37 protein-coding genes, 1 tRNA gene and 2 pseudogenes are annotated in these 46,095 nt (G+C 41.4%); 4 read left to right on the top strand and 36 right to left on the bottom strand.

The features are described 5' to 3' along the window. Nucleotides 1-29 precede the first annotated feature (29 nt). Together DW019_RS10775 and DW019_RS10780 are read right to left on the bottom strand one after the other, a co-directional pair. Entirely contained in the window at nt 30-641 is a 612-nt protein-coding gene (locus DW019_RS10775; RefSeq protein WP_243024146.1) for a sugar O-acetyltransferase, read from the bottom strand. Nucleotides 642-683: 42 nt separating this feature from the next. Further along, complete coding sequence (locus tag DW019_RS10780; protein WP_118443360.1) at nt 684-1,175, bottom strand: NUDIX hydrolase; 492 nt, start codon at nt 1,173-1,175, stop codon at nt 684-686. Between the two features lie 265 nt (nt 1,176-1,440). Between DW019_RS10780 and DW019_RS10785 the strand changes: the two genes are divergently transcribed. Then, nucleotides 1,441-3,588, top strand: a complete 2,148-nt coding sequence (locus DW019_RS10785; RefSeq protein WP_118443361.1) for a glycoside hydrolase family 3 C-terminal domain-containing protein — start codon at nt 1,441-1,443, stop codon at nt 3,586-3,588. Here DW019_RS10785 and DW019_RS15755 read toward each other — a convergent pair. The 9 genes and pseudogenes from DW019_RS15755 to DW019_RS15675 form a co-directional block, all read right to left on the bottom strand. Further along, nucleotides 3,546-3,740, bottom strand: coding sequence for a hypothetical protein (locus DW019_RS15755; protein ID WP_347474422.1), 195 nt, complete (start codon nt 3,738-3,740; stop codon nt 3,546-3,548). The genes DW019_RS10785 and DW019_RS15755 overlap by 43 nt on opposite strands. Before the next feature lie 51 nt (nt 3,741-3,791). Next, nucleotides 3,792-3,890, bottom strand: a pseudogene (locus tag DW019_RS15760) (hypothetical protein); the annotation flags it as partial. 23 nt (nt 3,891-3,913) lie between these two features. Continuing rightward, the gene (locus DW019_RS10795; protein WP_118443363.1) at nt 3,914-4,195 is read right to left on the bottom strand and encodes a hypothetical protein; all 282 of its coding nucleotides are present in this window, start codon (nt 4,193-4,195) and stop codon (nt 3,914-3,916) included. Then, nucleotides 4,176-4,601: a hypothetical protein gene (locus tag DW019_RS10800; RefSeq protein WP_117479040.1), complete on the bottom strand. Its 426-nt coding sequence runs from the start codon at nt 4,599-4,601 to the stop codon at nt 4,176-4,178. The genes DW019_RS10795 and DW019_RS10800 overlap by 20 nt, the downstream gene beginning before the upstream one ends. Before the next feature lie 89 nt (nt 4,602-4,690). Beyond that, a complete protein-coding gene (locus DW019_RS10805; protein ID WP_117479041.1) occupies nt 4,691-5,164 on the bottom strand; it encodes an S-ribosylhomocysteine lyase in 474 nt (157 codons plus the stop codon). Between the two features lie 24 nt (nt 5,165-5,188). Next, the gene (locus tag DW019_RS10810) at nt 5,189-6,397 is read right to left on the bottom strand and encodes a CDP-glycerol glycerophosphotransferase family protein (protein ID WP_243024147.1); all 1,209 of its coding nucleotides are present in this window, start codon (nt 6,395-6,397) and stop codon (nt 5,189-5,191) included. A 22-nt stretch (nt 6,398-6,419) separates the two neighbouring features. Beyond that, complete coding sequence (locus DW019_RS10815; protein ID WP_118443364.1) at nt 6,420-8,831, bottom strand: CDP-glycerol:glycerophosphate glycerophosphotransferase; 2,412 nt, start codon at nt 8,829-8,831, stop codon at nt 6,420-6,422. A 30-nt stretch (nt 8,832-8,861) separates the two neighbouring features. Continuing rightward, nucleotides 8,862-11,270, bottom strand: a complete 2,409-nt coding sequence (gene leuS / locus DW019_RS10820) for a leucine--tRNA ligase (RefSeq protein ID WP_118443365.1) — start codon at nt 11,268-11,270, stop codon at nt 8,862-8,864. Between the two features lie 22 nt (nt 11,271-11,292). Then, complete coding sequence (locus tag DW019_RS15675) at nt 11,293-12,270, bottom strand: L,D-transpeptidase (protein ID WP_117479044.1); 978 nt, start codon at nt 12,268-12,270, stop codon at nt 11,293-11,295. Between the two features lie 404 nt (nt 12,271-12,674). Here DW019_RS15675 and DW019_RS10830 point away from each other — a divergent pair, with 404 nt between their 5' ends. Next, the gene (locus DW019_RS10830; protein WP_118443366.1) at nt 12,675-13,289 is read left to right on the top strand and encodes a DedA family protein; all 615 of its coding nucleotides are present in this window, start codon (nt 12,675-12,677) and stop codon (nt 13,287-13,289) included. Here the strand turns inward: DW019_RS10830 and DW019_RS10835 are convergent. Continuing rightward, entirely contained in the window at nt 13,246-13,785 is a 540-nt protein-coding gene (locus tag DW019_RS10835) for a manganese efflux pump (RefSeq protein ID WP_022377480.1), read from the bottom strand. The two genes, DW019_RS10830 and DW019_RS10835, sit on opposite strands and share 44 nt — an antisense overlap. 69 nt (nt 13,786-13,854) lie before the next feature. Here DW019_RS10835 and DW019_RS10840 point away from each other — a divergent pair. Next, nucleotides 13,855-16,410 (top strand): annotated as a pseudogene (locus DW019_RS10840) (calcium-translocating P-type ATPase, PMCA-type); the annotation flags it as partial. Here DW019_RS10840 and DW019_RS10845 read toward each other — a convergent pair. From DW019_RS10845 to DW019_RS10965, 24 genes are all read right to left on the bottom strand, one after another. Beyond that, the gene (locus tag DW019_RS10845) at nt 16,388-17,356 is read right to left on the bottom strand and encodes a DHH family phosphoesterase (protein WP_022377478.1); all 969 of its coding nucleotides are present in this window, start codon (nt 17,354-17,356) and stop codon (nt 16,388-16,390) included. The pseudogene DW019_RS10840 and the gene DW019_RS10845 sit on opposite strands and share 23 nt — an antisense overlap. 202 nt (nt 17,357-17,558) lie before the next feature. After that, nucleotides 17,559-21,056, bottom strand: coding sequence for an endo-1,4-beta-xylanase (locus tag DW019_RS10850; protein WP_118443368.1), 3,498 nt, complete (start codon nt 21,054-21,056; stop codon nt 17,559-17,561). Nucleotides 21,057-21,246: 190 nt separating this feature from the next. After that, nucleotides 21,247-22,329, bottom strand: a complete 1,083-nt coding sequence (locus DW019_RS10855; RefSeq protein WP_118443383.1) for a sugar ABC transporter permease YjfF — start codon at nt 22,327-22,329, stop codon at nt 21,247-21,249. An 11-nt stretch (nt 22,330-22,340) separates the two neighbouring features. Further along, complete coding sequence (locus tag DW019_RS10860; protein ID WP_347461592.1) at nt 22,341-23,399, bottom strand: ABC transporter permease; 1,059 nt, start codon at nt 23,397-23,399, stop codon at nt 22,341-22,343. Then, entirely contained in the window at nt 23,396-24,919 is a 1,524-nt protein-coding gene (locus DW019_RS10865) for a sugar ABC transporter ATP-binding protein (RefSeq protein WP_117479051.1), read from the bottom strand. Before DW019_RS10865 ends, DW019_RS10860 begins: the two co-directional genes overlap by 4 nt. 119 nt (nt 24,920-25,038) lie before the next feature. Then, the gene (locus DW019_RS10870; protein ID WP_347474421.1) at nt 25,039-26,106 is read right to left on the bottom strand and encodes an ABC transporter substrate-binding protein; all 1,068 of its coding nucleotides are present in this window, start codon (nt 26,104-26,106) and stop codon (nt 25,039-25,041) included. Nucleotides 26,107-26,262: 156 nt separating this feature from the next. Next, nucleotides 26,263-27,726 (bottom strand): sensor histidine kinase, encoded by a 1,464-nt coding sequence (locus DW019_RS15530; protein ID WP_242989404.1) that lies wholly within the window; start codon nt 27,724-27,726, stop codon nt 26,263-26,265. After that, complete coding sequence (locus DW019_RS10880; RefSeq protein WP_118443369.1) at nt 27,723-29,357, bottom strand: response regulator; 1,635 nt, start codon at nt 29,355-29,357, stop codon at nt 27,723-27,725. The genes DW019_RS15530 and DW019_RS10880 overlap by 4 nt, the downstream gene beginning before the upstream one ends. 33 nt (nt 29,358-29,390) lie before the next feature. After that, complete coding sequence (locus tag DW019_RS10885; protein ID WP_117479053.1) at nt 29,391-30,983, bottom strand: FGGY-family carbohydrate kinase; 1,593 nt, start codon at nt 30,981-30,983, stop codon at nt 29,391-29,393. A gap of 23 nt (nt 30,984-31,006) precedes the next feature. Beyond that, nucleotides 31,007-32,011 carry a UDP-glucose 4-epimerase GalE gene (galE, locus tag DW019_RS10890; RefSeq protein ID WP_118443370.1) on the bottom strand — a complete coding sequence of 335 codons (1,005 nt, stop codon included), beginning with the start codon at nt 32,009-32,011 and terminating at the stop codon, nt 31,007-31,009. Nucleotides 32,012-32,121: 110 nt separating this feature from the next. Then, nucleotides 32,122-33,282: a galactokinase gene (locus DW019_RS10895; protein ID WP_118443385.1), complete on the bottom strand. Its 1,161-nt coding sequence runs from the start codon at nt 33,280-33,282 to the stop codon at nt 32,122-32,124. Nucleotides 33,283-33,451: 169 nt separating this feature from the next. Continuing rightward, nucleotides 33,452-33,727: a preprotein translocase subunit YajC gene (gene yajC / locus DW019_RS10900; protein WP_117479055.1), complete on the bottom strand. Its 276-nt coding sequence runs from the start codon at nt 33,725-33,727 to the stop codon at nt 33,452-33,454. A gap of 17 nt (nt 33,728-33,744) precedes the next feature. Beyond that, nucleotides 33,745-34,887, bottom strand: coding sequence for a tRNA guanosine(34) transglycosylase Tgt (tgt, locus tag DW019_RS10905; RefSeq protein ID WP_022377466.1), 1,143 nt, complete (start codon nt 34,885-34,887; stop codon nt 33,745-33,747). Further along, the gene (locus DW019_RS10910; RefSeq protein WP_118443371.1) at nt 34,888-36,585 is read right to left on the bottom strand and encodes an SGNH/GDSL hydrolase family protein; all 1,698 of its coding nucleotides are present in this window, start codon (nt 36,583-36,585) and stop codon (nt 34,888-34,890) included. It abuts the gene before it with no gap. 425 nt (nt 36,586-37,010) lie between these two features. Beyond that, on the bottom strand, nt 37,011-39,077 hold the full coding sequence (locus DW019_RS10915) for a fibronectin type III domain-containing protein (protein WP_118443372.1): 2,067 nt from the start codon (nt 39,075-39,077) through the stop codon (nt 37,011-37,013). 129 nt (nt 39,078-39,206) lie between these two features. After that, nucleotides 39,207-39,277, bottom strand: a tRNA-Trp gene (locus tag DW019_RS10920). 67 nt (nt 39,278-39,344) lie between these two features. Further along, complete coding sequence (locus tag DW019_RS10925; protein WP_118443373.1) at nt 39,345-39,890, bottom strand: hypothetical protein; 546 nt, start codon at nt 39,888-39,890, stop codon at nt 39,345-39,347. Next, on the bottom strand, nt 39,887-40,801 hold the full coding sequence (locus DW019_RS10930; RefSeq protein ID WP_182431102.1) for an Rpn family recombination-promoting nuclease/putative transposase: 915 nt from the start codon (nt 40,799-40,801) through the stop codon (nt 39,887-39,889). Before DW019_RS10930 ends, DW019_RS10925 begins: the two co-directional genes overlap by 4 nt. A gap of 202 nt (nt 40,802-41,003) precedes the next feature. Continuing rightward, nucleotides 41,004-42,101 (bottom strand): Coenzyme F420 hydrogenase/dehydrogenase, beta subunit C-terminal domain, encoded by a 1,098-nt coding sequence (locus DW019_RS10935; RefSeq protein ID WP_118443375.1) that lies wholly within the window; start codon nt 42,099-42,101, stop codon nt 41,004-41,006. Then, nucleotides 42,098-42,361 (bottom strand): hypothetical protein, encoded by a 264-nt coding sequence (locus tag DW019_RS10940; protein WP_117480142.1) that lies wholly within the window; start codon nt 42,359-42,361, stop codon nt 42,098-42,100. Before DW019_RS10940 ends, DW019_RS10935 begins: the two co-directional genes overlap by 4 nt. 307 nt (nt 42,362-42,668) lie before the next feature. Beyond that, the gene (locus DW019_RS10950; RefSeq protein ID WP_118443377.1) at nt 42,669-43,502 is read right to left on the bottom strand and encodes an LCP family protein; all 834 of its coding nucleotides are present in this window, start codon (nt 43,500-43,502) and stop codon (nt 42,669-42,671) included. 1 nt (nt 43,503) lies between these two features. Continuing rightward, nucleotides 43,504-44,208 carry a CpsB/CapC family capsule biosynthesis tyrosine phosphatase gene (locus tag DW019_RS10955; RefSeq protein ID WP_118443378.1) on the bottom strand — a complete coding sequence of 235 codons (705 nt, stop codon included), beginning with the start codon at nt 44,206-44,208 and terminating at the stop codon, nt 43,504-43,506. Nucleotides 44,209-44,315: 107 nt separating this feature from the next. Continuing rightward, entirely contained in the window at nt 44,316-44,747 is a 432-nt protein-coding gene (locus DW019_RS10960) for a GNAT family N-acetyltransferase (protein ID WP_243024148.1), read from the bottom strand. A 233-nt stretch (nt 44,748-44,980) separates the two neighbouring features. Next, nucleotides 44,981-45,556: a tyrosine-type recombinase/integrase gene (locus DW019_RS10965; protein ID WP_118443379.1), complete on the bottom strand. Its 576-nt coding sequence runs from the start codon at nt 45,554-45,556 to the stop codon at nt 44,981-44,983. A gap of 111 nt (nt 45,557-45,667) precedes the next feature. On the opposite strand from DW019_RS10965, the gene DW019_RS10970 reads away from it, so the two are divergent. Then, nucleotides 45,668-45,925, top strand: a complete 258-nt coding sequence (locus DW019_RS10970) for a carbon storage regulator (protein ID WP_117480149.1) — start codon at nt 45,668-45,670, stop codon at nt 45,923-45,925. Nucleotides 45,926-46,095 lie beyond the last annotated feature (170 nt).

Raw genomic sequence — 46,095 nt, forward strand, 5'->3', positions numbered from 1 at the left:
AATTTATTTTTCGGCGTTTTGGCATTTTTCTATTGTTTTTCCTCAAGTAAATCATCTTCAGTAATCTCACGTATCACTTTACATGGGGAACCTGCTGCAATCACTCCTGCAGGAATATCTTTTGTCACTACACTGCCTGCTCCAATAACACTTCCATCACCAATTGAAACACCGCCTACAACCGTCACGTTGGCACCGAGCCACACATTTTCTCCAAGCGTTATCGGCGCACTTGTCAACATGCGGTTTCTCTGAGACGGATGAATCGCATGTCCGGAACACGCCAGACACACACCGGGAGCAATAAATGCACCCGCTCCTATGTTGATTGGTGAAGTATCCAACATCACCACGTTGTAATTGATAACTGCAAGTCCATGAAAATGAATATTAAATCCATAATCGCACTTAAAACCATCCCCCGGAAATGCAAGCTTATTGTAAGTTCCAAACAACTGCCGCATAATACTTTCTTTTTCTTCCTGAGTATTATCCCCCAAAGAATTCAAACGCTTCAGCAAATCACTTGCTCTTTCCTTCAATTCCTTTGGATTATCAAATGGATTACAATAATATGGCTCCATCGATGTCATTCTCTCCATTGCCTGATTCACATATTCATCTTTTTCTTTACTATTCATCGTCTAAATCCTCCGAATTTTTATATCTATATTCTGCCATAGTTACACCTCATCATGCATCATGCATTCTAACGCCCTTGATGAAGCTAATGTATCTTCTCCCATTTTTAAAATATCCTCTCGATTTACCCACTTATAATCAACAGTTTCTCCTTCTTGCAAGACAATAGAATTTTTATCACATTTGGTAACACATAAGTATTCCACAAAAAGTGAATGGTAACCATCATGAACAACCCTTTTTAACTCTTTTAAGTCTGAACAAACAATTCCTGTCTCTTCTCTTAACTCTCTAATTGCACATTCTAACGGCGATTCTCCCTGTAATGCCGAGCCACCCGCTGTCAATTCCCATTTCCCACCAAATTGTTTCTTATAATCCCTCTGCATGAGTAAATATGTACCATCCGTATTTTTCACAATAATTTCCCCTACCAAATGATACACCCCATCTGGAATAACTTCTCCTCTTATAAGCGAACCATCGGCAATCTTATTAAAATATTTATCGTATGCATCCCATTTTTCAATCATAAATACCCTCTCCTTCTGTATAACTAAACTACACCTGATTCCCCCTCATTTTACCACAACACCAAACCTCATGAAAGTAACAAATGCAACGCTTTCGGCAAATTGTAGTTTACATGCCGATACCCCTGCGTGTTTGATAAGCGAAAGCGGCACAAGAGGTGCAAATTTATTTGAGACATTTTACGGAACTTCCAAAAAACCACCACCTATGCTATACTAATCTCAAGATGTTTTGGACGATTTTACAAGTAAAAGGAGGTATTTCATGAACCACGAAAACATCATTTCCAAACTCACTCTGGAAGAAAAAATTGCGATGATTCATGCCGCCGGACTTTTTCGTTCCGGCGCAGTAAAACGACTTAATATTCCTTCGCTTATTATGTCAGATGGGCCAAGCGGAGTGCGTCAGGAATTTGAAAATGACAGTTGGACGCCAATTGATGACACAACGGATTTCGTAAGCTGGCTGCCAAGTAATACATGTCTTTGCACCACGTGGAATCCTAATCTTGCTCGCAAATTTGGCGAAGTGTTAGGGGATGAGGCACGCGGACGAGGAAAAGATGTCATTTTGGCACCCGGCATCAACCTCAAACGAACTCCTCTGTGCGGAAGAAACTTTGAATATATGAGCGAGGACCCACACCTTACCGGACGTATGGCAGTTCCTTTGGTGCAGGGAATCCAGTCACAGGATGTAGCTGCTTGTGTGAAACATTTTGCCCTGAATAATCAGGAGTGTGACCGATTAAGTGTCGACACCAAAGTCGATGATAAAACACTTTTTGAATTATATCTGCCGGCATTTTATGATGCATTAATGGAAGGTGGCTCGTATAGTGTGATGGGTGCCTACAATAAGTATGATGGTGAATTCTGCTGTGAAAATGCAACGCTTTTAAAAACAATTCTACGTGATTTGTGGCACTATGATGGGGTTACAATTTCTGACTGGGGCGGCGTGCATAACACAGAAAAAACCGCTTTAAACGGGGTTGATATGGAAATGTCCGTCACACCGGATTTTGACGATTATAAGTTAGCAAATCCACTTCTTGAAAAAGTAAAATCTGGAGGAATCGACGAATCTGTAATTGACGAACGGATTGAGCGGATTTTAACAATGATGGAGCGAATTAAGCTCGGTGACAAAACTAGAAATAAAGGCTGCACAAACACAAAAGAACATCAGCAGACCATTCAGGAGATTGCGGAAGAGGGAATTGTCCTGTTAAAAAATGACACGGCACATCTCCCGCTTTCCAAGGAAACAAAGAAAATTCTTGTCCTCGGCGATAACGCCAAAAGAACACATGCTGCCGGCGGTGGAAGTGCGGAAATCAAAGCACTTTATGATATTTCGCCAATGCTTGGCATGCGTATGGTACTCGGCGGTGATGCACAGATTGACTGGCTGCCCGGTTATTACGTAGATAATGAAAAACATGTAGCCGGTGAAGTCGACTGGCAGGCAGAAAGTCTGGATGTAGATTATACAACAGACCGCGGAAAAGAACAGTTTGACAAAGAAATCCGCCCGATACGTGAGAAGTATCTGAAAGAGGCACTGGATGCCTGCCCGTCCTACGATGAAGTCATCTTTATCGGTGGATTAAACCATGCTTACGATGTGGAAGGATTTGACCGCCCGGACATGACACTTCCATATGGACAAAACGAAGTGATTGAGGCTTTGACAGAAAAATGTAAAAATCTCACCGTGGTACTGATCAACGGCGGTCCGGTTGAAATGCCATGGATTAATAAAGTAAACTCACTGATTCAGACAAGCTACTGTGGCATGCATGGCGGACTTGCTTTAGCACGAGTTCTCTTTGGCGAGGTAAATCCGTCCGGACACTTGGCAGAAACCTATCCGGTTCACCTTTGTGATACACCGACCGAAAAATTCAAATCCTATCCGGGCACAGTGGATAATTCCGGTCAGCGTCATGTGGAATACACGGAAAAATTAATGGTTGGCTACCGCTATTATGAAACCGAAGAAATTCCGGTTCTCTTCCCATTTGGATACGGTCTTAGTTACACAACCTTTGATTTGCATGATTTTTCCGTTGAAAAAACCGACGATGAAACTGTTTGCTGCCGCTGCCAGATTACAAACACTGGAAACAGAGCAGGTGCACAGACCATACAGCTCTATGTCGGCATTCCGGAAGAAGGGCAGCCAAAAAAACAATTGAGGGCATTTAAAAAGGTGGCACTCGCCCCACAGGAAACAAAACATGTTTCCCTCTGCCTTAGCAAAAAGGACTTTGCCACCTATAACTGTAAAAATCAAGCTTTTGTGATAAATGAGGGTACCTATTCCTTATGGATTGGCACTTCGGTAAAAGATATTTTCTTTCAATCCGAAGTCACCCTTTCCCAGAGCGGAATCGTAAAATAATCAACCGTTTCCGTTATCCAAAGTGCGCCTTGTCTGGTTTCACCGGTCTCGTCCATGACAGGGGCCACCAGATAGCGGTCACCAAGCATATATTGACGGTCTAAGAAACCACACACCGGGTCCCCTGGAAACTCTAACACCATTGCTCGCACAAGAGGAATTCCGGTGTCGTGGTTTTCTTTTGCCTTTTCCAGCAAATACGGCAAAAGTTTTTGTTTTACCAAAACGAAATGACGCAATACTTTTGTTGCCTCATCATCGTAAAGCCACGGCACACGATAAGAACCGCTTCCGTGAAGTCTTGAATGACTCGATCTTTCCTTTCTTACTTTTTCTTCTGCCTTGCCACAACATTTTTCATCATTTCCACCTTCGCTTTCTCCTGTGGACTCATGTTTCTAGTCAGAATTTCAAGCAAAACTTTCGATTCTTCCGGTGAAAAAGATAAATTATGGTTTTTCAGTTTCGTGGTTGCCGCCATCAAAAGCGGTGCGGCATCTTTCATACTTTTGCCCTGCATATTCTCAGCCAGTTCCTTCATCACCTGCAATTTTACCGGATGCATTGTTTTAAAAATGTCATACTCGTCAAACATCGATGTGCTCATTTTCTTCTTCCTCTCCCTCATTTTCCGCTTGTTCGGGCTGTTCCACAGAAGCTGCCTGCATCATTTCCATCATAGAAGAAATCATTTCAAAATCCTTTTGACTCTCCTCCGGCATAAGCATCTTTAACATTTCAAATGGATTTTCCGTGCCCTCTGCCCCGGATGCCTCATTTGCCTTCTGCACCTCACGCATCATGCGAAACAAATCCATCATATGCCGCATCTGAAAAAAAGACATCACAGAATCCATCATCTTCCGCTCTCTGCCACAGGTCAAAGGATGAATTGCCTGAAGCAATCCCTCTACATCAATGAGCTCTCCCTCCGATACATCAAAAAATGGGATTGCCACCTTTAATACCTGTACACTTCTTGTATTATGCATTCGGCTATCCCATTTCATCATCTCAGACCCCGCCTTCAAACAAACGAACTACATTTCCTGTATATCCTATGCGCAAGATGCGAAGCCTATTCCTTTTTTCTATGGTCTGATTAATATTTCAGACGATCCGGCGTAATTCCAGTCAAAACATGTTCTAAATATTTTTCAGCCAGATATTTTGCCATCGGCAGATTCTGGTCTAAATAATTGCCACACGCCTCCGGTGCTGCACCCGGAATCTCGCCCTCAAAATGACAGACAAACTCAAACATTTCACGAAGCAGTGAGATAATATCTTCCGATTCATAGTCACCGGCAAGCAAAAGATAAAAACCGGTACGGCATCCCATCGGACCAAAATAAATAATCTTATCGCCCCATTCTTCATGATTCCGCAAAAAGGTTGCCCCCAGATGCTCTAACGTATGAATCTCAGCCGTATTCATCACCGGCTCAAAATTCGGTCTTGTCATACGAATATCAAATGTTGTTACCACATCATGTCCGGTACTGTCTTTTCTGCTTACATAAACTCCCGGCAGAAGTCTTTTGTGGTCCACGGTAAAACTCTTAATTGTTTCCATTGCAAAATGCCTCCTTTGCTGCAATTACTCATAATAAACGTCTGTTCGTTTGCTTGGAATCAACTGCTTCATCAAATGTAAAACACGGCTTGCCGCCCTGCCATCATCGATGGAATTATATTTTTTCTTGAACTTTTCATACCTCTGTGCATAAACCGAATAATCATACGAGTGGATATCCTCAATCAACTCATCCGTCGTTGTTGAAATCGGTCCCGGCATCTCTTTGCTGTAACTGAAATAAAATCCACGAAGTTCATTTTTGTATTTATAAAAATCGTAAGCAAAGAAAAACATCGGACGGTTCAAAATACTATAATCAAACATTACGGAAGAATAATCCGTAATTAGTATATCGGACACCAAAAACAACTCTGCAATATCGCGGCTCTGGTCAAAATGATAAATAAATCCCTCATACGGCGACCAGTCAATCGCATCCATAATCAGATAATGGTATTTGACAATCATAATGTACTCATCGCCCAGTTCTTTTTGCAGTTTTTCAAAAGAAATCTGTGGACGGAACTCGTATTTATCATCTTCCGAAAATTCGTCATCTCGCCAGGTTGGCGCATACAAAATAATCTTTTTATCCTCCGGAAGTCCCAGTTTTCTCTTAAAACTTCGGATTCCCTCTGTCGTATTCTCCCAGAACAATATATCATTTCTCGGATATCCGTATTCTAACATTTCTCGGTGGAAATCAAATGCCCGTCGAAATGTCTCCGAGGAAAACGGATTTTGGGATATCAAAAAATCCCATGTATGAACGTTTTTCGTAAAATGTTCTTTGTAGGAATCAATGTCGCTCTCACCCACCATAAATACATCTTCCATATCCAGTGCCAGTTTTTTGAGCGGTGTTCCGTGCCATGTCTGAATATAATAGGTTCCCTTGCGGCGCAGCAAAAACTCCGGCTGTCTCGTATCAAACACCCAAACTTTCGCCGTCGCCATGTAGTACAGATAGCGCAGACGCCCATAGCGGACCTGTCTGCTCATCCCCGGAATATTATACTTTTCATTCTCGTAAAACCAAATACAATCCCAATTCAAATCATATCCGTTTGCCATGAGATATTCGTAAATGTGTTTCGGATTTCCGGAATAACTTTTTCCAAGGCTGCTGTCAAAAACAATGCGATTTTGTTTTACCGGGCACAGATTGCACATTAAGTAATAAAACAAAACGACAATCTGTTTTACCAAATGATAAATTCCTTTACGCACGTTGTTCCTCCTTGTAGCTTACTTACTGCTCCGTATCCAATGTACCGTTTTCACGCTCGCCAAACACTTTTTCAATCACGCGCTCAGAAGCATGTCCATCATCCACGCTGCAAAATCTCTCGTAAAATTCTTCGTAGCGCTCTTTGTAAGTTTCCTCAATTGCATCCATATGATGTAAAGCATCGACAACGGCATCGTTGGTGCGGAGAATCGGACCCGGAAGTTCTTTCTCCATATCCATATACATGCCTCGGATTTCATCTGCATACTCATCAAAATCATATGCGTAGAACAAAATCGGACGCTTTAAGTTTGCAAAGTCAAAGAATACAGAAGAATAATCGGTAATACAAATATCCGATGCCAGATACAGACGAGACACATCTTCGTACTGGCTTCCGTTATAAACAAATCCTTCGTACTCGGTCAAGTCCAAAATATCGGCAATGTAGTAATGTGTACGCAAAAGTACAACACTGTCCTCACCAAATTCTTTTTGCAGTCTGCCTAAATCAAGAGCCAGCGTAAACTTATATTTACCACGGTCATAGAATTGGTTATCACGCCAGGTTGGCGCATACAAAATTACTCGTTTTCCTTCCGGAATACCAAGTTCTTTCTTCACTTCGGCAGCAATTTCTTCTTTGTTATCCGCATATAGAATATCATTTCTCGGATAACCATATTCCAAAATCTTATCTCTGTCATAAACAAATGCACGCTCAAACACATCCGTTGAAAAACGGTTGGCAGAAATCAAATAATTCCACTCGCGGCCGTGCTTATAAAACAGTGTCTTATGATTCTGGCTTGCAGATGTAATATCCTCCATATCAAATGCCAGTTTCTTAAGCGGTGTACCATGCCATGTTTCCAGGAAAACAACACCCGGACGCTTTTTATTCCAAGCAGGCTGACGCACGTTAAAAATACGATATCCACAACGGGATGCGTAATACACATAACGAAGACTATTCATCTTTACTCTCGTATGTTTTCCGGTTTTTGCAAGTGCTTCGGATTTGTTATTTAATACCCAAATATAACGGTACTTGTCCCCTCTGGTCTTTTGCAGATATTCATACAGGTATTTCGGGCTGTCGGAGTAACTCTTTCCGAAGAAACTCTCGATAAATACCCAGTCATGCCGCAATGGCATTTTCTTGAAAATGTGGCGTTCCAGCACACGATACCACTGAATACGGCTTCCAATCAAACCTTTTTTCTTTTTGCGCCACTTATTGAACTTCATAACCGGTTTTGCCATACGCAATTTCCCCTTGCGGGTAATTGACAACTGCAAACGCTGGAATATACCATACTCTTTAATTACATTCTTCCATTCCGGCATATTTGCCATTGCTTTCGCAAACTTCGGCGCATTTTCTCTCAAGATTCGTGCCGGATATTTACGCCAGAAGAAATTCATCAAATAATGGTCCAGTGCAAAACGAAGGTCTTTATCTTCCGGTTTAATAATATGCAAACATTTATCATAGGCATCCAAAAATTCACCGCTGCGGTGTCCACGCTTTTTCTGGCAGAGTGCCGGCAGATGAATCTGGTCGTTGCGGTGACGCCAGATATACAGACTGTCACCATCAACCCACATTTTACCTGCTGCCAGTTTCAACAATTTCACACAAAACGTCATATCACTGTAAAAACGTGTCGTTGTATCAAACGAAAGCTCATGCTCCATCACAAAATCCCTGCGGATTAAAAAGTGCTGCACCGAATACATTTCCACAAAACGGTCGCGGAGCGTCTGCCCTTCCAACGGTTTTACGCCCTCAATAAAAGTTTCCTGTTTTGCTTTTTCAAAATCAAAATTCACCGGTTTAAACCAAGAACTGTATTTATTACCGGTTGTCATAACTGCCTGTTTCTCTTCTGCCAAATCAAGCAGCCGTTTCAGTGCCCCATCCATCAGGTAATCGTCACAGTCAATGAAATAAACGTACTCTCCTGTCGCTTTCTCTAAACCGATGTTACGGCAGAAAGAAACACCAAACGGATATACCTGTCCGATTTTTTCTTCATACTCATCGAGCAAATCTTCCTCACTCGGATGCAGTTCTTTATCTGTGTAGAGGCTGATGGAATCTCCTTTTTTCTCCATTTCCCGGGCCTGCTCGCGGCGGCGTTCTGCGCTATCTAAGCGTTTCTCCACTCTCTCGTGGATTTTCTGCTCGCGCCACGCTGCTGCCGTCTCCTCATTAGCCCGAATGACGTCTTCCGGCAATTCATCCATTGCCAAAAATACTTTGACGTGCGGATTCTCTTTTACGGAATCCGGCACTTCATGACCGTCTTTATCATTGACAACAATAATTTCTAAGTCTTCTATCTTTTGTTCTTCGATACTCTGAACACATTCTTCCAAATATGCCTGTCCTTTGAAATAAGGAATTATGACACTTACCTTAGGCATTTTTTGCACCTCCAAATTATTTGCAATTACTTATTTTACAACGAAATTCAAAATACGTCCCGGTACATAAATTTCTTTTACAATCTGTTTACCGGCAAGTTTATCAGCAATCGCTTCCCGTCCGGCAGCCAACGCATCTTCTTTCGCTGCATCAATGGCAATTTTAACGGTCGCACGTACTTTACCGTTGACCTGTACACCAATTTCCTGTACAGCCTCTACCGTTTTTGCCTCATCAAATTCCGGCCAGCTTGTCTGGAACAAATAACCACCGTAATTTTTCTCAGCCCACAATTCCTCTGTAATATGTGGTGCAACCGGATTCAAAAGTACAAGAAGTGTCTTAAACTCGTCTCTTGTAACGGAACCTTTTTTGTAGAAGTCATTAATCAATGCCATCATGGCAGCAATTGCTGTATTGTACTTCAAGGTTTCAAAATCGTTACTTACTTTCTTAATGGTCTGATGCATTTTTGTCTCCAAGTCAGCGGAATAGCCTTCTTCATCTGTCACCATATCTTTTAACTTCCATACACGCTCTAAGAAACGGCGGCAGCCTTTTACTCCATCTTCTGACCATGCAGCAGCGGCATCAAACGCACCAATAAACATTTCGTAGGTGCGGAGTGTATCAGCACCGTATACATTTACAATATCATCCGGGTTTACAACATTACCACGGGATTTGCTCATCTTCTCGCCATTTTCACCAAGAATCATACCATGGGATGTTCTCCTCTGATATGGCTCTTTGGTCGGTACTACGCCCTGGTCATATAAGAACTTATGCCAGAAACGGGAATACAAAAGGTGAAGGGTCGTATGCTCCATACCACCATTGTACCAGTCAACCGGCAGCCAGTATTTGAGAGCCTCTTTGCTGGCAAGTGCTTCATCATTTGTTGGGTCAATATAACGCAGGAAGTACCACGAAGAACCAGCCCACTGAGGCATTGTATCTGTCTCACGCTCTGCTTTTCCGCCACAGCATGGACAAGTTGTCTCAACCCAGGAACGGATTTTGGAGATTGGAGATTCCCCGTTATCCGTTGGTTCATAGTTGTCTACCTCCGGCAGACGAAGCGGAAGTTCTTCTTCAGGAATCGGTACATAACCACATTTTTCACATTTTACAATCGGAATCGGCTCACCCCAGTAACGCTGTCTGGAAAATACCCAGTCACGCAGTTTGAAGTTTTTCTTTGCCGTTCCCACTTTCTTATCCTCTAACCAGGCAATAATTTCTTTCTTTGCCTCTTCTACAGATTTACCGGTTAAAAATCCGGAATTCACAAGAGTTCCCGTAGCAACATCCGTGAAGGCCTCTTTTTCCACGTCACCGCCTTCAATTACTTCATGAATCGGCAAATTGAATTTCTTGGCAAATTCCCAGTCACGGGTATCATGTGCCGGTACCGCCATAATCGCTCCTGTTCCGTAGCTCATCAATACATAATCGGATACCCAGATTGGAATTTCCTCACCATTTACCGGATTAATTGCCAAAAGTCCGTCAATTGCTACACCTGTTTTATCTTTTGCTAACTCGGTTCTCTCAAAATCGGATTTTCTTGCTGCCATCTCACGGTAGGCTACAATCTCATCCCAGTTTTTAATCTCATCTTTGTACTTATCCAGATATGGATGTTCCGGAGATACTACCATGTAAGTTACACCAAACAAAGTATCCGGACGTGTCGTGTAAATGCGGAGTTTTTCTTCTTTATCTTTAATCTGGAAGTCTACTTCTGCACCATGAGAACGTCCAATCCAGTTTTTCTGTGAAACTTTGACTCTCTCAATATAGTCAAGTCCATCCAAATCATCAATCAATTTATCTGCATATGCCGTGATTTTAAGCATCCACTGGCTCTTTACCTTACGGATAACCGGACTTCCACAGCGCTCACACACACCGTTTACAACTTCCTCATTGGCAAGACCGCATTTACAGGAAGTACACCAGTTAATCGGCATCTCTGTCTTGTAAGCAAGTCCTGCTTTGAATAATTTCAGGAAAATCCACTGGGTCCATTTGTAGTAATTTGGATCTGTTGTGTTAATTTCGCGATCCCAGTCAAAGGAATAGCCAAGTGCCTGAAGCTGTGCTTTAAATCTTGCAACATTCTTCTTCGTTACTTCCTTTGGATGTACTTTATTTTTAATTGCATAGTTTTCTGTCGGAAGACCAAACGCATCCCATCCCATCGGATAAAGTACGTTGTAGCCCTGCATTCTTCTTTTACGTGCTACGATATCAAGTGCCGTATACGGACGCGGATGTCCTACATGAAGTCCCTGTCCGGATGGATATGGAAATTCAACAAGGGCATAATATTTGGGCTTGCTGAAATCATTAGTTGCCTGAAAAGCTTTTTCGTCTTCCCAGACTTTCTGCCATTTTTTTTCAATTTCTTTTGGATTGTAACTCTGACTCATTTTTTTACCTCTTTTCTTATTGTCACTCATTTAATGCCGATTCCGGCGTTGATGTCGGTGTTGGTTCTGCCGTTTGTGACGGCGTTGGTGTAAGGGTCGGTGTTGGCGTCGGTGTAACTGCCGGTGTCGGTGTTGGCACAACAACCGGTTTCTTTTCCACCTGCTTCACTGTAATCTTACATACCTTTTTTATTTTACTGCCATCGGTTGTCTCCACAAAAATTTTACAAGTTCCCTTTTTCTTTGCTTTTACGACACCTTTTTGATTGACAGTTGCAATCTTTTTATTGGAAGAAGTGTATTTCATCTTCTTGATCATCGCTTTTTTCGGTAAAATCTTTTTTACCCGAATCGTAAACTTAGCATCCTTCTTTTTACCACCAATTTCCAATGTCTTTTTCGTAGTACTCAGCTTGATACTCTTTACCTTAATCAAATATGGATTATGAATATCCGGATCAGTCGGATCCCATCCCATATGCCCGGATAACTTCTGTGCCTTCGGCTTGCCAAGCGGTCCTGCCTTTGGCGAATTGTAAATTACTACTTTTGTGCCGGATGGGCAATTATCATAAATCCATTTGCTGTCTGCCACCGTCAATCGGATACATCCATGAGATGCCATCGTTCCCAACCGATTAAACTGAGCATAGGACTGTGTATTTTTCTTTGGCTGATAATACCATACCGAATGAAACAAAAAGCCTCCATAAATTCTTGTACAGTACTGACCGTAAGACGGTCCCAGCAGTGCATGCCACCGATATTTTTCTCTCAAAGAAAAAGTGCCGACCGGTGTCGCTTTTCCCGATGAACAGACAAATGCTTTATATGGTTTGTACTTTCCTTTTTTCGTATGACGGTATACCGTCACCGTATTCTTTAATTTGTTTACTTTTATCTTATATATGTTTTTCTTTGCTGCCGCATTTGTTGTCTGAAAATTCGCTGTCAATACTAAGAGAAACAACAAAACGAATAAGCTGATTTTCTTCTTCAAAACTACCTCCTATTTGTGTCAAAATGTACGCAAGCATACTATTTTATAATACCAACACTAAAATCCTTTGTCAAGGACTGTGATAGGAGAGTTTGTGGCAGTTTTTTAGGTTCCGTAATTCCGTAGAAAAGCTTTGCGTCTCGTGGGCACTCTCGTATAACAAACGCGTAAGGGTATGGGCATGCAAAATACGCAAGCCTCATACCCATGTGTTTGTACCCACGAGTCACAAAGTTTTTCTACGGAATTACTGGAATCCAAAGGAACTGGCAGCAAACATTTGCCACAAGCTCGTCATTCAAATATCTCCCCCTCAATGCTTTGGTTCATTTATCCGCGAGGTCTAGAGAATAATTCCGACTATCACCTCATACACTGTAACAATCATACTGAGGTCATGATGAATGGATTGGATTGAGTCGTTTTTACAGAACTATGGCATTTGGGCTATGTTTGTGCTGATTATGTTGGAATATGCCTGTTTTCCTGTTTCGAGTGAGATTATTCTGCCACTGGCGGGGGGTATGGCTGCCGGGCAGGGGTTGTTTTTTCCATATCTTGTCCTTTTGGCAACGGGAGCAGGACTGATTGGGGCACTGATTCCGTATGGCATTGGCAGGTTTGGCGGTTCTCCACTGTTGGAACGCATTATGAAACGCTTTTCTTCTATGGAGAAACCAATCCTAACCTCCTACCGTGTCTTTGGCAATCACGAAAAAAGTGCCGTTCTAGTCAGCCGCGTGATTCCTCTGTGCCGCACCTATATCGGCTTTGTCGCGGGTGCCATGGGACAGAATATCAGCCGTTATCTTTTGTATTCTGCCATCGGCATTGTTACATGGAACACGGTATTAACCGGTCTTGGTTATTATTTTTATCAATACAAAGATTTGTTCTTTCATTATTTTGATAAATACAAGCATGTTATTTTTTATACAGGTATTGTCCTATTAGTAATTTTCGCCCTCAATGCTATTAGAAAAAAACGGGCAGCACGCGAAACAAACCAAGAAGAATAAGAAGTATGCCACTGATTCCGTTTAGACGGCGCACGTGGTATATCCTCTGCCCGCCAATCCACAAAAAGGCTCCACATAAAAAAGCGGTACATACAGGAAATAACCAGATTATGGTTCCCTGACCGACCAGACTAAGTGCTGCACTCACCGAATCAAGCGCAAGGGCACTTCCCAACGCACTGCCTTCTTTTATATCAATGCTTCGGGAATTATCTTTGTCATACTGTACTTCCCCTTTGTTTTGCAACACACGGATGCACGTTTTTGCGCCAAGCAAAATCAAAATCCCACCGCCAATAAGGCGAAAACAAGGTTCCGGCAGCCCCGCAAGGCATGTCGAACCCGCAAAAAGTGCAACCGCTGTCAGCACGCCATTTAATAACGCAATAAATAATCGGATTCGTTTGGGTATGCAAATGCCCGACATTGCATATGCCATACCAATCCCCAGCGTGTCAAGGCTCACCGACAACGCCAATAAGCAAACAACAAACACAAGCTCCTCCTGCCACTTCCTTATTCTATTTTATGCAAATAAGGGAAAAGAGGAGAGTCCTTTCGACAAAAACAGTCAAATATTTTGGAGGTAAGTATGAACTGGTATCAAATGGAATCACAGGAAGTAATGGATAAACTCAACCGTTTCAAAGACCGGGGCTTATCCCAAAAAGAAGTTATCAAACGCCAGAGACATTATGGAAAAAATGAATTGCAAAGCGAAAAAGGTCCCGGATTTTTCCGTCAGTTTGCCGCGCAGTTTAAAGATTTTATGATTCTTACTTTACTGGCAGCTGCCGGCATTTCTTTTTTTGCTTCTTATGCACAGGGAGAAATGAATCTGACCGACCCTTTAATCATTCTGGCAATCGTTATCCTAAATGCTCTGCTTGGCATTTATCAGGAGAAAAAGGCAGAACATTCGCTGGCTCACCTTCGTTCTCTGCAAACACCACAATGTCAGGTACTAAGGGATGGAAAACGCCAGACCATATCTTCTCCGGAACTTGTGCCGGGGGATTTAGTCTATCTTGACACCGGCTGTCTTGTTCCCGCCGACGGCAGGCTTCTTCTTACGCACAATCTGTCTGCAAATGAATCTGCCCTTACCGGCGAAACAGGAAGCATCGAAAAAACTTCTGACTCACTGCATATGGAAAATCTCTCGCTTGGTGACCAGCTCAATATGGTATTTTCAGGTACAATGATTACGACCGGAAATGGACTGTTCTGCGTTACGGAAACCGGTATGAATACGCAAATTGGAAAAATTGCCGGTATGCTTTCCCATGAACAGGCACCGCAGACACCTCTTACCAAACGCCTCAATCACACAGGAAAAGTGCTTGGCATCCTGGCGCTGATTATCTGTGCGATTCTTTTTTTCCTGGGATTGCAGAAAAATCAGCCAGTTTTTGATATGTTTATGACTTCCGTCAGTCTTGGCGTCGCAGCCATTCCGGAAAGTCTGCCAGCCCTCGTTACCATTATGCTGAGTCTTGGCGTTGAGCGCATGGCAAAACAATGTGCCGTTATCCGCCATCTTCCTGCCGTGGAAACACTCGGCAGTGCCTCCGTTATCTGCTCGGATAAGACCGGCACGCTTACCCAGAATCGCATGACGGTTCGAAATGTATACAGTACCGAAAACGAAGAAACCTTGCTTCGTTATTTTCTGCTCTGCAACAACCAATCCGGTCCACTCGAACACGCACTGATTCATTACGGTGCATCAAGCGGACTTATTTATACGGAAGTACGAAAAGAATTTCCGGTTATTGAAGAAATCCCTTTTGACTCAATCCGCAAGCGGATGACAACGCTGCACCGGACACCCAATGGATATTTAGCAATAACTAAGGGAGCTCCTGAATTTATCCTTGCCAACTGTCACTCGTATCTCGATAAAGATGGCAGCACACGGCCACTGACACATACGATGCGGCATAGATTAAATGAACAAATTGAAAATTACACCGCCAATGCACTTCGCGTCATTGCTCTCGGTTTTTGTCTGCACAAAAGCCGCCCGGACAACAATTCCTTAGAATCCCATTTGGTTTTCCTTGGGATGGCAGGTCTGATTGACCCACCCCGCCCGGAAGCTTACGCCGCTGTTAAAAGCTGCCAGCACGCCGGAATCCGTCCGATTATGATTACCGGCGACCATAAAAACACCGCTGCGGCGATTGGCAAGGAACTTGGCATCTGCCAGACAAAAGACGAAGTCATTACGGGAGCCGACTTAGATGCCATCAGCGACCGTTCACTTCCGGCGGCGCTCAAAAAATATCATGTCTTTGCCCGTGTATCTCCAGCCCACAAAGTACGTCTCGTAAAAGGGTATCAGGCGATGGGAAATGTCGTTGCCATGACCGGTGACGGTGTCAATGATGCCCCTGCCCTAAAAGCAGCGGATATCGGCTGTGCCATGGGACGCACCGGAACCGATGTTGCCAAAAATGCATCTGACATTATCTTAATGGACGATAATTTTTCCACTATTGTAAGTGCCGTCCGGGAAGGGCGCGGTATTTACGATAACATAAAAAAAGCCATACATTTCCTCTTGTCTTGTAACATCGGGGAAATCATGACGATTTTTGTTGCTATCTTTTTCGGGCTGTCTGCACCACTTTTACCGGTACAACTGTTGTTTATTAATCTCGTGACGGATTCTTTTCCGGCACTATGCCTCGGTGTCGAGCCACCGGATCCGGACAGCATGAACCGTCCGCCATTATCGAAAAATGAAAGTATCTTTCACTTTGATACCGTCTTTCAGATGGTTTTAGAAGGTATGTTCATCGGCTCCTTAGCACTTTTTGCCTATACAAGCGGCAATTCCACCATGTGCTTTGCCGTACTTTCTTTATCGCAGTTAGTTCACTCGTTTAATATGAGAAGCGAGCACTCGCTGTTAGAGACGGGGATTCTTGGGAACAAAAAACTTTTATTTAGTGTATTGTTCTGCATTGTCCTGCAATGTCTGGTCATCTGTATGCCCGTTCTCCAGCCTATTTTCCATACGCAGTCACTTAATCTGCGCGAATGGGTTGTCGTAGGTATTTTATCTCTGATGCCGATTCCCCTCATGGAAATCAGCAAGCGGCTTCACGGATAAACTCACGGATTCGCTGAATGAGAATTTCTTTTACATCTTCCCCCGGATACTGTGTGGCGAGCATGTGTTTCATCAACATGCCGCCCGCTTTATTCGCGTGTCCGCCGCCAGCACCAATTCCACAGCTGACTTTTTCCGCCAAATCACTCGCCGGCAGATTTTTTTTCGCACTTCGTACCGACATTTTATATCCAATCGGCGTTTCATTATATACCACACAGCAGTCAACAGTTGCCACACAATTTACCATATCACTAATAACGCCAAGCAGATTTGGATCACATGGTTTTGTATGCAGCAGCGCAAAACGCTTTTCCTCATCATAGTAATAGTGAGACAACGCTTCTCCTGCTATTTCCAAATCCTGACGCTGTAAATTCGCATGAATCATTTCATCGAGACACTCTCTGTTAATCTGCAGAGAATCACGCATCTGTCTGTCTGCCGGATAATAAATTTCAGACAAACTGCTGGTATCACTATACAAACCATAATACAACGCCGTTGCCACCTGCCAGTTCGCATTCACCGGATACCCCGCCTCCAAAAGCAGTTCCCAGACCACGGTACAACAACTTCCGAATTCCGGGAAAATAAAACACCATTCATCCGTTTCTACACAAATCGGATGATGATCAACCATCGCCACTTTTTTCACCGGCATCGATGTAATATTACCTCCCTCATACTGGCAGTCCACGGTAATCAAAATGTCATGTTCCGGCATTTCATTCACATATCGAATCGGAATACCAAGGTGCTCCACCATCAATTTCAGCGATGGCTTTGTAATTTGATGTTCCCCTGCATAAATCAAATTTACCTTTTTACCCAGATTCATAAAATACGCATACAAACCAAACGCAGCCCCCATCGCGTCCGCATCCGGACTGTCATGGCACTGTATACAAATCGAATTGAATTCTGCAAATTGTTTGAGAAACATAAAACGCCTCGCCTCCCTCTCCTTTGTGGATTAAACTGTTTTTAGAATAGCAAAAAAAGGGGGAAGATTCAAGATTTTTATTATCTATATTTTTAGGAAACATCATCTGTCAATAGAGCCCCAAAAAAAGTTCATTCGTAAGAGACTATAAAGCAAAGCATTATCTTGTCTCAAACGAATGAACTCCTTTTTTAATTATAGATTAAGCGTCAACCATATACTCATGTGCCTCACCGTTTGTATCCGTTACTACAATCGTATGAGATACACCTTTCTTCACATACAGATTCAGTTTCCACTTATAGTTCGTAGTACCAGACTGTGCATTGATGTAAAAACTGCTGATTCCCTGGTCTACCCCATCAATCGTCACTGACTGAATACCGGAAAGTTTTGTTGTGTCAATCTCTGTACCAACATAAGTATCTTGGGTTTCCCATGTTGAGCCAAACATCGTCTTTCCACTGTTCGTACTATAGCAGGCACCACCGGTTACTGTCACTTTACAAATACTCTGGCTCTTTCCATCTCCAATTGCATAGGTACTGCCACCTGCGGAAATGATACCGCCATAGATTCCAATCTTCATCGTTTCAGCTGAGGCATCTGCAGTACCACCGCCACCAACTCCGGCTCCGTTACCGGAAGATGTGGCATAAATATTACCACCGTAGATGTAAATTTCTCCGCCACCTTTAGCGTACCTTGATTCACCGATTCCTGCAGCATTTCTTCCTGTATTGCAGGCTATAATCGTACCGCTCCTGATAATAATACGTCCTAATGTGCTAGATGTCTTACCATCTGATGCAGCACCAATTCCTGCCGATTCGTTACCGCCTAATGCCGTCAATTGGCCATCACCGGATATCGTCAGTTCACAACCGGACGGAACCTCGATTCCTGCATGATAGCCGGAACCGGTCAATGCGGATGTTCCAGCTAAGATAAGATTTACCTTAGCATCACCACTTAATTTAATTGGACTTGACTCACTCGATGTACAAACAAGATTATCTAACGTAATCGTATGAGTACCGCCCGTTACTAAAATATAATATGCTGTTGCCGATTGTGCTGTACTGGAAATCGTGTAATTTCCGGTAAATGCAGTTTCTTCTGCACTACCAATTGTATATCCGGTTGCACTGATTACAATACTTCCTTGCGCCAAATCCAATTCTTTTGTCTCTGCCGGTTCCGGTTCAGCCGTCGGCTCCGGAGTCGGTGTGGTAACCGGCGTAGGTGTTGGCGTAGCATCCGGATCAACGGTTGGAGTTGCCGTTGGAGTTGCCGTCGGAGTTGCCGTCGGAGTCGCCGTCGGAGTCGCAGTTGGTGCCACAGTCGGCGTTGCGGTCGGCTCTACAACTCCATTTGCCAGATTAATCAATGCCGTAAACGCTTTTTTCGGCAGATAATTTTCATCAAACAGTGATGGATAATAGGTACTTCCATTACTGTAAAAACTATTCAGCCAAGTATCCAAATCTGTCAGATTCCAGAATGTAACATTACTTACATTTACCGGAGCAGACGTATCATCCATTCGCTGTAATATAATATTCATGAACTTCTGGTATGCTGCTGCCAGTGTCTCATTACCCGCCTCTGAATTATCCTTACTTGCAAAATCAAGCTCAGTAATCTGCACCTCATAGCCATTTTGCTGGAATAATTTCAGTGCATTTTTAATATTATCACCATCTGCCACACCAAGATTAGTCTGATGTGCCTGCATGCCAAGACCATCAATATTTCCGGCATCTTTTGCATCTGCAAGATATTTCACAACTGCCTTCATCTGTCCCGGCGATGCCAGTCCGACAAAATCATTGTAGAACAATTTTGCCGATGAATTTGCTGCTTTTTCAGCTTCTCTCGCATATTCAAAAGACTTTGTAATATAAGTATTGTCGTCGTCTGTAAAAATAGCACCATACAAACTTGAACTTACTGTCCGTAATTTACAGCCATTGCTGTCAATTACCTCATTTACTACATCGTAAGCATATACAACGCCCGGATAATTAGTCTCTGCATAGGTAATAACCTGCTTAACATAACTTTCAATTCGAGCAAGCATCGTCTCTTTGTCAACAAGATTTGTAATGTTTTTCTTAGCTGTTCCCGTACCATCATACTCCGGTGTGTAATTCTTACAGAAATACCAATCCGGTGTCTGCGAATACCAGACAAGCGTATGGAAACGCACACTTAAATCATTTTCCTGAGCAAGCGATAAACATTTATCAATCACATCTGTATTAATAACCGGCATGCCATCTTCCGATGCTTTTGTTGCCTCTTCGTTCAAAAGATTCTCCGGTTTCAGCTCATCTGCAAATGTAACCGTACTGTAATGATGTTTAATAAATGATAAAATCTCCGGATTCTGCAAATTATAGCTGTAAACTGCACATCCCATCGGGAAGCGGTTTGCATATGCCTCTTTCAGACTTGGTGCAGCAAGAACTGCATCCATATCCAAATGCTTCTCCGTAATAGAAATATTGTCTACATAAAAATCATTTGAATAATTTGCCATTTCAAAATAAAGTGACAATTTACTTACATCACCCGGTGCCACAACCGTTGCGTCCACTTTTGTCCATGTACCATTCGGCACAACTACATTCTGCACGGTTGTATAAGCCATCGCTCCCGCATAGTCCATCGACTCCCACATGCAGTTTATCGTCTTGTTGCCACCCGTTGTCTGCTTTACATACGCCTCAATCTTATACGTTGTAAAATCAGTCACATTGTGAGTGATATCAATCATCGGTCCTGCCCAGTTTTTCACACGGTTGGAAACTTTCAAACAATAGTTGTCATTATAACCGCCCTCTACAACAGTCAGATCTTCTTCGCCCTGACGTCCGGTCACATATTGATTGGTACCGTCTTCAAAATCCAAAAGCAATGCTTTTGTCGGATCCTCTACCGGAATCGGGGTGCCCGGAACCTTCGTCGGTTCTGCTGTTGGTGTTGCAGTTGGCTCATCCGGGTCTGCCGTCGGTGTAACCGTAGGTCCTGCCGGCTCATTTGTTGCAGTCGCAGTGGGCTCCGCCGGCTCTGTCGTCGGTGTTACAGTTGGTGTCCCTGGCTTCTGCGTCGGGGTTGCAGTCGATGTGCCCGGTTTCTGCGTTGGGGTTGCAGTCGGTGTGCCCGGTTTCTGCGTCGGGGTTGCAGTCGGTGTGCCCGGTTTCTGCGTTGGGGTTGCAGTCGGTGTCACTGCCGGTTTCTGCGTTGGGGTTGCAGTCGGTGTGCCCGGTTTCTGCGTTGGGGTTGCAGTCGGTGTCACTGCCGGTTTCTGCGTCGGTGCTTTGGTTGGTACTTTTGTCGGTGCATTAGTCACAACTACTGTCTTTTTCTTTCTCACCGTAACCTTGCAGGTTTTCACATACTTCTTGCCCTGATAACGGAAACTTGCTGTAATCTTCGCTGTCCCCGCCTTTTTCGCTTTCACTTTTCCTTTCTTGGAAACTGTCGCAATTTTCTTGTTTTTGCTCTTCCATGTTACTTTTGTCTTCTTGCTTATATTTTTAACCTTAAGCGTTAAGGTTTTCCCCACAGTTATTACCGCTTTTTTCTTTGATAAAGCAGGCTTTTTCTTTGCTGCCTGAGTTGGCATAGAAAAAGAAAATACCATGCTTGCTGCTAACATCCATGCTAACAGCTTTTTACCATTCTTTTGCATACACAAACCTCCAATTCTATCCTTGAATTAATACTACTGATATTCTCTCATTTTAACATTTGGGAATCTATATTGCAATAACTAAAATCTTATCCTCTCATAAGCATTTCTTTAATGCAAACAGGGACCGGTCTGGCAAGAACCGGTCCCCAAAAGAGAAACAATTAGTTGTGACAATCTCCTATTTAATTTACGGCTCTGCAGCCACCTCATCCGGTGGTGCTCCACCTGGCTTTTTAACATCCTTTTTCTCTACTTTTTTCCCTTTGATTTTTGCTTTTGCAAAGAGTGCCTGTAATACAATAAAGAAGCAAAGCAGTGCGGAAAGTACAATTCGTACCCACCAGCTTGACAATGTACCCTGTGTTGTAATCAGACTGGTAATGGTTCCTTTAATCAGTACACCAAATGTTGTACCAACAACCGTTCCGACACCTCCCGAAAGAAGTGTTCCGCCGATTACTGCTGCCGAAATAGCATCCATTTCCAAACCTTTTGCCTGTTCTACAAATCCGGCACAACTGTTCAAGCAGAATAAGAATCCACCCAAGCCGGCCAAAAGACCATCTAAAATATAAGCTTCAAACTTCGTTCTTTTTACATTTAAGCCCATCATCAATGCACTCTGCTGGCTGCCGCCGATAGCAAATAATTTGCGTCCGAATTTTGTATAACGAAGCATAATAGCAATCAAAACAACCACAATTAGTGCAATCACAACCGATGGATATATATATGCCGGCCGGAATACCCCATGTTTATTATATGTTCCAATCGGCAGTTCAATCTGATATGTTGCCCATTTCTGAAACAAACCGTTTTTAATGGAAATCATATCTGTACTTATCATAGCCGTAAGTCCTCTTCCTAGAAACAAACCCGCCAGAGTAACGATAAACGGCTGAATTTCCAGGTAGGAAACTAAATAGCCTTGAAGCAAGCCAAACAGTAATCCAATACCAAGCGAAATCGCAAGAGCTGCATAAGGACTCATCCCCTTATTTTCCATAGCATAAGCACTCGCCATACAAACCAATGCGGTTACCGAACCAACCGAGATATCAATTCCTCCGGTAATCATAACGATTGTCATACCACAACCAATTACAATCAATCCGGCATTGTTAATAAACAAGTTGGTAAACATCTGCGGTTTTGCAAAACCTTTGTCTGCAAATACAATCATTCCTGCTACATACATTGCAATAAACAACACAATTGTAATAATGAAAAGAAATGTATTGCTGTTAAATCTTCTTGTCTTTGCCTTCAAAAATTCACCCATTACTGTTCACCTCCCTGTACTACTGCCTTTTTCGACTGTCTCTTCGCTTTGTAATTCTGCATTGCCTTTTTGTAAACCGGGCTCTGAAGAACTACGATAATGATAACAACGATTGCTTTATAAACCGGGAGCTGGTCAGACGGTACACTCATAGCATACAGCGTTGTTGTCAACGCCTGAATCGTATAAGCGCCAATTACTGACCCCATCAAACTAAATTTACCACCACTTAAGATGTTTCCACCTAACGCTACTGCTAAGATGGCATCCATCTCAAGATTCAGACCAATGTTGTTAGCATCTGCGGAATAAATTCGGCTCGAAGCAACAATTCCTGCAAGCCCTGCCAGGGCTCCGCAAATTACATAGGTGAGGAATTTAATTCTTGTAGAATTTAATCCAATCAAGCGGGATGCATGACTGTTAATTCCTACACTTTCAATATACATACCAAGTGCTGTCTTATTTAATACCAAATAGGCAACAACAACGGCTGCGACTGCAAAGATGACCGGTGTCGGAATTGGTCCGAGAAATCCACCCATTGCCTTGTAAGATTCCACACGGACATATGTAATCTGTCCTTGTGTAACCAACTGGGCAATACCGCGCCCTGCAGTAAACAAAATCAATGTAGCAACCATTGGCTGGATATTTAGTTTCGCAACCAAAAAACCATTAAACGCGCCGCACAAAGCAGCAACTAAAATTCCGGCAATCGCAGCAATGATAATCGGAGCAGCCAGTGTATTTGTACTTACTTCACCGCCGGACAAAATCTGACAGCAAACAGCAGCGGCAACCGCCATAACAGCACCAACACTGATATCCTGACCACCGGAAGCAGCTGTTACTAATGTCATACCAATGGCAAGTATAACAAGTTCAGAACCTCGGTTAATCACATCAATCAGCCATCCACTTAATTGTCCGTCCTTTAACGTTATATTAAAGAAATCCGGTGTTCGAATCACATTTACAAGCAATACGATAAACAAACACACAATCGGCATAAATAATCGCATTCCTGTTATTTTTTTAATTTTCTCAGCCATTATTCATCACCTCCCGCAATTGCTTTCATAATGGATTCTTGTGACAAATCCTCTTCTTCAATTTCGCCAACCTTTTTTCCGTCACGAAGAACTGCCATACGGCTGCAGGTTCGAAGCATCTCCTCAATCTCGGAGGATATAAAGGTGACTGCTTTTCCCTCATCCGCCAGTTGAAGTACTAATTTCTGAATTTCTGTCTTTGTTCCGATATCAATCCCTCGTGTCGGTTCATCCAAAATCAGGTAATCCGGATTCGTAAGCAGCCATCTGGCAATAATCACCTTCTGCTGGTTTCCGCCGGATAAGCTCTTAATCGGAGTTTCACGGCTTGCTGTTTTAATCTGCAACAAGTCAATGTATTTATCCGCAAATTCTTCCATCTGTTTGCGGGATAATAACTTAAACATTCCACGTTTTGCCTGAAGTGCCAATATAATATTTTCGCGAACAGACAAATCGGCAATGATTCCTTCCTTTTTTCTATCTTCCGGCAAATATGCCATGCCGGCTTTCATCGCATCCAATGGGGATGAGATTTTAGTATCTTTTCCTTTGACTTTCAGCACGCCGGAATCGGCTTTGTCAGCACCGTAAATGGCACGAACCATCTCTGAACGTCCGGATCCAAGAAGTCCTGTAAGTCCGATTACTTCTCCTTTGTTGATTGTCAAATCAAACGGTCGAATTGTACCTGCATGACCTAACCCTTTGGCCTCAATCAACGGTTCTAAATGTTTTTCATGCTTATATTCACCCTTGATATCTGCTAAGTCATCAAAATCTTTTCCCATCATTTTAGATACTAATTTTACACGTGGAAGTGATTCCACTTCATACTCACCAACCAATTCACCATTTCTCAGTACAGTGATTCGGTCACACACTTCATATACCTGTTCCAAAAAGTGTGTTACAAAAATAATTCCTACACCTTCTGCTCTCAATTTCCGCATCAGGACAAATAATTTCTGAACCTCGTCATCATCCAAAGAGGATGTCGGCTCATCCAAAATTAAAACTCGGCATTTCATATCCACAGCTCTGGCAATTGCTATCATTTGCTGAATTGCCAAGGAACACTCGTCCAAACTCTGAGTTGGTGCCACATGGATATCGAGATTCTTTAAAACCTCTGTCGACTTGCGATTCATCGTACGCCAGTCTATCATACCAAATCTTCTTGGCTCTCTGCCGATAAACAAGTTTTCTGCAACCGTAAGATTCGGACATAAATTTACTTCCTGGTATACGGTACTGATACCATTTTGTTGTGCTTCCTGCGGTGAATGATTCACTATTAATTCCGGTTTGTCTCCCGCTTTTTTTACCATGTAAATCTCACCCGTCTGAAAATCATGAACACCGGTTAACACTTTAATCAAGGTGGATTTACCTGCACCATTTTCCCCCATCAGGGCATGGATTTCTCCTTCCCGTAATGTAAAATCTACATTGGATAATGCCTTCACTCCGGGAAAAGTTTTGCTGATATTACTCATCTTTAATACAATATTCTCGCTCATCTTTCCCTCCATCTACCTGCATAACAGGATATTTTCTAATTGAGAGAGGAAGAAATCATTCCTCCTCTCTCACTCAATTTGTTACTGATTTTGTTTCATTTTTTTACATTGTGTTTGAATTAATACTTACGAGCGCCCATTACCTCATCTGTCACAACCGTTACCGGATACTCTTTTCCGTCAACAGTTACCGATTTTACAGTATCATCATGAGCAAACATTTCTTCATCTACGTAAGCTTTCTTCTCTGGTGTTTCTTTCTTCTCAAGCTGTTTGATGATTGCTTCTACACGTGGTCCATGAAGTGGGTTACACTCTGTATTCAAAGTGATTTCACCAGACTGAACTTTCTTCAAACCTTCTTTTGTACTATCGAAGGAGAATACCATCATGTCTTTGTCTGCACCAACTTCATAACCTGCTGCTTTGATTGCATCAATTGCACCAAATGCTTCGTTATCGTTCTCACAGTATACAACATTGATGTCTTTTTTGTACTTCTTCAAGAAGGACTGCATAACTTCCTGACCTTTTGCCTGTGTAAATTCACCGGTTGTTTTGTCAAGAAGGTTCCAGCCATTTGCAGCTACAGCATCATCCAGACCTTTGGTACGGCCAATCTGTGCCGATGCACCGATTGTACCCTGAATATTAACCAGTTTCATATCTTTCATGTTCTTTGCTTTCATGTAAGCATCCAAGTAAGCTGCTGCCTTTTTACCTTCCAGTTCGAAGTTAGAACCTACCCATGCAGTATACAAACTGTCATCTTTTACATCTACCATACGGTCAACAATGATAACTGGGATTCCTGCCTGTTTTGCCTCACCAAGAACGGCATCCCATCCGGTCTCAGTAACCGGTGCAAGTACGATGTAATCAACATCCTGCTGGATAAAGTTACGGATGGCTGAAATCTGGTTCTCCTGTTTCTGCTGTGCATCGTCAAAAATCAATTCATAACCATTGTCTTTGGTAAATGTTGATTTCATTGATTCTGAGTTTGCTGTACGCCAGTCAGATTCTGCACCTACCTGTGAAAATCCAACCGTAATTACATCGGAAGATCCTTCTTCTTTCGCTGTGTCATTTGTGGAAGCATCACCACCTCCACATGCAGTAAGGGAAAACGCCATTACTGCAGTAAGCATTCCTGCTACTACCTTTTTCATGAAATTTTTTCTCATAACTCAATTCCTCCTTTTCTGTATGAGTTCTCGTTTTTGTATCTCCATCATAATAAAAAATAACCAAAAGTCCAATGGATATTCTTTTGGTTATTTTGGATTTTTCTATTCTTTTTTTCATAAATGATTGAAAAAATTACGGCAAGGGTGATTTTTTTACGATTCCCATGGCAGCCACACCTCAACACATGTTCCTTCCTGCAATACGCTGTCGATGGAAAGTCCATATTCTTCTCCAAACTTCAACCGGATTCTTTCATTCACATTATACAAACCATAAAAATCATTGCTGTCTTCAATTTTCGTCGTCAAGCCGCCACGAACCTGATTCAACCGTTCTTTTGTCATACCAATTCCATTATCTTCCACCCGGATAACACATTTGTCTTTTTCCCTTCGTCCGGTAACTACTATCCTTCCCTTTCCTCTCTTATTCTTAATTCCATGATAAAGTGCATTTTCCACAAGTGGCTGTAACGTTATTTTGGGTATTTTGCAGTTAGCAATCTCCTCCGGTATATCCACATCATACGTTAAAATATCCTGATATCTTACCTGCTGAATCTGCAAATAACTTGTAATATGACGACATTCCCCTTCTAAAGACACAATGTCTTTTCCACTATTTAAGGAAGCACGGAAAAAATCAGACAACGTCTGTACCATACTAACAACCTGTTCTTTTTGACCTGCTTCGGCCAGCCAAACAATTGTATCCAGCGTATTGTATAAGAAATGAGGATTAATCTGCATCTGTAAGATTTCCAATTCAGCTTCTCGAAGTCTCATCTGTTCCAGCATCACATTATCAATCAGCGTCTTTATTTTTTCAATCATTACATTTAATGAATCCGCTAACAATTTTACATCCACACCATGTTCCATATGTGCCCGCACCTCAAGATTTCCATCGGCAACCTCTTTCGTAATACTACTCAGATAGCGAACCGGTTTAGAAATACTTCTCGGAATAATTGTAATCATCATCGTGGTAACCACAACAAGAAAAGCAGCAAGGAACAAACTTATAATAATCATATTTCGGGTGATGTGCTGCATATCCGAATAAATAAGTGCACTTTGTCTGTTTTCATTATAAAGCAGCTGCAGCATCTTATTTTGAATATTTGCGGTAACTAATTGTACGCCATTTTCCCACAAATCCCGATTTTCATCATATTTCCCTTCTTTTTGCATATTTTCCTGAATCGTTTTGGTATATTTTTCAAGCACTTGAAAATAACGTTCAATCTGGACAATACATTCCTTGTTTTCGCTATTTTCCGTCGTTGCCTTTACACGTCTGATAATATCCTTTGCATAACGGATATCTTGTTCCGGATTTTGATCCGTATAAGTACGGTTTCCGGTCGTAATCAAATATATTTTATAATCATAATTCTTTTTAAAATCCAAATTGAATTCACTGATAATGGCCGTATTCCTTACAACTTTATCATAACGGTTGGTTGCATCCAACGCACATACAAACCAAATCAGGACAAACAAAATCAGCGGCACTAAAAGAAGTACAAATGCCACTGAAATTTTTTTCTGAATCGAAAAATCACGATACTCATCTATTTTCTTCCTAAAAATACGAAAAAATAATTTTTTCATCCTTTTGCCCCTCCCTCTCGGTACTGTGTTGGGGTACATCCCTGATTTTTTTTAAATAAATGTGAAAAATAGTGTGGATCTTTATAACCAACTTTTTCACTTATTTCACTGCTCCGCATCGTTGTGCATTTCAAAAGTTCTTTGGCTTTATTCATACGTACATCCGTCAAATAACGGATAAAAGTATGTCCTGTCTTCTGGCTGAAAATCGCACTCAGATGATTTGGACTGACATTCACCTCTGCCGCAACGGTATTCAGTGACAAATCCTCATCACTGTAATTTTTGTCGATATATTTTTTCGCAAGCTCGACAATATCGCTGTTATGCTCTTTCGTGTGGCGGTCTCGTATCTCCATCACCTCACGGAACAAAGAAATCACATAAGAAATAGTTGTATCTAACTGCTGTAAAACCTGTTCCATCTGCACCGGGCTTTCAAACGGCTCCTTTCTGGAAAACTCCTCCGAATCTCCAAGCTGCTCCAAAAAATGGCTCGCCGCAACATACATATCCATCACAATATACTGGCGGAAAATCAATGAATTCTGACAGGCATCCCCTGCATTTTCAAGATATTCCTCTACAAAAATCGGAATTTCCTCCGAATCACCTCCACGCAAAAAAGCTTTAATCCGAGTCTTATCAAGTCCGCCAAAATTAATCTTTCCAACATGATACTCGCCATCGGCTCTTTCCATCAAAACCGGCTTTCTATCAATCTGCTCAAATCGCAGAATCTGATTCCCTTCCACCAGAAAACGATAAGCAAAGGCATGTGCTGCCGTCTCATACGCTTGTGAAATTTCCCGAATACGGCTCACCGGACTGCCCACACTTCCAAAATAGCCAATTTCCGGTTTTTCTGATAACATATTTTCTAAAAAATCTGCCAAATCCTTCGCATCTTCTTCCATCTTCTCTTTTGATTCTTCCATAAAGAGAATAATTTCGCCCTCCGGTTCTCTGTCAAAACACACCATATGTTCCGATTTGGAAGATATATAATTTTGCAATTTGTCATTCATTTCATTGACTGCTGCCGAATAAGAATCAAAAGTACTTCGTCCGATTTTCACAAGCATTATCTGATAATAGGACGCAGCCAACTCAATTCCAATACTGCGTGCTTTTTCCAGAAGCTCTGCCATAGAAAGTCTTCCCTCAATCAGATTGGAAAAAAAGAGGCTCTTAGCATGCTCTCTGCGTTCTTTCTCTCCGGCCTCGTCCTCTCTGTCACGCCTGCCCGCTTGTCTTTCTTCTGTAATTTTGTCTGCTGCACGTCTGACAACCTGTAGTAATTCATCACTGTTAATCGGTTTTAACAAATATTCTTCCACACCAATTTGAATGGCATCCTTTGCATATTCAAATTCTTCATGACCACTTAAAATCAAAATCTTTGTCTGTGGCAGTTCTTTTTTTACCAAACGGCTTAACTCCAATCCGTCCATAAAAGGCATGCATATATCTGTAATTACAATATCCGGATGCTTCTTTTTTATAAGAGGAAAGGCCAGTTCTCCATCACTGGCCTCTCCAACAAACGAGAGACCATAGGCCTCCCAATTCATATTCTTGATTCCCTCTCTGACAATAAATTCATCTTCGACAAGAAATACACTGATCATAAAAAAACGCCTTCTCCCTACTCGTTCTCCATTTTATAATTTCATTGAATCAACGGCTGTCCGCTCAATCGGAAGTCCTTCTTTGTAAATCCGGATAAATTCATCAAATCCTTTGACTCCTTCCGGATTCGGATTTAATTCACTGCCTTCCTGACCGGCAAACACCTCTTTATTCAAATAGTCACCAAGATTTTTTCCATCGTTATGAATCAAATAAGCAGCTAACACAGCAATGCCCCAGGCACCACCTTCACCGGCCGTTTCCATAACAGAAATTGGTGTATCTACAGCGTCTGCCAAAATCTGCTGACCGACACCTTTGGTTTTAAATAAACCGCCGTGGCCTAAAAGCTTATCTACTGCTACTTTTTCTTCTTTCAAAAGAAGGTCCATACCAATTTTCAAAGAAGCAAGTGCCGAATACAGATTCACACGCATAAAGTTAGCTAAATTAAATTTACTGTTTGGGGTGCGGACAAACAATGGACGTCCTTCTTCCATTTCCGTAATATTTTCACCGGAAATATAATTGTACGCCAACAGATTTCCACCGTTTGCATCGCCTTCCATCGCTTTTTTGTACAATGTGCCATACAACCGGTTCATATCGACATCCAGACCAAAACTCTCTGCAAATTCGCGGAAAATATTTACCCACGCATTCAAATCAGATGTACAGTTATTGCAGTGCACCATCGCAACCAAATCACCGGACGGTGTTGTAACCAAATCCAGTTCTTTGTAAACTTTACTCAATTCTTTTTCAAGAACTACCATAGAAAATACCGATGTACCGGCAGACACATTTCCTGTGCGCCGTGCAACAGAATTCGTTGCCACCATACCGGTTCCTGCATCTCCCTCCGGCGGACAAAGCGGAACTCCTGCCTCCAAATCACCGTCTGTATCAAGAAGTTTTGCGCCTTCTTGTGTAAGTGTTCCTGCATCCTCTCCGGCGGACAATACTTCCGGGAAAATGTCCATTAATTTCCATGGATATCCTTTGTCTGCAATCGCTTCATCAAACTGAGAAACCATTTTTGCATCGTATTTTCCTGTTTCAATATCAATCGGGAACATACCGGATGCATCCCCTACACCAAGCACTTTTTTGCCGGTCAGCATCCAGTGAATATAACCGGCTAATGTTGTCTGGAAGCAAATATCTTTTACGTGTTCTTCTCCATTTAAAATTGCCTGATACAAATGGGCAACACTCCATCTCTGCGGAATATTATACCGGAATAAATCTGTCAATTTTTCCGACGCTTCTTCGGTAATCGCATTGCGCCAGGTGCGGAATGGAACAAGAATTTTGTCATCCTTATCAAATGCCATATATCCGTGCATCATGGCACTAAATCCAATCGCAGCCAATTTGGTTACTTTCACACCGTATTTTTCCTGCACATCTTTTTTCATATCCTGATAGCAGTCCTGCAATCCCTTCCAAATAGCATCGATGCTGTAAGTCCAGACACCATCCACTAACTGATTTTCCCATTCATGGCTTCCGGATGCAATCGGATGATGTTTTCCATCAATCAAAACCGCCTTGATTCTGGTTGAACCAAATTCAATACCAAGTACCGCTTTTCCCTCTTCAATCTGCTTTTTTGTATCCATTCTAATATCCTCCATTTCTTTGTTTATTTCTCGCACATCTGTGCATAACGCCAGGAATCTTCACACATCCGTTTCAAATCGTACTGTGCTTCCCAGCCAAGTTCTTCTTTTGCCTTTTTCGGGTCTGCGTAGCAAGTGGCAATATCGCCGGCACGACGTGGCTTAATCGTATATGGAATTTTCACTCCATTTGCTGCCTCAAATGCCTTTACAATATCCAAAACACTGTAACCATTTCCCGTTCCTAAATTATAAATATTAACACCTTCTGCAGATACAGCCTTCTGAATCGCATTCACATGTCCTTTTGCCAAATCAACTACATGAATGTAATCGCGGACACCTGTTCCATCCGGTGTATCATAATCGTCACCAAACACACCAAGTTCCGGAAGTTTGCCAACTGCCACCTGCATAATGTACGGCATCAGATTATTCGGAATTCCATTCGGACTTTCCCCAAGCAAACCGCTCTCATGCGCTCCAATCGGATTAAAGTAACGTAAAAGAACAACGCTCCACTCATTGTCCGATGTATAAAAATCAGATAAAATCTGCTCTAACATCGACTTCGTCCATCCATACGGATTTGTACAGGTTCCTTTCGGGCACTTCTCCGTAATCGGAATCTGCGCCGGATCACCATAGACTGTTGCGGAAGAGCTGAAAATAATGCGCTTGCAGCCATATTCCTTCATTAATTCACAAAGATTTAATGTACCGGTGATATTATTCTGATAATACATCAGCGGTTTTGCCACTGACTCTCCAACCGCTTTTAAACCTGCAAAATGAATCACAGCATCCAGTTTATGCTCCTCAAAAATCGGACGCATACTCTCCTTGTCTAACATATCTGCTTTATAGAACGTAATTTTCTTTCCTGTGATTTTTTCAATTTTATCTACCACATCAATTTTTGAGTTATACAAATTATCAAAAACAACTACTTCATATCCCTTGTTTAAAAGCTCCACACACGTATGGGAACCAATGTAGCCGGTTCCGCCTGTTACTAAAATTTTCAAAATTGTTTCCTCCATTTCACTTAAATTTAGGTTCAAGCCTCACCCCTTTCGTGCAAACGCGATGCTTTGTTTCCTTTATCATAGGGGCTCGAATCGTTCGTTTTCTCTTGTTATTGTACCACAGGTCCATCACCAATTTCAACTACATAGAAGTCTGCGCTAAGCCCCGTTTTTTCTGTATAGATTCTTCCGGTTTCCTGAATAAATTCATCCACGAAATTCTCTTTTACAAGACTAATTGTTGAGCCGCCAAAACCGCCCCCGGTCATGCGCGAACCAAGAACCCCGTCCTGCTGCCAGGCTGCCTCTGTCAGCGCATCCATTTCATCTCCTGTGACTTCGTAATCTTCAGACAACGACTGATGGGAGGCTTTCATTAACTCGCCGAATGTTTTCAGTTCACCGTTTTTTAACGCCGCAGCCGCCTGCTTTGTTCTGGCATTTTCCGTGACCGCATGTTTCACACGCCGTTTTCTATCGTCATCTTTAACCGTCACCTGATACAGATTCCATGTTTTTTCATCCAAATCGCAAAGGGCATGAATTCCAATTGCCTGTGAAATTTCTTCCAGAGCAGTTTCACATTCTTCCCGTCTTTCATTATACTTTGACTCACCAAGTTTATGCTTTTTATTGCTGTTCGCAATAATTAATTTTACTCCGGACAGTGTAATAGGAATATACTCATAACCCAAAGTTTTCGTGTTTAATAAAATTGCATGGTCCTTTTTCCCCATCGCTACAGCAAACTGATCCATAATGCCACAATTTACGCCACAAAATTCATGCTCTGCCTGCTTCCCCATTAATGCAAGATCCACATTGGTCACATCAAAGCCATACAAGTCCTGCACAATAAATCCAATCAGCACTTCCAAAGATGCCGAGGAAGAAAGTCCTGCCCCACTTGGCAAGTCGCCAAACAACAGTAAATCCATGCCAAATGGCAGTACCATTTCTTTCTTTTCAAATGCCCACAAAACGCCTTTAATATAGTTCGTCCAATCGGATTCATTCACTACTTGATAATCCCCAATCGCAATCTCCTGAATCTCGTCTTCCATGTTCATGGAATAAACTTTTATTTTCTTGTCCGCACGTCTTCTCGCAACTCCATAAGTTCCAAGTGTCAGTGCACACGGCAGCACCAGTCCCCCACTGTAATCAATGTGCTCACCAATCAGATTCACTCGTCCCGGTGCAAAATATACTTTTGTACCATTGGTATCACCATAAATGTCCTGAAATTTCTCCAGTAATTTTTCCTTCATCATTTCTCTCCCTCTTTTTCATTAACTCCATTATAACAAACTCTCCCTATAAACGGTCAATGGATTATTATAAGGTAATGGTGGATTTTTTTATAGTTACGAAATCCGCAAACAAAAAAACCACACATCCGAATTTCTTTCAAATGCATGGCTCTTTCTCTTGTTCCAACTAGGCTTCTTCTGCTTTATCAACTTCTACAATCGCAGACTTCTGCATCGGAATACGACAGTTTTTGTTGCTTCCAAACTCAACGATAACCACTTCGTCTGTCATATCAATGACAACACCGTAAAAACCGCTGGTTGTAAGAATACTGTCACCAACTGCAACTGCATTTACCAATGCCTGATGCTCTTTTTCTTTCTTTTTCTGCGGACGAATCGCAATCAAATAGAATGCGCCAATAATTACCACATAAAGCAAAATAATTCCAATTCCCTGCATGAGTTAACCTCCTAAAATCATTCATCCAAACCGGCTTCCATACGTGCCAGCTTGTTCTTTTTATATTCAGAGAAAGTACCTGTTTCGATAGCTTCCCGAATTTCTTCCATCATTGTATTATAAAAATACAAATTATGCAAGACTAATAATCGCAGACCAAGCATTTCCTTTGCCTTCAAAAGATGCCTGATATACGCCCTGCTGTAGTGTCGGCAGGCAGGACATCCGCATCCGACCTCAATTGGACGGTCATCCAGTTCATACTTTTTATTCTGCAGATTCATCTTGCCATGGTTTGTGTAAGCATGTCCGTGTCGCCCATTTCTCGCCGGATATACACAGTCAAAGAAATCAACACCCCTCTCTACAGCTTCTAAAATATTCTGTGGTGTACCAACCCCCATCAGATAAATGGGTTTATCCTGTGGCAGTTCCGGCACCGTAACATCCAAAATGTGATACATCTGCTCATGCGTTTCACCGACTGCCAAACCACCAATCGCATAACCATCCAAATCCAGTTCGCGGATTGCTCTTGCGTGATTAATACGGATATCTTCAAAAGTTCCGCCCTGGTCAATACCAAAAAGCATCTGCTCCTTATTAATCGTATCCGGAAGTGCATTTAACCGCTCCATCTCTGCCTTACAACGGCGCAGCCACCGCGTCGTTCGGTCAACCGAATTCTGCATATATTCACGCGTAGCCGGATGCGGTGGACACTCATCAAATGCCATCGCAATCGTTGACGCGAGATTCGACTGAATCTGCATACTTTCCTCCGGTCCCATGAAAATTTTACGTCCATCAATATGTGAATTAAAATGCACGCCCTCTTCTTTGATTTTTCTAAGTCCGGCTAAGGAAAACACCTGAAATCCGCCCGAGTCTGTCAAAATCGGCTTGTCCCAATTCATAAACTTATGAAGACCACCTAATTTTTTTATCACGTCATCACCCGGTCTCACATGCAGATGATACGTATTTGACAATTCAACCTGCGTGTGGATATCATGTAAATCCATCGTAGAAACTGCACCCTTAATCGCAGCCACCGTTCCTACATTCATAAACACCGGCGTCTCAATTACGCCATGCGGTGTCGTGAAACGACCTCTGCGCGCACGCCCATCAGTCGCCAGCAATTCATATTTCTTCATTTACCGTGTCACTCCAAAACCAAGTATTGTAAATTTCTTCGCCTCGTCGCCTTCTTTCATGCGGAATACGATTTCGTGTTTTTTGCTCTCTTTTTCATCAATTAAAATCTGCGGATTACAGTGTGCCCATCCATTATCGAGTGGGTTAATCTGTTTTACCACATTGCCATCAACTAAAATATCAGCCGTACCAAATTCGGACGAACCGGAATCTTTGATGACCGCCACTAAATTTTTACAAGTAATCGTCATCCTAAATTCTGCCCCTGTTACAGAACCGTCATTCATCCAGTTGTCAGCAAACTCCGGTGAACCATTTAAATCCATATCACGCTCTACATACTGGATATCTGTATCTTTTGCATCATACCCATTCTGTACAATCACTGCAAAATCTTCTGCATTTGTGCGGTCAAAGCGAAGCAAATCCTTAAACTGTGTGCCATAAACCGGCTCTTTGTCAAGAGAAATATCCTGCTCTGCCATCTCCTCTTTGTCTACCTTTTCAAACAAATTTGCAATGCAGTCTGCCATAATGCGGTGTCCATCATTCGTTGGATGGTAAATATCATAGAAGAACTGTCTCTTTGTAATTACACGATTTTTTTCAAACTGCGGAACAACAGCATCTTTTACACTAACCATCGGCAGTTCATAGCGCTCACCAATTGGCTGCAATCGATTTTGCAGATTCCAGTCATTCATAAATACTGCAAAATTCAATAACACTGCCGGTGCATTTTCAGCTTGAAGAATTTTCATCACAAGACTCTCAAAACTAACACCCTGCGTCTCATCGCCCTCGTCATTTACCGCAAATTCAACCACTACCAAATCCGGCGTAATCTCACCATTTTTCGTAACATCTAAATCATAACGCACCATACCAAGTTCGGATGGAGTTCCACCGACACCGGCCTTTACATAGTGCATATTTTTTCCATCGCAAGGTGAAAACAACTTGCAAAACGCGTCATAAGAACGGTAAGCATAACACATCGTGTTGATTGGCTTTCCGCCGGCTCCCTGTGTAATCGAGCCTCCAATATAAGCAATCGTCACATCCTCGCCGCGTTTACATTTTTCGATTACCTTTTTCAGGCGATAATTGTTTCCTGTCGACACAAGCGAGTTTTCAATCATATCCTGATACTCCGGCGAATCAAAATTAACCGGCGGATCAACTTGAATTTCCGGCACTTCATAGCCATCATTTACATAAAATTTGACTGTCAAATCCATATTTTTATTTTCTTCCGGGAAAATAAAATTAAAGGAGCCGAAGCAGTCATCATCCTCATTTACCGGGTAGGCATCTACCGGAAGAACCATTTCTTCTCCCGTACATGGAATTGTCGCTTCCATCACAGTTCCTGTCGTGTATTTATCAGTTTTTCCATAACACTGGAACTGAAACTCGACTTCCTTTTCTTTATCTGCCGGGTCTTCCGCCTTAATACTGACACCAACACTGTGAACCAGTTTGCGGAATGTCTCCATCCTTGGGAGCATATCCAGCAATTCTTCATCAATATCTCCTGATGTAAATTTTACCTGATCTTTTAATCTTCCCTCTAAGTACACATAATCGCGAATTACGCCCTCCGGGTCTTTCGAACCGGAAATCGTCTTATCTAAAACAACATATAAACATGGTCTTTTTTCAACCGGATCCTTCGGTGCGGCAGGTCCTCTCATATTCTTACAACTCCTTTTTTCTCAAATCATTTTCAAATGCAAAAGTCCCCTTTTGCACGGCAATCGTTATCATTATAACGCATAATCGTCAAAAGGGGAACCCCATTATTACAATTCCTGTAACAAAGTCAAACAGCAAATATCCAGCATCAATATTACCTCCATTATATCTGATATACGAGGCTTATCGTTGTTCCTGCTCTTCAATTAACTCCTTATATTTTTTTAAACATTCATCTGCATTGGCACAAATCTTATTAAACACCTCTTTGCACATATCTATTTTCTCCTTTGTTACTCCACTAAAAACATTCTTTGCAAATTGTTTTTGTGTCCTTATGCCGCTTTGTACAATTGGTTCTGCCTTATCCAGTAAAGTAATCTTGATATACTTTTTATTACGAATGCTCTGCTCCCTTGCCCTATTAGCTTATTTTACTTGTTTTAAATGCTATCACCCGGTCAAGTTTTGCTTGACATTCATAAAAGGCCGGTGACTCATAAATCACATACGTGTAAGCTCCGTCAATCGCAATTCCTTCATTCATCGGAGGCATTTTAACGGTCTTTTTCTTTTTGTTTTTCTTAATCGACAGTTTGGTGTAATCCCATGTCGGCTGATACGTTTCTAACTGCGACATAAAACCTCTGCGTCCCTTTTTGGTCTGACAGGAGCGGGAAACAATCATTTTCCCTGATGTAGTAAACGCAACTCCCTGTGTCCGGTTCGGCATAAGAATCCGGTTTGTGTAAGTAAGAGATGGCGCTGCGGATTTATTCTGAATGGTATAACCGTACATATATTTTGAGGAGAATTCGCTGTACGCTGCTGCCCAGATTCGGTTATTGTAATAGGTAACGTAAGACATCGTTTCCGGCATTTTTACAACGGAAGCAAACCGGTAAATCTCGTAATACGGCCTGCCGGATAAAACTGCTGCCTGAACCTGATTAAACTTAAAACTCTGCAAATTTTTACCGTATGTCACCCAGACATTCTCGCCATCAAAGGTGATGCCGCCCACATGCCCGGTATGTGGCAGAACAATGGTCGTAATATACTTTCTTGTTGTTTTGTTCATCACATAAATAACCGATTCCTGTTTTTTCGTGTAATCATATGCAGAAATCAGCAGATAATTTCCGGCAAATGTCACACTCTGAGGGACCATACGTGTCGCATAAAAGCCCCCCACATTTGTTCCAACAAGTCCCGGAATCACATAACTCTTTGCATAAGAAACTCGTTTTTTGAAGGCTTTATATTTTTTATAAGCCGCTGATTTTTTAAACGCTTTTTTCGTTTTAAAAAACTTGGCTGATATACTCGTCGCTTTCACTTTTTTAGAAGCAGTTTTGATACTTTTTACCGTTGAAACCGAACTCATCGTAATCCCGGACACGGTTCGCACTGCTTCGATTTTTACATAGTATTTTGTATTCTTCTTTAATCCGTCTATGCCACGAATTTTCGACTCGTCTGCCGGCACTTTGACCGCTGCCTTGTAACCGGAAGTCGATTTTTTTGAATAATAAATATTAAAATAATCTGCTCCGGTTCCTTTGCTCCATTTGACCTTAATCCGCTTATCGCCGCCTTTAATTTTTGAAATACCTGGTATCGATGGTGCCGTACCAAACAATACTTCCTCTGACGGTTCGCCCGGATTATCCACATCACCGGCATACGCAACAATCGTAAAATAATAGTTCTTTCCAGCGGAAAGTCCTGTCACATCAAATGTCGTCTCTATCGTATTACCTGCCAAAATACTTTCTTTTGAAGTCGATTTACGGTAATAAATCTGATAACCGGTGGCTCCACTGACCGGCTCCCACGCAAGCGTTATCTTTGTCTTTACATTTTTTGTTGCAGTAATTTTTGTCACTTCACCAGGCTGCAGAGCCACAAGCAGGACTTCGGATTCTTTTCCATAATATCCATTTGCACCGGCACGAATTTTCACATATAGAATCTGTCCTTCTTTTAAATTTGTAAATTCGTAACTGGTTTTTGTCGTACTTTTCAAGAGTGAAAAACTACTCGTCTCTTTTGACGAAGTAAAAATTTCATACTCCTCACTTTCCGCCAGCGCATTCCACTCAATCACTGCTTTTTTCTTCGTTGTTTCTTTTCTTTTCAGTCCGGTCACCTGTCTCGGAACAATACGAACCGTATAGTTTATCGTCTTGTCCTGATAGGACAATTCTAATTGCTGCTCACCAATCTTCGTCGTATCGACAGCCGTCATCTTCTCCGGATGCACAAGCTGCTCTGTTGCATCCTCATAAGTCACTTTAATAACAACATTTTCCTTAGTAAATGTACTTTTATAAGGAAGTTCGATTTCCGTGTCAACAACTTCTATCTTTGCAATTTCTTTCGTTTGTCCAGCCGGTGTACTATCCGCCGCCAAAGCCTTTTTTCCATCCACTCCCATTCCTGCAAGCAATCCCATAACAAGAATGAGCGCTATTATCCTACGTTTCATTTTGTACTGCCTCCTATTCTGCCAGTCTCATACTTTTTGTATGTCGTCTTTTCGTCTGACACTCACTATAGCCGACAGGTTTGTCACAAAAAAGGCCACGCATCTCTGCGCAGCCTTCTCTATAAATAACAGGGGCACTAGGAATCGAACCCAGCTCTGGAGTTTTGGAGACTCTTATTCTACCGATGAACTATGCCCCTACAAGTAAGTGTTTTTCGCACTCACTCGATTATCATACCTCGTTTTAAGCCTTTTGTCAAGCATTTTCTATTCGCTAATACCCTTTTCGCTTATAATTTTGCGAATGGTATCTTCTGACTCTTCACACTCGTCCGCAATTTGTGAAATTGACTTTCCTTTATTTAATTTCTTCTGAATCTGTACACGCAGGCCTTGACCAATTCCTAATTCGATTCCCTGCTCGATTCCCTGCTCAATTCCTTGCTCTATTCCCTGTTCGATTCCCTGCTCGATTCCCTGCTCGATTCCCTGCTCGATTCCCTGCTCGATCCCCTTTGTAATCCCTTCTTTCAATCCCTGCTCACGCCCCTGCTCATACTTCTCATCCATCTTCATTTCCAGTGTCATATAGTCATCCCTCCATTCTGTGTCTCTTCGGATTTTCAGCACACGCTGTTCTAATCGCTCGGTAAACCCATCCGTCGGAGTCTTTGTTTTCAGGTAATCAAGAAGATGTGCAAGTTCCTCCGGTACATCTTCTCGACTTCCGTTTATATTGATAAAAATTGTTTTTCTTTTGTTAACCATCCGTTTTTTAAACGACACTTTGCTCACTACTAATAAATTTTTCATGCGTTCCAGTCATTTTCTCTAATTATTTTCCAAATTACTTCCTCCGACTCTTCACACTCGTCCGCAATTTGTGAAATTGACTTTCCTTTATTTAATTTCTTCTGAATCTGTACACGCAGACCTTGACCAATTCCTAATTCGATTCCCTGCTCAATCCCTTGCTCAATCCCTTGCTCGATTCCCTGCTCGATTCCTTGCTCGATTCCTTGCTCGATTCCCTTTGTAATCCCTTCTTTCAATCCTTGCTCACGCCCCTGCTCATACTTCTCATCCATCTTCATTTCCAGCGTCATATAGTCATCCCTCCATTCTGTGTCTTTTCGGATTTTCAGCACACGCTGTTCTAATCGCTCGGTAAATCCATCCGTCGGAGTCTTTGTTTTCAGGTAATCAAGAAGATGTGCAAGTTCCTCCGGTACATCTTCTCGGCTTCCGTTTATGTTAATAAAAATTGTTTTTCTTTTGTCCTGCAAATGAATCTCTATATCCTCACGGCAAATCGATTCAAATGTATATACACTTCGGTTCTTAGCAAACAGATCGAAATTACATACAAAAATAACAATTGAATGTTTTAGGTTTCCATACTTCTCTCCTGCGGCAATCTGGTAACTGTCCATCTCACTGTGGTAATACCGGCTCCGCAGCGGCAGCTCCCTCATCTTCGTCGTCTGCATCTCAATGTCATAGGCGTTTCCCTTTTTGTCCTTTGCATAAACATCAAGACGGACACCCTTCGCATGAAAATTCGATTTCATGCTCACCTGGGTTCCCACGACGACAATTTCCTCAATCTCGATACCGAGGATTCTCTGTAAAAATTCTCTGCAATCCTCAGAATTGCTTAAAACGGTACAAAACATTACATCATCGGTAATACCGATTTTGTCAAAATCAATGTGTCTTCTCATGTGACATACCTCCCTCTCAGGGAGATATCCCATGTACTAACCTCCCTGCTTTTCAATTTGTTTTTTGTGATTTCGCAGTGAAGTTTTTTCTCGATTCTATACTATTTGACTTTTCTGATAATGTTTGGACTTTCTGCTTGTGCATATCTTAACACAGCTTAGCAAGAATTACAAGCGAAAATATTTATTGCACACCAAAAGTTTATCTTCTAATTCCAATTTTAGATAAAATAGTCTTAATCTCATTTTTTAAATGTTCTTTAGGTAATATTTTCTTCATAGTAAAATCAAAACCTTTCTCTAAGTTTTCAAAGAAAAACGGTCTGGATGATGGAATTTTTGATGGAAACTCCAATTGATGATTTAACTGAATTGCTCTTGTAATATCTGCATCAAACAGTTCCAAATTTGACTTTTTCAGTAATTCTTCTCCCTTTTTTGTCTGACACAGAACTAAAGAGATTCCCTTCTTCTTTTCCTCCTCGGGCAACTCACTTCCCCATGAATCACCTAATGAAATATCCGAAACACGAGATTGTGATGCATAACGACAATAATAACAATTCTCCGTATAATCTATACTTTTCAAGAAAGCATATGTATACATATCGACAATCCGCGAAAAACCAATATCTTTCTCTGTCGACCTTAAGCCAAATGATGTTTTCTCACGAAAATTTAACTCTTCCAGTTCTTCAATATCCACTGATTTTTCTTTTAAATACATCTTCAACAATTCAGGCGATGGAGAACCATGACATATTAAATCAACTGTGTACAAATTCTCTTGATTGCTTGAGAAATTTCTCAATGCTGCAACTTGACACGGTAATCCTATAAAAAGAACTTTTTTCCCATCTTTTAGTTTTCTTTCAATATCTCTATATATTGTTTTGGGATTACTTTTAACGTATTTAGAACCTGTAAATCGCTCAGCTATCTGAGTCGAACTTGTTAATACAAAAACAAATTCTCCCTTATTAAGCATACACGAAGCAACATATCCACCATCTTTAATAAATGAATATATAATTGCTGAAGCAACACCTCCTGAAGAGGCATTATTTCTGATTTCTGGATTCAATGCCCATCCTTCTTTCCAAAAGAGAGGATTAAGCTTATCCACGCATTTTATATTTGGACAATTTTTTTCACACAGCCCACAATTTACGCACTTCACTTCATCAATCACAGCATTATATGACTTATAGTCATCTATAATAGTAATAGCACTCATTTTGCATATATTCGTGCAAGCCATACAACCAGCGCACATATTCTTAGCACACACAGTTTTCATGAAAAAACACCTCCCATGATAAGAGTGTGAATACACTCTAGTTTCTTTCTCATAACACTATATCTTATACCCCCAGTTTTTGCAGTCTTCTTAAATTCTAAAGTTTTTCTAATCACCATGCTTCTTGGTTCATCAAAATGAGTTTCTAAATAAATCCATTCAATAGCTTTTTCCATTAAGCTATCAATAATGTGACCACTTTTATCAATATTTTTTTCTTCATTGTATATAGAAACGATAATGCTAACCAACTTCTTCATTAAATCACGCGCTTTCTTCGAACTTTATTCAAAAAAAATTGCAGCATCGGAATCCATGTTTTTGAAAACACAGCAAATCCAAGCACAAGAATTAAAAGTTGAAAAAGAAATCCTTTTATGTCATCTACAAACATCAAAATTGCAGACAAAATCATTAACAATGACCCCAGAATAAATTCCTTATACCAAATATCATACTTAATATATTTTCTGGTGTGAAACACACGAAACATAAAGACTGCAATATAGCTTATACATGTTGCCAGTGCAGCTCCATATACCCCTATTACTGGAACTAAGATGAAATTTAATAGTATATTAAACACTGCACCAAAAGAACCAGAGAACAAATAACCAAAGCCTTATCGCTTTTAGCCTTTTCCTTTGCCTTTGTAAAAAAAGCCTCCATATACTGCTGCTGGCGTTTCATACGAGATGTATTTTTTTCATCTCCCACACCATAGCGATCATGAATATAGTGATATGCCTGCTCGTCTGACAAAGCAAGCGTTTCACCCCTTTTCATTTGGCGGTCAATATCTTGAAAGTCCTCTAATAACGTAACCGTCACTCCGCCAACCGAATGATTTAATTTTGGAATTTCATCCATTGGAATTGCATAATAACCATCAATTTTAAGTCCACCGAAAAGTTTGGATATGCTCTCCACTGTGTTAGCACAACTTTGCCCGGCATTTCCCCCATACCAATGTGCTGTACACAATTGCAGTTCTGCTGTTGCTGCTCCGGTACCATCATCCTGTATCAGTCGTACTTCTGACATCGTATCTCTGTTAATCGGCAAAAAAGAATAATTGTTGTCTGTTTTATCCACAATAACAAGCATTAAAAAATCACTCATGCTTCCCTGGTACACTTTACTGTCAGCACCTGTTTTATCTGGCCCCATAATTAAATATGTTTCAAAATCGTGATAATAAGAATAAATATTCCCATTCAGTTTCAGACTCCCCAAAGCAACCAACTCTTCCGACTGCTCATCTGTCAAAAAATCATCCTCCGAAATTACCGGTTCAGGCATATGATTTTCAAAAATTTTGAGTCCAATTCCAAATGCTACCATCGCCAATATAAGCGCGACAAAAAGAATAAGCATCTTTCTTCGCTCTTTCCTACGCATATTATTTCAGCAACCTTTCCTCCGTCTTATCAATTGCTGCTAATAATGTCTCCCCAAAGATGTCTCTTAAACTGTCACGTCCTTGTTTTAAATTTGGCAAACGTGTCTTCATGTTGTGACAGTCACTTCCCAGTACCAACGGCACCTGAAGTTTTAAAAATTTTTTGATAAAACGCTTTTTTTTATGTCTGTCGATTCCGCCCGTATTAATCTGAGCGTATAAGGGAAGTTTAAAAATTTGATTCCAGATTTTTCTGCTTTTTTGAAATGAATCATATCGCTCGACATGAGCTAGTAAGATTGTCAACTTTTGTTTCTCAATCAATTTTTTGACATCCACATAAATCTCATCCGTCCACTGAGCAAATGGCATCTCAAGGAGGAAAATATCGGTTCCTTCAATCGTGAGTTCGCGAATTTGCTTCGCATCCCCAATTCCCGGAAAATAATAAACTTCCGCGCCCTTCCGTAAAGAAAGGGGAGTCCCCATATCATGCTCATTCAGTGCTTTCGTTAATTTCCGAAAAGAGTACTCTCTCCGCTCTAAAAAAGACGAAATTTTGTCAAAATGGGCATAAAAATGGGGAGTCAACAATATCTCTTGCGCTCCCTGCTCACTCTCCAGCGTCAACATCTGAAGAGACTCATGTGTAGCCTGGCTTCCATCATCCATGCCCGGCAGTATGTGTGTATGAAAATCTATCATGAAGTATCAAATCCTCCGTCCACACAAACACTTATTTTTATGTCATTTGCAACTTTATCAAATTTTTTATATTCTGTCAAGCAAAATATTTAACTGATTATAATTTTCTAATAATATTTTCGAAACCCGCGTACATCATCTGTATAGCCAACCGCCTCATAAAACCGGTGTGCTCCCTTTCGGAATCCGGAAGAAACCAAAAGTGCATATTCACACTGATTTTTAAGTGCAAATTCATCCAGTGCCTCAAATATTTTTCTGCCAACGCCCTGCCCTCTGCATTCACCGGAAACAATCACATTCTCTACAACAAGGAATGGAGCATCCAATGCAATACACACAATTCCCATCGTGCTGCCAAGCACCTTATCACCATCTGCTGCCACTGCAAGAAAATACTCCGGTCTGTCGACTGTACGATAATAATTGTTCTCTAATACTTCCATCGAAACTCCTTCCGGAATCAAATCCCGGTACATTTTCTGCAATTGTGGGAGGTCTGATTTTTTCATTTTTCGAATTTGAATTTCTTTTTTCATATCTATCACCTGATTTTCATTTTCCATTCGTCAATAATCTCACTATAGTATACGAAAATTTAATGAATTTGTCACTAAAAAAGAAGAAAAAATGGTCATAATAAAGAAAAACTCTTCCTAATAAAAAGAATGCAACATTTGTTGGTAAAATGTTGCATTTTCTCTCTGACACTATATATATCGGCTGTTTTCTTTTTTACTTAACCCCCTTTTTTTAACTTTTTAATTTTTTTCTATAGAACATTTTTTTCATATACTTCGTCTTTGTCTAACTGCTCAATCCCTAAGTAACGCTTTGTGATTTCATAGGAAGAATGATTGTAAATACTCATAAGCAATGCGGGTGGCGTTCCATTTCTCCAAGCATAATAGCCAAAAGTTTTTCGTAATGAATGGCAGCTGACAGGTTCTTTCATGCCACATTTCTGTGCTGCCTTTTGAATAATCCGAAATGCTTGTGAGCGTGTAATTGGTTCATCTTTAACCTTTTGACTAGAAAAAATATAATGTTCGGAATCAATGGTTTCTATTGTTTTTCGATAATAATCCAGTGCTTCCTTTGTTGCACGGTTCAATGCCAACACATTTTTCTTTCCTGTTTTTTTCTCAGCCACAATGATGTGCTCCAAATAGCCGGCAGAGTTACATACATCTTTCCATTTTAAATTTAAAATGTCGCTAATCCGTAATGCCGAGTTGAGTCCAAAAACAATCTGTGCATAATTTCTTGGCTTGTTTTCCTCCTTTTTGTAATAATTTCTAAAATTTTCCAGAGTTTTTTTGTTCCGTATCGGTTGTGTCGTTCCCATACTAACCTCCTTCTCCCTTCCATATTTGGATTACTTAAAAATAATCCTTGCTGTCAATGCAACATTTTACCAACAAATGTTGTATCAATGCAAGACAGGGAGGTCTAAAAAATGCTTCGATTATCACTTAGTACAGAAGAATACTTAATGCTTGGCGATGATATCAAAATTGTTTTTTTAGGCGGAAGTAATCATCATTTGCGTATTATGATTGATGCTCCTAAGGAAGTTAATATCGTACGCAGTACCGTATTAGAAAAAAACAATCCGGAATTAAAGAAGAATTCTCCTTCTTATTATGCCGAGCCAAACTTACCGGAAAAGTACCGAAAAAAAAGAGGCACGAAACCCGGTGACACCAAATCGTAATAATAATCAGGGGATTGCAAGCTGCCGGGCCCGCAGCCTGCACCTCTGGATATTATAGAAACTAAAACAAACGCAACGTCGCAAACGGATTTGTGACGGTAAAACAAGGAGGTAATTATTATGATCGTACAACACAACATTACATCAATGAACGCTAACAGACAGTTAGG

Source organism: Clostridium sp. AF37-5 (assembly GCF_003477605.1).
Taxonomy (GTDB): domain Bacteria; phylum Bacillota; class Clostridia; order Lachnospirales; family Lachnospiraceae; genus Eubacterium_F.

Excerpts from the sequence above, each read along its gene's own strand:
- DW019_RS10775 (WP_243024146.1), bottom strand. The coding sequence starts at position 641 with ATGAATAGTAAAGAAAAAGATGAATATGTGAATCAGGCAATGGAGAGA.
- DW019_RS10780 (WP_118443360.1), bottom strand. The coding sequence starts at position 1,175 with ATGATTGAAAAATGGGATGCATACGATAAATATTTTAATAAGATTGCC.
- DW019_RS10785 (WP_118443361.1), top strand. The coding sequence starts at position 1,441 with ATGAACCACGAAAACATCATTTCCAAACTCACTCTGGAAGAAAAAATT.
- DW019_RS10795 (WP_118443363.1), bottom strand. The coding sequence starts at position 4,195 with ATGAGCACATCGATGTTTGACGAGTATGACATTTTTAAAACAATGCAT.
- DW019_RS10800 (WP_117479040.1), bottom strand. The coding sequence starts at position 4,601 with ATGATGAAATGGGATAGCCGAATGCATAATACAAGAAGTGTACAGGTA.
- DW019_RS10805 (WP_117479041.1), bottom strand. The coding sequence starts at position 5,164 with ATGGAAACAATTAAGAGTTTTACCGTGGACCACAAAAGACTTCTGCCG.
- DW019_RS10815 (WP_118443364.1), bottom strand. The coding sequence starts at position 8,831 with ATGCCTAAGGTAAGTGTCATAATTCCTTATTTCAAAGGACAGGCATAT.
- leuS (WP_118443365.1), bottom strand. The coding sequence starts at position 11,270 with ATGAGTCAGAGTTACAATCCAAAAGAAATTGAAAAAAAATGGCAGAAA.
- DW019_RS10830 (WP_118443366.1), top strand. The coding sequence starts at position 12,675 with ATGGATTGGATTGAGTCGTTTTTACAGAACTATGGCATTTGGGCTATG.
- DW019_RS10845 (WP_022377478.1), bottom strand. The coding sequence starts at position 17,356 with ATGTTTCTCAAACAATTTGCAGAATTCAATTCGATTTGTATACAGTGC.
- DW019_RS10850 (WP_118443368.1), bottom strand. The coding sequence starts at position 21,056 with ATGCAAAAGAATGGTAAAAAGCTGTTAGCATGGATGTTAGCAGCAAGC.
- DW019_RS10865 (WP_117479051.1), bottom strand. The coding sequence starts at position 24,919 with ATGAGCGAGAATATTGTATTAAAGATGAGTAATATCAGCAAAACTTTT.
- DW019_RS10870 (WP_347474421.1), bottom strand. The coding sequence starts at position 26,106 with ATGAGAAAAAATTTCATGAAAAAGGTAGTAGCAGGAATGCTTACTGCA.
- DW019_RS15530 (WP_242989404.1), bottom strand. The coding sequence starts at position 27,726 with ATGAAAAAATTATTTTTTCGTATTTTTAGGAAGAAAATAGATGAGTAT.
- DW019_RS10880 (WP_118443369.1), bottom strand. The coding sequence starts at position 29,357 with ATGATCAGTGTATTTCTTGTCGAAGATGAATTTATTGTCAGAGAGGGA.
- DW019_RS10885 (WP_117479053.1), bottom strand. The coding sequence starts at position 30,983 with ATGGATACAAAAAAGCAGATTGAAGAGGGAAAAGCGGTACTTGGTATT.
- DW019_RS10895 (WP_118443385.1), bottom strand. The coding sequence starts at position 33,282 with ATGAAGGAAAAATTACTGGAGAAATTTCAGGACATTTATGGTGATACC.
- yajC (WP_117479055.1), bottom strand. The coding sequence starts at position 33,727 with ATGCAGGGAATTGGAATTATTTTGCTTTATGTGGTAATTATTGGCGCA.
- tgt (WP_022377466.1), bottom strand. The coding sequence starts at position 34,887 with ATGAAGAAATATGAATTGCTGGCGACTGATGGGCGTGCGCGCAGAGGT.
- DW019_RS10910 (WP_118443371.1), bottom strand. The coding sequence starts at position 36,585 with ATGAGAGGACCTGCCGCACCGAAGGATCCGGTTGAAAAAAGACCATGT.
- DW019_RS10915 (WP_118443372.1), bottom strand. The coding sequence starts at position 39,077 with ATGAAACGTAGGATAATAGCGCTCATTCTTGTTATGGGATTGCTTGCA.
- DW019_RS10925 (WP_118443373.1), bottom strand. The coding sequence starts at position 39,890 with ATGAAAAATTTATTAGTAGTGAGCAAAGTGTCGTTTAAAAAACGGATG.
- DW019_RS10930 (WP_182431102.1), bottom strand. The coding sequence starts at position 40,801 with ATGAGAAGACACATTGATTTTGACAAAATCGGTATTACCGATGATGTA.
- DW019_RS10935 (WP_118443375.1), bottom strand. The coding sequence starts at position 42,101 with ATGAAAACTGTGTGTGCTAAGAATATGTGCGCTGGTTGTATGGCTTGC.
- DW019_RS10940 (WP_117480142.1), bottom strand. The coding sequence starts at position 42,361 with ATGAAGAAGTTGGTTAGCATTATCGTTTCTATATACAATGAAGAAAAA.
- DW019_RS10950 (WP_118443377.1), bottom strand. The coding sequence starts at position 43,502 with ATGCGTAGGAAAGAGCGAAGAAAGATGCTTATTCTTTTTGTCGCGCTT.
- DW019_RS10955 (WP_118443378.1), bottom strand. The coding sequence starts at position 44,208 with ATGATAGATTTTCATACACACATACTGCCGGGCATGGATGATGGAAGC.
- DW019_RS10960 (WP_243024148.1), bottom strand. The coding sequence starts at position 44,747 with ATGAAAAAAGAAATTCAAATTCGAAAAATGAAAAAATCAGACCTCCCA.
- DW019_RS10965 (WP_118443379.1), bottom strand. The coding sequence starts at position 45,556 with ATGGGAACGACACAACCGATACGGAACAAAAAAACTCTGGAAAATTTT.
- DW019_RS10970 (WP_117480149.1), top strand. The coding sequence starts at position 45,668 with ATGCTTCGATTATCACTTAGTACAGAAGAATACTTAATGCTTGGCGAT.